This is a genomic window from Meiothermus granaticius NBRC 107808 (genome assembly GCF_003574355.1).
GTDB lineage: Bacteria > Deinococcota > Deinococci > Deinococcales > Thermaceae > Meiothermus > Meiothermus granaticius.
In genome coordinates this window covers 1-54,199 of sequence record NZ_QWLB01000010.1, presented here as the reverse complement: position 1 = coordinate 54,199, position 54,199 = coordinate 1, and the positions used below count along the sequence as shown (strand labels likewise).

Genomic DNA, 54,199 nt, shown 5'->3' with positions numbered 1-54,199 from the left:
CAGGTGCGGCTCCAGCATGAGCTCGAGCGCCTGCATAAAAACCTCGGGGGGTTCCGCAAGCTGAAGCGCTTGCCCGACGCCATTTTTGTGATAGACCCGACCAAAGAGGCCATTGCCGTAAAGGAAGCCCGCAAGCTGGGTATTCCGGTGGTGGCCCTGGCCGATACCGACAGCGACCCCGACTTGGTGGACTACATCGTGCCGGGCAATGATGACGCCATCCGTTCGATTCAGCTCATCGTCAGCCGGATGACCGACCTGATTGTGGAGAGCCGCGGTGGGGGCCGGGTCACCAGCCCCGCCCCCGAAGAGGATGGACAGGACGTGGTGGCAGAGGCTTAAGCCACTTGGTTTCAGATAAGGACGCAGCATGACCCAACTCGAGCAGATCAAAAAACTACGTGAGCAGACCGGCGCTGGAATGAGCGATGTCAAAAAAGCCCTCGAGGATGGGGGCTGGGACATGGAAAAAGCCACTACCCTGCTGCGTGAGCGGGGGGCCTTGAAAGCCGCCAAGAAGTCCGACCGCGAAGCCCGTGAGGGCATCATTGGCAGCTACATCCACCACAACGGGCGGGTGGGGGTGATCCTCGAGCTCAACTCCGAGACCGATTTTGTAGCCCGCAACGAGGAATTTCAGCGCTTGGCCAAGGATCTGGCCATGCACATTGCCATGGCTGCCCCGCGCTACGTGAGCGTGGAGGAGGTCCCCAGCGAGGACCTCGAGAAGGAGCGAAAGATCTACATACAGCAGCTCCTCAATGAGGGCAAGCCGCAACAGATTGCTGAAAAGGCAGCGGAGGGCCGTCTCAAGAAGTTCTACGAGGAGACCGTACTCCTGGAGCAGCCCTTCGTTAAGGACGACAAGGTCAAGGTGGGAGACCTGATCAAGGCCGCGGTGGCCAAGATCGGGGAGAACATTCAGGTTCGACGCTTCGCCCGATTTGAGGTTGGAGCCTAAGTATGTCAAGCACCGGGGGCTGAAGGCCAAAAGCTTTCAGCCTTCTTTTTGCCTTCCCTCAGCATGGAGCCTATGAAATACCACCGCGTTCTCCTCAAGCTCTCCGGCGAGTTCATGTCCGGCAACGGTTTCGGTATTCAGCCCGAGGCGACCAAGGCGCTGGCCCAAGAGATCAAGAAAGCCCACGACCTGGGGGTGCAGATTGCCATTGTGGTGGGTGGGGGTAACTTTTGGCGCGGGGCCAAGCAGGGGGTGGGGATGGACCGGGCCAGCGCTGACTACATCGGGATGCTTGGGACCATCATGAACGCCCTGGCCTTGCAGGATGCTTTGGAGTTTGTGGGGGTGCCCACTCGAGTCCAGACCGCCCTGACCATCCAGCAGGTGGCAGAGCCCTATATTCGCCGCCGAGCCCTGCGGCACCTCGAGAAAGGGCGCATCGTGATCTTCGGTGGTGGCACTGGCAACCCCTATGTCACCACCGACTCGGGTGCGGCCCTGCGGGCGCTGGAGATCAATGCCGAGGTGGCCCTATATGCCAAGAACAAGGTGGATGGAGTCTATGAGGCCGACCCGCTCAAGAACCCCACGGCCAAGAAGTACGATGTCCTCAGCTACATGGAGGTGCTCAACCTGGGCCTGGAGGTGATGGACAAGACCGCCATCAGCTTGTGTATGGATAATGCCATGCCCATCGTGGTTTTCGATATGTTCTCCGATGGAGCACTGGAGCGCATTATTCGGGGAGAGCACGTGGGTACGCTGATCCATGTCTAAATATTGAGTAAAGTACCGCCTAAACGGGCGGTAGCTTAGCCCTAATCTGGAGGTAAACCATGCTCAAAGACCTCTACAGTGAAGCCCGCAGCCACATGCAAAAAGCCCTGGATGCCCTCGAGCACCACCTCAGTACCCTGCGCACCGGCCGGGCCAACCCCGCCATCCTCAACAACATCCGTGTGGAGTACTACGGCACGCCCACACCCTTGAACCAAGTGGGTACGGTGAGTTCTCCGGACGCCCGCACGCTGGTGGTACAGTCCTGGGATGCCAGCGCCCTCAAGGATATCGAGAAGGCCATTCGAGACTCCGACTTAGGCCTCAACCCCACCAATAAAGGCGATGCCCTCTATATCAGCATCCCCCCCCTTACCGAGGAGCGCCGTAAAGAGCTAGTAAAAACCGTTCGGCACTACGCAGAAGAGGCCAAGATTGCCGTGCGCAACGCTCGGCGGGAAGCCTTAGACCAGGCCAAGAAGCTGGAGAAGGACAAGGCGGTTTCCGAGGACGATCTCAAGAAAGCGGAAACCGAGATCCAGAAGATCACCGATGAGTTTATTCATAAGATTGATGGGGCCCTGGGTAAGAAAGAGGGGGAAATTCTGGGGGGATAATTGGGGAGTGGGCCGACCCCGGCCCCCTCAGCTCTGCCCAACAAAATGCCTAGGCAAACTGCGGTAGTCTGTTAGCGATGGCTCGGCCGCAAGTTAAACCCGATGCTTCGCTGCCGACTCGAGTGCTCTCGAGCGTGGTGGCAGGCCTGACCCTGATCGGGGTGGTGTTTGAGGGCCGGGTGCTGTTTTTTCTGGCCCTGATTGCCATCTTGGTGATTGGTTCGCTCGAGCTGCGGGCCATGCTGCGCAACCGGGGAATCGAGCTCAATATGGGCTTTCTGTGGGTGGGTGGGGTGGTGATGCTCCTATTCTCCCTCCCCCAACTCCACGACATCTACCCCGGGGTTCCTTGGCGCGAGATCGCCCTGGGCTTGGTGTTGATCGGGGCCTTTAGCCACGAGCTGATTGCCGGGGCCAATATCCCCCGCTTTGCCTATAGCCTAATGGTGTTTTTGTACCTGCCCTGGACGCTGGGGTTTTTTCTGCTCCTGCGCCATCAGCCCAACGGCGATATCGGGCTGTGGGTGTTGGCCTTGCCGCTCCTGTGCAGCTTTGCGAACGATGTGGGGGCGTATTTCATCGGGCGCTTCTTTGGGCGGCACAAGCTGGCCCCGAACATCAGCCCAGGCAAAACCGTAGAGGGCTCGATCGGTGGGATTGCGGTGAGTTTTCTGGTGTTGTGGGGGTATACCCACATCATGGCGAACGCCTATCCGAGCTCCCCCTTCGCCCTATTGGATCCGCTTTACCTGAGCATCATCAACCTGCTGCTCTCGTTCGCGGCCCAACTGGGAGACCTCACCGAGAGCATGCTCAAGCGGTATTGCGGGGTCAAGGACTCCGGCTCGCTGCTCCCCGGCCATGGGGGGCTTTTAGACCGACTGGACTCGCACCTCTTCACGGTGCCGCTGACCTACTATCTGCTCTCGCTGTTTCTACAGTAGAGCGCGACAGGCCTTAGCGAACCCGGTAGCCGATCCCCTCGAGCACCCGCCGGGCGGCTTCTTGTTCCTCCCGTGAGGCAAACCCCATGCGGATCGCCCCGCCCTCATCGCGAATGGCCAGCACCTCGAAGTTTTTGATGTTGATCCCAGCGCTTCCCAGCGCAGTGGAGACGATCGAGATTTGCCCAGGCTTGTCGGGGACCTGCACCACCAGCTCGTTCATGACCGGCAGCAGGCTGCGCTTGACGATGGGCAGCGCGTCACGGGTACGCTTGGCCTCTTCAGCCGTGGCGAGCAGGGTCTCGGGGGCCTCGAGCTGATCCTCTAGCTCGAGCAGGATGGCCCGCAGGTCTTCGATGGCCCCGCGCAATGCGGCGCGGTTGGCCACCACCATGTCCCGGCTCATCCGAGGGGACCCTGAGGCCACCCGGGTAAGGTCACGGAAGCCTCCCGCGGCCAGATACATCAGGAGATCGCGGTGCTCGTCCTGAGCCACCAGTCGATTCAGCCCGATGGCCAACAAGTAGGGCAGGTGGGAGATGCGGGCCACCAACCGGTCATGCAGCTCGGGGGCGACCTCTAAGGGGTAGGCCCCCAGGTCACCAACCAGCTTGCGCAGTTTGGCCAGAGACTCCGGAACCGTCTGAGGACCGGGAGTGAGCACCCACACTGCGTTTTCCAGCAGACCGGCATGGGCGGCCTCAACCCCAGCCTTTTCGCTTCCGGCCATGGGGTGCCCACCCACAAAATTGGGCAGAACCCCGCTCAAAGCCTGCACCACCGGGGCCTTCACACTGCCCACATCGGTCCAGAGCGAGTCCGGGTGGGCGTAGGGGGCCAGACGCTGCCCTTCAACGACCAAAACCCCCACGGGCGCGGCCAATATCCCCAGATCCAGCTCACCGATCCATCCGCCGGGGGCGGTGTGCACCCGGTCCACCACCTGCAGGGCCAGGGCATCCTCGAGGGCCTGGGGGTTGGGGTCGTAGGCGTGGATTTCCTCGGCCAGAAACCGTTCCCGCAGCCCCAGGGCCACACTTCCACCCAGCAGTCCAATGCCGAATATCCCGACCTTGCCAAAAACCGGAGCCATCATACCCAACCCCAACGATACCCTCTCCCTAGCCTCGAGCAAGACCCCCGGATCTGTCCAGGATAGATCCGGGGTCTGGAGGAAAGACCGGGTCAGGCCACTTCCATGGGCCGGGTTAGCCGCCTGCCCAAAGCCGGCAGAAGGGCCTTGATCCGCTCCATCAGGGCGGCAAACTCGGCTTCGTGAAGCTGCTGGGCTGCGTCGGAGAGGGCTTTCTCGGGCTCGGGATGGGTCTCTACGATGATGCCATCGGCCCCGGCTGCGAGTCCGGCCAGCGCCAGCGCACTGACCCAGTCGCGCTTGCCTGCGGGGTGCGAGGGGTCAATCCAGACCGGCAGATGCGTCCAGGACTTGAGCACTGGCACTGCGGCCACATCCAGGGTGAAGCGGGTAGCCCGCTCGAAGGTGCGAATGCCGCGCTCGACCAGGATCACCCGCATGTTCCCCTGAGCCAGCACATACTCGGCGCTCATCAAGAATTCCTCTAGGGTCATGCTCATCCCGCGCTTGAGCATCACCGCGGCCTTTTGCTGCTGGCCTACTTCTTGAAGCAGGGCGAAGTTCTGTGCGTTTCGGGCTCCGATCTGCAACACATCGGCATACGAGGCCACCCGCTCGACCTGCTCGGGGCTCATCACCTCGGTAACCACCGGCAGCTCGGTCTGGGCTCGAGCCTCGGCCAGGATGCGCAGCCCTTCCTCGCCCATGCCCTGGTAGGAATAGGGGCTGGTACGGGGTTTAAAGGCTCCACCGCGCAGCATCTGGGCACCGTAGCGCTTAACGTAGCGGGCTGCGCTGAGGGTTTGTTCGCGGCTTTCCACCCCACAGGGCCCAGCAGCCACCATCACCTCGCCGCCGCCGGTTGCGCCGCTGTTCCAGGTCAGCACGGTGGGTTTGGGGGAGACCTCGAGGCTGGCCAGCTTGTAGGGTTTGCTGATGGGAATGACATCGGCCACCTCGGGAAGGGCCCGGAAATGCTCGAGCAGCTCAGGGGTAGGGCCTTTGCCGATGGCCCCGATGAGGGTGGTGTTTTCCCCCTCGGAGACATGCGGGCGATATCCCACCCGCTGTATCTCGGCCACCACCGTCTCGATCTCTTTTGGGCCTGCGCCGTGCTTGAGGATGATCAACATACGCTTCTCCTTTGAACCCGCAAAAAACCTCCGGGGTGTTTCCCCGGAGGTTTCGGTGCGAGCCTATGCGACTATGCCGACCTCACGGGGATGGGCCGATAAAAATACCCAAAAAACAACCCCGCCGCGCCGGAAGGCTCGAGCGGCTGGCTGGTTTCCCCGTAACGCTGCATATGCCCAGGAGTCTACGGGGGGATGGAGGGTTTGTCAACGGGCCTACTGCGGCAGGAGGCCGAGGAGTTCCCTGGCATGCTTCAAAGCTGCCTCGGAGTAGCTGCCCGAGAGCATTCGGGCCAGCTCCCGTACCCGCTCATCGTGATGCACCGGTTGAATATGGACCTGGCTGCCCTCCTTGACCACCCGGTAGTGGGTTTGGGCGCGGGCGGCGATCTGGGGCAGATGGGTTACCACCAATACCTGGCGATGCTCGGCCAGCCGCGCCAGCCGCTCCGCTACCGCCCAGGCAGCCTCGCCGCCGATACCGGCGTCCACCTCGTCGAAGACTACGGTCTCGGCCTCGCTGCCGGTGAGCAGGGCCAAAGCCAGCATCACCCGGGACAACTCCCCCCCGGAAGCAGCCTTCTCGAGGGGGGCCTCGGGGATGCCGGGGTTGGCCGAGAACAGCAACTGTACCTCCTCCAAGCCCTCTGGGCCGGGTTCGGGCAACCCGTTCAGCCCCACCGAGAACCGCGCCGAGGGCATCCCCAGGCCTTGGATCTCGCGGTTGGCCTGCTCTGAGAGGAGGGCCGCCGCCCGCTGGCGGGCGGCGGAGAGGGCCTGGCCGCTCTCCAAGAGGTGCTTCCAGGCGGCCTCGCGCTCGGAGCCGAGTTCTGCCAAGCGGTTCTCGGCCCCCTCTAGCTCGTGCAGCTCGGCTCGAGCATTCTCGGCAAACTCCAACACCGCCGGGATTCCCTGACCATATTTGCGCTCGAGCCGTTCGATTAGGGCCAGCCGAGCCTCCAGCTCCTCGAGGCGTCCGGGGTCGGCCTCGAGGCTTTCCAGGTAGTCCTCAAGCTCCCTTGCCACCGCCTTGAGGGCGTCAAGCGCAACCTCGAGGTCACGGCTCAGGCTCTCGAGCTGGGGGTCGTAGCGCCCTCCCGCCTTGAGTTCGCGCTGGGCCATGCCGACCGCTCCCAGCCCATCGGCATCGCCCAGCAGCGCAGCGGCGGCGGCAGAGGCCCGCTCGCGCAGGGTCTCGAGGTGGCGCAACCGCTCCGCCTCGGCTTCGAGCTGCTCCCGTTCACCAACGACCAGTCTGGCCCCCTCAATTTCGCCCAGCTGAAAGCGCAGCACATCCAGCTTGCGCTCACGCTCGCGTGCGGCGGCCTCGAGGCGCTCGATTTCACGCCACAGGTCTTGATGACGGGCATAAGCGGCGCGATACTCTGCCAGCAAGTGGGGCTCCAAGAGCGAATCTAGCAAAGCCCGCTGGGCCCTGCGGCTGGAAAGGCTGAGTGCGGCATGCTGGGCGTGGATGGCCAGGTGCTTACCGGCTTCTTCGGTCAGCTCCTTCAGGCTCACCACCTCCCCCTCGATGCGCGGGGTGCTGCGCCCGCCGGAAACCCGCCGTGACAGGCTACGTCCATCAAAGAATGCCGTCACCAACAGGGTATCGGCCCCAGCCCGAACCATTCCCTCGGGCTTTTCACCCAGCAGCAGGGAGAGCGCATCTACCAGCAGGCTCTTACCGGCCCCGGTTTCCCCGGTCAGCACCGTAAGGCCGGGGCCCAGTTCCAGCACCCCCTGCTCCAAGACGGCCAAGTTGTACACCTCGAGCCGTTCCAGCATACCCCCAGTTTACGCTGAGAGCGTAAAGCTTCACAATGCGCCCGCGGATGGCTTGCGCGTTGCCCACCCTACGGGGCGGGGGTTATGCTGGGGCCCATGCCTTTACACGTTCGTGGTAACCCCGGCGATGTCGCGCCCTTCGTGTTGCTTCCGGGGGACCCCAACCGGGCCGACTGGATCGCGCAGAACTTTCTCGAGAACGTCCGAACCTACACCACCTACCGGGCCTTGTATGGCTACACCGGCACCTACAAGGGCCTTCCGGTCTCGGTTCAGGCCACCGGCATGGGGTGTCCCTCCACCGCCATCGTGGTGGAGGAGCTGATCTCCCTGGGGGCTCAGACCCTGATTCGGGTGGGGACCTGTGGTGTGTTCAGCGATGTCCTGAAGGCCCCTGAACTGGTGATCGTGCAGGGCTCGGTCGCCAACGATGGCACGACCCGCCAATACCTGGGCGGCCTGCCCTACACCGCAATCCCCGACTGGGATACCCTCGAGGCCCTGGTACACTCCGCTCGAGCCGAGGGGTTTCCCCACCAGGTGGGCCTCAACGTTACCGAGGATGCCTTCTATGCGCCGCAGGCCAACCAAGCCACCCGCTACGCAGCGTTTGGGGCCCTTTCGGTAGAGATGGAATCGAGCGCCCTGTTCCTCATCGCCAGAATGCGCGGGGTGCGTTCGGGGACCGTGCTGGCAGTGGTTAACAAGGTGGGAGACAGCGAGTTCGTGGCCCCTGAGCTCATTCAAACTGGGGTGGAGCGGATGACCCGCACGGCGCTCGAGGCCTTTGTGCGCCTTGCCGCCAAGACCGGCGAGACCCGCTCGCCAGACCGGTAGATCGCGGTAAGCTGTAGCCATGACTGATACCGCTGGGTTTGAATTTCTAGACTATGCCGTTGAGGACGCAATGGCGGTGGTGACCATTCGCCGTCCTCAGGCCCTCAATGCCCTCAACCAAGACCTGCTGATGGAGCTGGCCACGGTGGCCGACGTCATCACCCAAGACCCCGAGGTGCGGGTGGCCATCTTCACCGGGGAGGGCCGGGCCTTTGTGGCCGGGGCTGATATCGCCCAGATCGCCGAGGTGCAGGATGTGTTCGCAGCTCGAGAGTTTTCGTTGTTGGGGCAGTCGGTGCTGGGGGAGATCGCAGCCCTTCCGGTTCCAACCATTGCCGCCATCAACGGCTTTGCCCTAGGCGGGGGGCTCGAGCTGGCCCTGGCTTGTGATTTGCGCGTGGCCAGCAAGACCGCCAAGCTGGGGTTGCCGGAGGTGGGGCTGGGAATTATCCCCGGCTACGGCGGTACCCAGCGGCTGCCGCGCCTGATCGGCCGGGGCCGGGCTTTGGACCTCATCTTTACCGGACGTCATGTGCCCGCTGAGGAAGCTCTGAGCCTGGGATTGCTGAACCGCGTGGGGGAGGACGCCCTCGAGACGGCCAAAGAACTGGCTCGAGTGATCCTCAAAAATGGTCCGGTGGCCCTGGCCTTGGCCAAAGAGTCGGTGGGTCGTGGAGAGGACCTGGATCTGCAGGAGGCCTTGGAGGTTGAAGCCGACCTCTTTGGCCTGGCCTGCGCCACCCAAGACATGCGCGAGGGGACCCAGGCGTTTTTGGCCAAGCGCAGCCCTCAGTTTCGTGGGGAGTGATCGAGGCGGGCCGATGTCGCATGCATCACTCCTGCATAGCGGATAAAGCGCTACCTTAGGGGTATGTCTGACAGTGGTTCCATCTTGAATGAGCGCACCGTCCAGGTTGGCAGCCCCAAAGCCAAGCTGTACATTGAAGCAGATCTTTCCATTCGGGAGGGGTTGAGCCGCTTTCCCAAGGCCTTGATGGCTTATGAACTGCTCTCGGGCGACAGCGAGGCCCGGGGGCATTGGAATATGGCCAACTACATCACCGTGCGTAAGCTGGGCTATAACGACCACGGGCGGGTTCATGCCCTGATCACCGGTGCAGCCAGCATTGCCATCCTGGGGCTTTTGGTGGAGCATGGGGTCAAGCCGGATGTGATGGAAAGTGGGGTAGGAGACTTGGAGGACACCTATCTCACGGTGCTTCTCTCCACCATGCTCCACGACATCGGCAACCAGGTGCACCGCATGGGGCATGAAGCCTTTAGTGTGATGTTGGCGATTCCCGTGCTGGATCGGGTGCTTTCCAAGGTGTATCAGGATCCAGAGAAGTGTACCGAGCTGCGGGCCTTCATGCTGCACAGCATCACCACCCACGACCTCTCCCCTGAGCCCCTGACCATCGAGGCTGGGGTTACAGCGGTGGCCGATGGGACCGATATCGCCAAGGGGCGTGGGCGCAAAGCGTTTGCCCTGGGGTCGGTAGACATCCACTCGATCAGCGCCTTGGCGGTGGATGAGGTGCAGATTTTGCGAGGGGACAAGGTTCCCGTGGAAATTCGGGTCAAGATGAACAACTCTGCAGGGATTTTCCAGGTAGAGGAGACCTTGACCAAGAAGGTGCTCAATAGCCCTATCCGCGATTATGTGACGGTCATTGCCACCACCGACGAGACCGGCGAGAACGATCAGCGCATCATTCGCCGGGTGCGGCTGCACGAGAGTGAACCCCGGTTCGTGCTGGACTAAGGGCCAGCCCCACAGAGAATTCTTCCCCTCGAGCGGCCTGCGTTGGGCTTCTGCTATGCTAGGCCCCGGTTATGGCCCTACCTCACCTCCCCCACCATCAAGGCTGGATTGAAGTTGTGGTTGGCCCGATGTTCTCGGGCAAGTCTGAGGAACTGATTCGCCGGGTTAAGCGCGCCCTCATCGCCCGTCAGCGGGCCCTGGTGTTTAAGCCTCGCCTAGACGATCGCTATCATGCTACGGATGTGGTGAGCCACGACGGCAAGCGAGCCGAGGCCATTCCCGTGCGGGATTCCGCCGAGCTGCGCAACCATCTGGGGATGAGCGATGGCTTACCCGATGTGGTGGCGGTGGATGAAGCCCAGTTTTTTGATGAGGGCTTGGTGCCTTTGGTGCTCGAGCTGGCCGACAAAGGTGTCCGGGTGATCTGCGCTGGGCTGGATATGGATTTTCGCGGCGAGCCTTTTGGCCTCATGCCCGAGCTGCTCAGCCGGGCGGAGTACGTGGAAAAGCTCTATGCGGTCTGCCCGGTGTGCGGTGCGCCGGCCACCCGCACCCAGCGCTTTGTGGGTGGGCGGCCCGCACGCCGAGATGACCCGGTCATTCTGGTCGGGGCCAGCGAAGCCTATGAGCCGCGCTGCCGCAAATGCCACACGGTGCTGGGCCAGGAGGTGCAGGCCATTTTGTGAGCGGCGCGGGCCGCACCCTCACCGTAAGGCCCCAGACGGAGGCCTCACCAGCAGGTCATTGCTCCTGGGGCTGGGCCTTTTGGATCACCACCTCGAGCACCCCGTTTTTCAATGAGGCCTGGGCGCTGCCGGGTACAATGTCCTCCGGTAGGGCGATGGTGCGGTGAAACGACCCCGAGGGGCGCTCATGCTGGGTGTACTGGCCTTCCAGGGCGTAGCGCACCCCGGCCAGCGTGACCGTACTGCCCTGTTCCTGTAGCTCTAGATCCTCGTTTTTGACCCCAGGGATATCCACTACGATGCGATACTGTTGGCCCTCATCCAGAACATCGAGAGCCGGTACCCACTGGCCGAAAACCTCTCCTGAAGCGAAACGCCGGGTTAGCTCGTCGAGCTGCTGGCGAATGGCCTGCAGGCGTTCAAAGGTATCGAGACGCTCGATTGCCATTGCTCAAGATTAGCATGAGGGAAATGCCGATTGCCAAAGGGCTGATTCCGGTGCTGGCTGGGCCGACCGGTTCAGGGAAGAGCGACCTGGCCCTGCGTTTGGCTGGACACGGGGGCCTGGAGATCGTCTCCGCCGACGCCAGCATGGTGTATCGCGGGTTGGATATCGGCACCGCTAAGCCGAGCTTGGAGGAACGCCGCCGGGTGCCGCATCACCTGGTGGACGTGCTCGAGCCCAGCCAACCCTTCTCGGTATCTGAGTACCGGCTCCAGGCCGAGGCCGCGCTGGAGGCGGTACTGGCTAGGGGCCGGCTGCCGCTCCTGGTGGGGGGGACCGGATACTATATCCGGGCCCTTTCGGAGGGGATTTTTGAGCTGCCCCCGCCGGATCCCCAGCTTCAGGATGCGCTGTGGAAGCGGCTGCACAGCGAGGGGATATGGCCCCTGCTCGAGGAGCTCCGGGCTCGTAGCCCGGAGGATGCCCTGAGGGTGGGGCAGAACCCCCGCCGAATCGTGCGGGCGGTGGAAATCCTGCGCCGTACCGGTCGGCCTCCGGCCCAACTGCCGCGGCTCGAGCCAAGGTTCGCCTATGCCAAGCTCATCCTCTGGCCCCAGTGGGGCTGGCTCGAGGCTCGCCTGCGGGCTCGGGTGGAGCAGATGTTTGCGCAGGGCTTGCTCGAGGAGGTGCGGGGCCTGATCCAGCGCTACCCCCAGATGCCCACGGCCCTACAGGGGATTGGCTACAAGGAGGTGGCGGGATACCTCAGGGGTCAGTACTCGCTCGAGCAGGCCCAGGCCGAGGTGTTAGAGGCTACCCGGGCATATGCCAAGCGCCAATACACCTGGTTTCGCAAGGAACCGGGGGACGTGACCTATCTGCCCAGGGGAGGGGAATGGGCTTGGGATGGCCTACGGACGTGGTTGGCCCGGTCTTTCCCCTGTTATCATTGAGCCCGTATGTGGGCCCACCAGATCGCCGATGCGGTTAAAAGCGGCAAAATCTCTGCCAAAGAGGTTCTTCAGGAGTATTTGGAGCGTATCCAGCGGCTCGAGCCCAGGGTGCATGCCTTTCTTCGCCTGAACCCTAGGGCCCAGGCTGAGGCCGAAGCTGTGGAGAAGCGGCTCGAGGCGGGAGAGGCCCTGCCCCTGGCGGGGGTTCCGGTCGCGGTCAAAGATAACCTCTGCACCCGGGGGCTAGAGACCACCTGTGCCTCGAGAATCTTGGAGGGCTTTGTCCCCCCCTATGATGCCACCGTGATCACCCGGCTGCGCCAGGCGGGAGCGGTGGTGCTGGGCAAGACCAACCTCGACGAATTCGCCATGGGTTCTTCCACCGAATACTCGGCTTTTGGCCCTACCCGGAACCCCTGGGATTTGGAGCGGGTCCCAGGGGGGACTTCCGGCGGCTCGGCGGCGGCGGTGGCCGCGAACTTGGCCCCCCTGGCCTTGGGTACCGATACCGGTGGGAGTGTGCGCCAACCCGCCGCGTTATGTGGGGTCTACGGCTTCAAGCCCACCTATGGGCGTATCTCCCGCTATGGGGTGGTGGCCCACGCCAGCAGCCTAGATCAGGTCGGGACAATGGCCCGGAGCCTCGAGGATCTGGCCCTGCTCACCGACGCCATCAGCGGCCCTGATGCGCTGGACGCAACCAGCCTACCGCTGGAGCCTCAGTTTCAAAGGGCCTTGACGGAGCCGGCTGAACTCACCGTGGGGATCGTGCGGGAGGCCTTCGCCTCGGGGAACAGCGAGGGGGTGAGCGCAGCCTGCGAAAATTTCCGTCAGGTGCTTCAAAGGTGCGGGGTGCGCTTCGTCGAGGTCAGCGTTCCCAGCCTGCGCTATGCCCTGGCCACGTATTACCTGGTAGACACCTCGGAGATCAGCTCTAATCTGGCCCGCTATGACGGCACGCTCTACGGCCTGCGGATCGCCGGCGCAGATGTCACCGAGACCATGATGCGCAGCCGCGAGGCCGGCTTGGGCCCTGAGGTCAAACGGCGCATCTTGATGGGCACGTTTGCCCTTTCCTCGGGCTACTACGAGGCCTACTACGGCAAGGCCCTGCGGGCCCGGGCCAAGCTCAGGGCCGATTTCGATGCGGCCTTTGCTCGAGCCGATGTGCTGCTCACCCCCACCAGCCCCACCCCCGCCTTCCGGCTAGGTGAGAAGCTCTCCGATCCCCTCTCGATGTACCTGGCAGATATTGATACGGTAGCGGTTAATTTGGCCGGTTTGCCGGCGCTCTCGATCCCCTCCGGGTTTGAAGAGGGCCTCCCGGTAGGGGTCCAACTCATGGCCAGGCCGGTTCAAGACGAGAGGCTCTTCACCCTGGCCAAAGCCTTCGAAGATGCCACAGAACAGGCTTTTCTGCAGGTGGCTCCGCTGAGCTAAAGACCCGAGCTACGACCCTATTCCCGTACCCCCGCCAGGGATGGCCTTCGATACGTTAAGGCGTTACCCCTTCTAAACTCTGTCATAACACTGTGAGCTGAGGTATACTCGCACGAGACCCGATTAATGCGATCTGCTTACTGGAGAACGGGTTCTCTTGCTAGAAATTCCGGTGTATTCCCCAGCGCTCTGAGGTTCTAAATGTGCATATGACCATCGCCACGCACCCCCGATCCGGCCTGAGCCCTACCCACTACCGCCTCTCGACCCGTCTGGTGCGGCATCTGCGCAGCGCCGGGATTCCGCTGGAAGCCCGCGCTCTGGCTGAAAGCGTTCTGGCCAGCCGGCAGGTTCCGGGAGGGGCTTGGGTGGAGGAGCTGCTCGAGCCGCTTTTGGATGGGCGCTTTGAGCGGGTGGGGGGGGAGCTGGGCTTATGGGAGTGGCGGTATCCCTTCCCGGCTTCCGGGGAGGCCATTGTGGTTTTGGACGTGGAGACCACCGGGCTTTCAACCGCCGATCACGAGATCATTGAACTGGCCTTTATTCGCCTCGAGGCGGGGGGGCAACAGGTGTTCCAGCGAATGGTTAACCCTGGGGCCAGCATTCCGCCCTTCATCCGCCGCCTTACGGGGATCTGCGATGCCGATGTGCGCCAAGCCCCAGACATCTATACGGTTTTGCAGGAGGCCTGGCCCTTGCTGGAAGGCGCAACCCTGATCATTCAAAATGCCGCTTTCGACCTCGGCTTTCTCAAGCCCCGGCTGTTGCGGCTGGGCCATCGCCTGGACAACCCGGTAGTCGACACCCTACACTGGGCCAGAAAGGCCCTGCCAGGGCTGCCCAAGCGGGGTTTGGATGCTTTGGCCTGGGCCTTTGACCTCCCTGCTCAGGGGCGCCACCGGGCCTTGGCGGATGTCGAGACCACGCTGGCGGTGGCCTCTGAGATGTACTACATGCTCACCGCCGGACGTCCGGTTCCGGTAACGCAAGCCGCTTTCTTGTCCAATGTGTAAAGGTGCCAGAACCCTATGAGTGGACGCTATGTCTTGACCAGCAACTGCCTCACCACGGGAACCATGAACCTGACCCTGACCCTGCGCAACTACCTTCAGGGACGAGATCATGTGATCTTTCGCGATGAAGATGGGGACACCTATGCCGCCGAGGTCAACTGGGGGAGGGGCCGCATCGAGGGGCTGGGAGCCTACTACGACAAGCGACGCCTGAGCGCCAACGAGACCCTCCTGCTGCACTTTGAAGGGGAGGAGATCGGCCTCGAGGCCCTGACCCCGGCGGCCAAACCGGCCAAGCCGCGCCGCGCGCCTGCGCCTCCGCCCGAGCCCGCTCCGGAGCCAGCAGAGGGGAGCCGGGCGGAGAAGCCGGAAAAACGGGTCAAGGTCACCCCCTACCCGCGCGAGGTGTTGTTTCCGCAAGTACCGGTCAGCGCGGAGGCCCCGGCGTTTAGCGCCGATCTCGAGGCCCTGGGGTTGGTGCGGGAGTCCGGGGGGCCGCCCTGGACCTTCCGTGCGGTGCTGGGAAGGCGCACCTTCAGCCTGGCCCTGGTGCGCTTTGGCGAGATGGAAGCCCGCGAGCTGTTGGCGCTGCGCCAGTCCGGGCGGGTGCATTATGCGGCGATTGTGGCTGGAGAGTCCAGCCGGGCCGAGGCCCTAAGCGAGGTCGGCTCGGTACGGCCCTCGGGGTTGGGGCAGGGGGGGCTGGCCTATGTCTCCCCCGAAGCCCTGAGCCGTCTGGTCAAGCTGCGTTCGGTGTTCCCGTTGGGGGCCCTCGATCTGGAGAAACGCCTGCGGGAGGGGCGCCTAGACCTCGAGTCCATCGCGAGCCTCGAGGCCGAAATTTCCGGGGTGCTGGCTGAGCGGGGGGTTTTTTCTGCGGGGCTGGCCTTGCTGGCGGAGCTGCCTCCCCAGCAGATTTTCCTGCTGGCCGACCTGATGCCTACGGCTCGGGAGCTGGGCCTCGAGCCGGATCAGCTCCAGGGGGTGCTGGAGACCCTCTCAACCCCGCCCTTTCTGCTGCTCAAACGCCTCTCGCCCGGAGAGTTCCTCATGCGCCAGTCGGTGAATCAGGCCCTCGAGGAGTGGACTGAGTACGCGGCGGTCATGGAGCGAAGGCTCGAGGCGATGCGGCTATAGGGCCTTACCGGGTCTTAACCCTGCGCTGGCGATTCACCGAGAGCACCCGATCAAAGCTGGCCCGGGCCCGGGCCTTCATCTCGTCTACAGCCTTCCAGTTGGGCTGTCGCTGCGAGAGCACCGCCGAGGCCAGGAGGTCTGCGTCACCGGGCATGTCTACATACGGGGCCCCGGCATCGCGGCAGAAGCCCGCCACCTTGGGGTCGTAGGCAATCCCCACAAAGGGGGTGCCGGCGGCGGCAGCCAGGATGGCCCCATGCAAGCGAATCGAGACCACGTACCCAGCCTGGGCCAGCAGGTAGCTGACCCGGCGGGGGTCCCAGGCCAGCTCACGGGTGAAGGAGGAGAAGCGCTCGAGGGCCGGCTCGTCGTGGCCGGGTTGCAGGGCCAGCACCACCACCTCAAACCCCTCTACCCGCAGCCGATCCCCGAGCTTGTGCAGGTTGGTGTTGGCGGCCTCGAGCCCAGCCCGTGGCACCAGCACCACCATGTTGGGCTCGCGCTCTACCGGGGGAGGGGTGAGCAGCAGGGCCGGATCGGCCCCATACTGCACATTCAAACCCAGTTGCCGCCCATACTCCAGGGAGGCTTCATCGCGGAAGAAGCACTCCACCCCACGCAGCGAGCGCTTGACCTGGTGCTCCCCCCGAGCGGAGAGCGGCCCCAGCGACTGGTTGAACACATATACCGGCTTGCCGCGTCGGCGGGCCAGGCCAATCAGGCCCAGGTAGTACATCAGGCTCATCCTCGAGGTTTTGTCTTGCAGGAGCCCACCGCCGCCAGAGAGGAAAAGGTCGATCTGGCCTAACCCCTTCCAGACCTCGAGCGGATGGCTGCGCCGCACCGCCTGGATTGCGTAGCGCTTGGCGGTGACGGCAGGGTTGGCGGAAAACGCCAGGACTTGGTGCCCCCGGGAGTGCACTTCCTGGACGATGGCCTCGAGGATGGCTTCGTCGCCCGCGTTTTGGAACCCGTAGTACCCGCTTACTCCAACCACCATCGCCGCACCCTCCGCACGATTGCCAGGCCGATAAATCCCACGATAAGCCCGATCACGATTCCGTTCAACACTCTAAAGAAGGAGATCGTGAGGGGGGTGTGGTAGTGCGAGAAGGTGTTAAGGATGGAGGCAATGCCTACCGAGACCAGCAGCAGCAGGCTGTTGCGGATCCAGGTGGGCCAGGGCAGCAGCAGCGCGATTGGGGCCAGGGCATGCGCAAAGATTTCCTTGAAGCGCGGGCGCACCATGATGTCCTGGAGAAAAGCCCGTAGCTGTAGCTCCCAGCTCGGTACAATGCTGCCCGCCGCGTCGTTGCCCCGGCGCAATAGGGCCAGGGCGACCAGGGCTAGCCCAAAGATGGCCAGGGCGACCTCGCCCAGCCGCAGGGGGTGGGCGTAGAGGGTGTTTAGGGCTCCCTTGAAGTCGCGGGGCAAAAAGGACAGGGCGACCAGCAAGGGGGGCACAATCAGGGTTAGGGAGACGCCTTTGAACGGCTGGAGCCCCAGCACGCTTTGAGGGGTACTGCCCAGAGCGGCCAGGAAGATCACCCCGGCAAAGGCATAGAGCACCGCCGCCAGCCACAGCCCCATTCCTGGTACCGGCGTAACCGCAGCCGGTTGGAGCGGCGCCGACCGTCCCCCGGCGATCCCGAGCACGGCAGGGGCCAGAAGCCGGGGGCGCTCGAGGAACCCCAGCACCGGGAAGACCATGGCCGCCAACAACGGCCCGCTTTCTGAGCGAGCGTAACCCAGAGCAAACAGCGTGAGCAGGATGGCCACAGGAATGCCAAACGGCGCCGGAAGCCCCAGAGCCAGCAGCACCACCCCAGCCGCAATTCCAATCCAGGCCACATAGCGCAGGGGCGAGGGATGGAAGTTGCGCGGCATCGGGGTGCCGATGGGGATATGCGAGCGGCCCAGGTCGTTGGTGAGCAGGCTTAAGAACTCCCGGGTGTCTTGGGCCGTGCGGAAGGGGCGCAGGTAGAGGATTTGATGCCCGCGCTCCCTCGCGGCCAGCACGAACTTATCCGTGACCTCGGGCGGGGTAAGCTTATCCTGCCAGTCGGCTTTGATGCTGAACAACCGCAGTACCGGTAGGTATTTCGAGATGAGGTCAAAACCGCGCTGGTTGGTGGACTCAATCATGGCCACGGGTTTGCCCTCCAGGCGGGTTGCGACCTTCTCAATGGTCTCGGGGTCGGGGAAGCCCAGCACCTCGGTGCCGCCAAAGATCACCACATCGGTCTCGGGGGGAACCAGGGGGGCTTCGAACCTGCGGTTGGGGGAGTTGAGGGGCCGGGCGGCCAGATAGAAGCCCTGGGCTTTGAGCTGTCGGAAGAGGTCGGGGTCAAACCCAGCGGGGAAGCCCCCCACATCTAAAGGAGCCCCCAGCCAGCTTTGCGTGCCGATGGTGATGCGCTCGGTGGGCACGTCCCACTCCGCCGCAAGCTGGTCCAAAAGAGCGGTGGGGCCGGTCAGGTAGTACCAGCCGGGCTTGACCGGGGCCACAGGGTAGATCAGCTTGAGGTTGGCAGCGGATTGGTAAATGACGCGGCCTTTGTCGACCAGCCCCCGTACTGAGCGCTCGTAAAGCGCCACCCCGCCCACCCCCTGAGCTTTGTACTCCTGCAGGAGGGCCTCGAGGCTCTTGCCCTCGGTCCGGGCCTCATCTGAGACGGCCTCACCGTCCATCATCAAGACCACCGGGCCGGGCCGCTCAGCCTTCATCCGGGGCAGCAGGGCGGGAATACAGACCAGCGCCGCCAGGAGCACCGCAATCCGCAGCAGGTTGAGGTTCATGCTTTTCTCCCCTCCATCAGCAGGGCGGTGACTCGGGCGGTCAGCATGGCCAGGGCCTGCTCGTTGCGCCCACCGTGAGGGATGATCACATCGGCGTAGCGTTTGGAGGGCTCCACAAAGGAGAGGTGCATCGGTCGCACCTGCTCGAGGTATTGTCGCACCACGCTATCCACACTGCGTCCGCGTTCCGCCAGGTCGCGCTGTAGGCGGCGGATGAAGCGCACGTCGGGGTCGGCATCCACAAAGACCTTGAGGTTCATGGCCTCCCGCACCCGGGCATCCACCAGCACCATAATTCCCTCCAATACCACCACCGGGGCCGGTTTGACCAAGGTGGTCTGGGCCAGACGGGTGTACTCCTTGAAGGAGTACTGTGGCATCTGTACCCTCTGCCAGGAGAGCAGGCGGCGGATGTCTTCCAGGTAGAGCTCGAGGTCGAAGACCTCTGGGTGATCGTAGTTGAGCTTGCGACGCTCCTCGAGCGGCAGGTGGGTGTTGGCTTTGTAGTAGTTGTCCATCGGCAACAGGGCCACGTGCGCGCTCCCCACAGCCTCCACCACCGCCTCGGTGACGGTGGTTTTACCGCTGCCTGTGCCTCCGGCGATTCCGATTACGAAGGGCTGACTCACATCCCCAATCATAGCCGGAAGCCCAGGGGGCGTGAACGGGCCTTTAGACCTCCGGTGTGGCCGAGGTTCTCTGCCCCACGAAGCCCCAGCTCGTCACCGCCGGATAAGAGCCCAGCACTTTGACGAAGGAAGCCCGGCGCAGCAGCACCAGCAAGGCCTGTGAGGGCCCCGCGTCCTCGGCATGGCCCTCGAAGTCGGCGTAGAAAATAGGGGAGAAGGGCCGGTCGGGGTCGCGGCGCGGGCGGGACTCGAGCTTGGTCAGGTTGATGCCCTGGTCGGCAAAGGCCTGTAAGGCCGCCAGCAGCTCGCCGGGGCGGTGGCGGGTGGTAAACACCACCGAGGTTTTGTATGGCCCCTCGCGGCGGGGCAGGTCCTCGCGCGAGAGCACGAAGAAGCGGGTGTAGTTGCCGCTGAAATCCTGAATACCCTCAGCCAGGATTTGCAGACCGTAACGCTCGGCAGCCCGGCGGCTGGCGATGGCGGCCAGGCCTGGGCGGGGATGCTCGGCCAGTTCTCGAGCGGCCCCCGCCGTGTCATAGACCGGCTCAGCCTCGAGCTTGTAACGGGCGATGAAGCCATCGCACTGGGCCAAACCCTGCGGGTGGCTGATGACCCGCTTGAGGTCCTCCATCCGGGTGCCGGGTGGGGCCAGCAAGCAGTGCTCTACCTTGAGCACGATCTCACCGACCACATGCAGATCGGTCTCGAGAAGCAGGTCGTAGGTTTGGTTGATGATCCCGGCGGTGGTGTTTTCCACCGGGACCACCCCGAACTCGAACTCACCGTTGCTGACCGCGGAAAACACCTGATGAAAGGTGGGTAGCCCAATGGCTGTGGATCCAGGGAAGGTTTTGAGCGAGGCCTCTTCGCTATAGGCGCCTTCGGTCCCTTGAAACGCAATGCGGCTCACGGGGACAGTATAAATGTTTAAAGAACCCCCTCTGGCCTGCGCCCAGTGGTGAACGCCGGGTGCTTGGCCTCATAATGGTGAACCGTGTTGCGCCTCCAAACCGTGCTTGAGCCCGCTCAGTGGAATCAAATGGTCGCATCTTTGCCCATCACCAGCGCCCTGCAGTCGTGGGGTTGGGGGGAGGTCAAGCGGCTTTCGGGTTGGGAACCTGAGCGGATAGCGCTCTATGAGGGGGAAACCCTGGTGGCTGCGGCCCAGCTTTTTCGCCGCCGCTTGGCGGGGCCGGTCTCGATGCTCTATGCCAGCCGGGGCCCGGCCCTGCGCGACCTGAGCGAGCTGCCCCAGGTGGCGGAGGCTTTGAGGGCCCAGGCCAGTGGGGCGGTATACCTGAAGCTCGAGCCTGAATGGGGGCAGAGCGCCGAGGCTTTGGCCCCCGAGTTTCCTGGTCTGGCCTTGGCTGAAACCATCCAGCCTGAGTACACCATTTGGTTGGACCTGAGCCTGGGCCAAGGGGGCTTGCTCGACCAGATGGACAACATGCACAAGCGCAACACCAAGCTGGCCGAGAAGCGGGTGGTCACGACCATTGAGGGCGAGGAGGCCTTTGAGGAGTTCTGGGAGCTGTTCGAGGCCACCAATCGGCGGGCCAAGCTGCTCCAGCACTCGAAAACCTACTATCAGACGGTGCTGCGGGCGATGAATCAGCCCGAAGGCCGGGCCTTCATCTCGATCGCCCGGCTCGAGGGCCAACCCTTAGCCGCGGGGCTTTTCGTGGCCTTTGCCGGCAAGGTGGACTATCTCTATGGGGGGAGCAGCCGGGAGCACTCCAATGCCAAAGCCCCCAACGGAATGCATTGGGGGGCCATTCGTTGGGGCCTAGAAAATGGCTACCGCATCTACGACCTTTGGGGTGTGCCGCGCCGCAGCGAGGGTAGCCATGCGGCGGGGATTGACCGCTTCAAGGAGGGGTTTGGGGGGCAGCGGGTGCGCTTCCCAGCCTATGACTATGCGCTTTCCCCGCTGTACGGGGTGCTCACCAAAGCCCTGCGCTTGCGCAAGAGCTGGATGAACTACCGAACCCGGGGGACCACCCGGGATGTGCTGTCCTGAGCTCCGGATGGGCCTGGCGCGGGGGGCTGCTTTTGGATTATGGCCGCGTTAGCCCAGGGTAAAATGCACCGCTCGAGCAGCCTCCAGGATGTACCCTGAGCGCTGGAGAGGGCTTTCCTAGAGGGGTTCTTTGGGGACTGCCCCTCGCTTCACCCTTCTAAGCGCCCCAAACCCTAGGCTTCTACCGTGGTTCGCACCGCCCTCATCGCCCTTGCCGTCATCGTAGCCCTCTCGGTGTTCTTGGTCACCCGCCCGGTCCCCCCTCCACCAACCCCACCCCAGGGGGTGCGGCTCGAGAATGTTCATCTCACCCTTTACCCCGAACAAGACCCCAAAGCCCGCTGGGAGTTTTCGGCGGCGGAGGTGGAGCAGGACCCTGGTACGCGGGAGGCCAGGGTCAGCGGGCTGCAAACTGGCCAGCGCTATGTGGAGAACACCCTCGAGCTGCGCCTCTTTGCCCCGGTGGTGACCATTGACCGCCAGGACAACCTGCGCCTGCCCTATGCCAAGGTGGAGATCCTCAAGGGGTGCTATAGCGTTCAGCTAGGGGCCGCGGGCCAGTCCCCAGTGACCATTGACCAGCGCCAGGGGTTTAAAGCCCCCTCGGTGCTCATCACCTCGCCCACCATCCAGGTGGATGGGGTGAATTTCACCAGCGACTTCGGGATTCAAAACCCCAGCTGGAATGTGCGCAAGGAGACCTTTATCACCGGTGGGGAGCCTCAGCCCTGCACCATCCAAGGAGGAAGCCAATGAAGCGTGTCGCTCTGCTTGTGTTTTGTGCGGTGGCTCTGGCCGCAAGCACCAAAGAACGCGTGATCACCATTGAAAGCCCCGATGCCTCGGCGCGGCGTACCGGGGACCTGACCAACGGCCCTTGGGTTTACGAGGCCACCAAGGTGGGTTCGTTGGTGGGCAAGGTCAAGGACCTACAGATTGTCGCCCTCAAGGCCACCCTGAGCGCACCGCCAGGCAAGAGCATGCAGGCCGCTGAGGGGGCTCGAGTGGCCACCTTTGAAAACAGCGTCACCGTCAAGCGCGATCGGATGACCGCCACCGGCCCTAAACTGGTCTACTCTGAAGCCACAGGGAAAGGGGTGCTGGAAGGGGGGGCCAAGATGCACCAAGACCCCAAAGACTCCAAAAGCGACCCTGTGGACGTGGTGGCTCCCCGCATGACCTTTGAGGTGGACACCAACATCTCTACCAGCGAGGGGGGGGTTAGCCTTAAGAATGGGCGCCAGGAGGGGAGATCCCAAACCGTGTACTACGAGGAGGACCGGGGGCTGGCCATCTTCACCGACGAGAACCAGGTGGTATTGACCCGCAAGCGCGATAACGGGGATCTGATCATTCAGGGCAAGGAAATTCGCAGCCTGACCGAGGCCAAGCGCCTGATCGCTACCGGTGGTGTGACCCTGATCGACGGGGACATCACCACCACGGGGGCCAGCCTTTACTATGACGACAACACCGGCGAGGCCATCATCCTGGGGGACCGGGCTAAGGGCCTCCCGGCCAAGAGCGTGAACAAAAAGGATGGCGCCACCCTCAGCAGCGGCACGCTCAAGCAGAATGTCAACAACAAGCGGGTGCAGCTATACAACCAGCCGTTTAAGTTGCCTGAGGCGGATTTCAAAAAGGCTGGGAGCTGAACAGGGTCCAGAAATGCAGCAGCAGAAAGCCGGGGGGGAGAAGCGGGGGGCCAGGGCTTGGCTCTTTCCGGCCCGTGCTCTGGCCTTGGGCTCGCTGCTGTTGATGTGGGTATGGGCCCAGCAGGCCGGCCCACCCCCAGACCAGGGCCAGGACACCCTTGACCCCTTTGCTCCCACAGCCACCCTCGAGCGCAAAGGTAAGACCATCACCGCCATCAAGACCAGCCCGGACGACCAGGGCGTGAGCCAGATCGAGGAGCGCGATCTGATCGTGGGCAAGCTAGAGCAGCTCGATCCTTTGATGGTTGGGGGGAAGGCTGTCCGCATGAACGACACCACCCAGATGGCCAAGGGGCTCAAGGTAGGAGAGGGGGTCACGGTGGAGTATGTCAAGGACGAGGACCACCCCGACCAAACCCCCTTGGCCCGGCGGGTGTATGCCGGGGAGCGCAAAGGGGCGGTGCTCCAGCGCTTCGTGTTCTATGACCCGGCTCCCTTCCGGGTCAATGTGCGCTTCGGTAAGGATGCCCAGGCATTCGGAGCCCTGGCCCTGGTGGAGAAGATCAAGGACGGGGGCGAGACCGTGCAGCTCGATGGGGGTTCGGCCAGCTATAACGAAGCCGAGGACCGCCTCGAGATCCAGCCCAAGGCCGCCCCCAAGGCGGTAGAGGTGCGCCAGGGCAAGAGCACCGTTTATGGCAGCCGTCTCGAGTACGACAATGACACCGGTGAGGCCAGTATCCTCGGCCCCAACGAGATTTCCCGCAGCGGAGACAAACCCCTCAAGGGCCAGTCGCAGCGGATGGTGTACAACGTGGACGACGAGACCCTGAGGATGTTTGGTGAGATCAAGCTCGAGCAAAACGGGCGCACCACCCTGGCCAGCTCGGCCTTGGTGCGGGAAAAAGACGGGGTGGCCTACCTCTTTGGCAGCGACAAAGACCCGGTGGTCAGCACCGACAAAAACGGTACGGCCAAGGGACGCCGCATTCGCTACAACCTCGACACGGGGGATGTGGTGGTGGAGCAGCCTGCCGGTAGTGAGTTCAACGATCAATAGGAAGCCCCTCACCCATCTGGTTGGGCCGGGGTGTTAGACTCGGCCTTCGAATGGATGACCTGCTCTCCTCGCTCAACCCGGCCCAACAAGAAGCCGTCCAACACTACGAAGGCCCGGCGCTGGTGGTGGCGGGCGCAGGTTCAGGTAAAACCCGCACGGTGGTGCACCGCATCGCCTATTTGTTGCGCGAGCGGCGGGTGTACCCTGGGGAAGTTTTAGCCGTGACCTTCACCAACAAGGCCGCAGGGGAGATGAAGGAGCGGCTGGCCAGGATGGTGGGGGGCTCGGCCAGCGACCTATGGGTTTCTACCTTTCACTCGGCGGCGCTGCGCATTTTGCGGGTGTACGGCGAGTACGTGGGGCTCAAATCGGGATTTGTGGTGTATGACGACGACGACCAGACCACCCTGCTCAAGGAAATCCTGAAGGAGCTAGGCCTCGAGGCCAAGCCCGGTCCATTTCGGGCCATGCTCGACCGGATCAAAAACCAGGGGAGGGGGCTCTCCGAGTTTCTGCGCGAAGCCCCGGAGTTTATCGGGGGGGTGCCCAAGGAGCTTGCGGGGGAGGTCTACCGCAAATACCAGGCCGGGATGCGGGCCCAGGGTGCGGTGGATTTCAACGACCTGCTGCTCTTGAGCATTCAGCTGTTCGAGGAGCAGCCCGGTGTCCTGGCCAAAATTCGCCAGCGGGCCCGCTTCATTCACGTGGATGAGTACCAGGACACCAACCCGGTGCAGTATAGGCTGACCCGGCTTCTAGCTGGTTTGGCTGAGGGGGGAACGGGGCCCAACCTGATGGTGGTGGGCGACCCCGATCAGAGCATCTATGGTTTTCGCAACGCCGATATCCACAACATTCTGGATTTCACCAAGGACTACCCTGGGGCCAAAGTGTTTCGGCTCGAGGAAAACTACCGTTCGACCGAGTCCATCCTCCAGGTGGCCAATGCGGTCATCGAGAAGAACGCCCTGCGCCTGGAAAAAACCCTGCGCTCGGTGAAGGCCGGGGGTGAGCCGGTGCGGCTTTACCGCGCCCCCAACGCCCGGGAGGAGGCTGCCTTTGTGGCCCGGGAGATCGTCAAGCTGGGGCAGTATGGCCAGATCGCGGTGCTCTACCGCACCAATGCCCAGTCCCGCTTGCTGGAGGAGCACCTACGGCGGGGTGGGGTTCCGGTGCGGCTGGTGGGGGCGGTGGGGTTTTTCGAGCGGCGGGAGGTCAAAGACCTGCTGGCTTATGGGCGGGTGGCGGTCAACCCGCTGGATGGCATTAACCTGCGCCGTATCCTCAACACCCCGGCTCGAGGCATTGGGGCCAGCACGGTGGGCAAGCTGGTCGAGCAAGCCCAGCGCACGGGGCAGAGCCTGTTCGAGGTGCTGCGTCAGGCCGAGGGGCTGCTCTCGAGGCCTCAGCCGGTACAGGCTTTTGTGGAGCTTCTCGAGGAGCTGCTCGAGGCCGCTTTTGAGACCGGGCCGGCGGAGTTTTTTGAGCGGGTGCTGGATGCTACCGGTTTCCGTGAGGCCTTGAAGCAGGAAACCGATGGGGAAGAACGCTTGCAGAACATCGAGGAGTTGCTGCGGGCTGCGCGTGACTGGGAGGAGGAGGAAGGCGGTTCGCTCTCGGACTTCCTAGACTCGGTGGCCCTTACCGCTAAGGCCGAGGAGCCCCAGAAGGGCGAGGCCCCACCCGAGGCCTCGGTCACCCTGATGACCCTGCACAACGCCAAAGGCCTCGAGTTTCCCACGGTGTTCCTGGTCGGGCTGGAGGAGAACCTGCTGCCCCACCGCAACAGCCTGAGTCGCCTCGAGGATTTGGAGGAGGAACGCCGCCTGTTCTATGTAGGGATCACCCGGGCCCAGGAGAAGCTCTACCTCTCCTATGCCGAGGAGCGCGAGACCTACGGCAAGCGCGAATACAGCCGTCCCAGCCGCTTTTTGGAGGAAGTGCCGCCGGAACTGCTCAAGGAGATAGGAGCCTTTGGAGACACTGCGGTTCCGGTAATGGCCTATACTCGCCCTGAGCCCAAGCCCAAGCCCTCACTCGGCGAGTTTAGGGGGGGGGAGCGGGTGCGGCATCCCCGCTTTGGGCAGGGCACCGTGGTCGCGGCTCTCGGGGGGGAGGTTACGGTGATGTTCCCTGGGCTGGGCCTCAAAAAACTGGCCCTCAAGTTTGCTGGGCTCGAGAAGATAGACTGACGCGGGGGGCTCGAGCGGGAAGGCTAGGGTTTTGGGGTGGGCAGCCGCAGCCCCAGCCACCGGCTGCTGAGCCTGAGGGCAATGGTCGTGGTGGCCCCCAATAGGAGGGCCAACGCCGCGAGGGAGGGGAAGAACTTGTAGATGATAAACACCACCAGGGCCCCTGCCGAAGCGGCCGAGGCGTAGAGATCGCGGTTACGGTAAAACACCCCCGGTACCTCCCCGGCCAAAACGTCGCGCAGTATGCCTCCCCCTACTCCCGAGACCGTCCCGGCAAAAATGCACCCCCAGAATCCCAAACCAAAGGTCAGGCCGCGCTCCGCCCCCAGGGCTGCGAAGAGCCCCAACCCCACCGTATCGAGGTAGTAGATCGGGCGATCTAAACGGGAAACCCGACCATAAAAGCGCCATACCAAAAGCGAGATCAGCAGCACCGCCCAGATGACCGATTCGTTGCGAAACACTTGAGGGGGCAGGGAGCCCACCAAGAGGTCGCGGATCGAGCCCCCTCCCACCGCGGTGACCCCAGCCAGCACAAAGATCCCCACCAGATCAAAGCGCTTCTGCACCGCCAGCAGCGCCCCTGAGGTGGCGAAGGTCAGAGTGGCCAACCACCCCAGGAGCTCGAGGAACTGAGGGTAATTCATACCAGCATTATTGCGGCTTCTGCGGAGGCCAGGCTTTTAGCTTTCCAGCTCCTCCAGGCGCACCACCCGCCCTTCTTTGCGGGCCCGCTCCGCGGCAAACACCATGAGGTGACCTTCCAAAGACTCCCGGGCTCCGGAGAGGATCCCGCTGGGATCCCCGGTGGCCACAGAGGCAATAAAGCGCTCCATCAGGGCGAAATCCCCCCCGCCGTGCCCCGAGAGGATCGAGCCATCGGTGGCGGCTTGGCTGTCGTGGCTGAGGGTGGTCTCGGTAAGGAAGTCGTAGACTCGAATCTGCCGCCCATCCCCATACAGCTCCCCTCGAGTGCCGAAGATCCGGGTCTCGCGCGGGCGCATCTGGGTAAAGGCGGTCATGGTGAAGCTGGCCGTCTGCCCCTTGGCAAACTCCATATTGACCACCTGATGATCCACCACATCGTTGTCGCAGGCGTAGACGCAGCGCCCATACGGGCCTTCCCGCAGAGCTTGAGCAACGGACTCCGGGGTGGGCTCAGGGGTCAGGACATTGAGGGGCCACCCCGTGAAGCCGCTGGCCAGATGGCGCCCGTAGATGCGTTTGGCGGAGTAGGGACAGGTGGGCTCTATCGAGCAGTCCAGGCAGCGTTCGGCAGCACCTTCGGGCTTTTCCTCAGCGCGAAAGTGTTTGAGTGAGCCAAAGGAGGAAATCCGGGTGCAGCTTTGCCCCAGGAGGTAGCGCAGCCAGTCCAGGTCGTGGCAGGACTTTTGCAGCAGCATCGAGGAGGATTGGTCCTCGCGCCGCCAGTTGCCGCGCACGAAGGAGTGGGCCTGGTGCCAGTAGCCTACGGGTTCCAGGTGCTCCACGCTCACGATCTCTCCGATGGCCCCTGAGTCCAGCACCCGCTTGAGCAGTTGGGTGTAGGGGGTGTAGCGCATCACGTGACAGACCGCAAAGAGATTGCCGTGGGTCTCTACCGCCCGGACGATGCGCAGGCTGCCTTCAAGGTCGGGGGCCATGGGCTTTTCCAGCAGGATCGCGTAGCCTTGGGGGGCCAGGGCCTCCACCGGTTCGACGTGCTGGGCGTCTTGGGTAGCGATCACCACCGCGTCGGCCAGGCGTCCCCTCGAGGCCACCTCGCGCCAATCGCTGAACACGTTCTCCGGGGGGAGGCCGTAGGTTTGGGCCATCTGCTCACGCTGAAAGGCCCGGGGCTCCGCCACCCCTACCACCCGCATTCGCTCGGGGTACTGCTGGGCGAACTGGGCATAGATCTGCCCCCGGCTTCCCGCTCCGATAATCAAAACGCTGACGGGTTTATTCATGCATAAGCCCCCAAAAACCCTGCCTCCGCCGCCCACATCTCCTCGAACAGGGCATCAATTTCCGCAGGGGAGCAGACCGCGGCGGTCAGCGGGTCCAGCATTAGGGCATATTTGGCGGCCTGGCGGTTTTTGCCCAGGATGGCCTGCACCATTAGGGCATGCACCGCCATGTGGGCGCGGTTGTGGGCGGCGAGGTGCTCGGGCAGGGGGCCGAAGTGGGTGGGCTGGAGGCCCTTGCGGTCTACCAGGCAAGGCACCTCCACACAACCCGGGCCGAGGTTGTCAATCAGGCCGTGGTTGAAGACGTTGCCGTAAATCACCTTGGCTTGGTTAAGCATCTTTGCTTCTACGATGTCGGCGGCGTACTCGGGGCTGCGCTCGAGCGGAATTTCTTCCCTGCCGTTCAGCATGGCCCGAATGTATTCATCCGACTCCTTGCGCCACTGGGGCCAGTGGTTGGCGTAGAACCCGCTTTCGCCCAAGTACCCCGCGCGGGTGTAGCGAGTGATCAGGTCGGGGCGTTTGCGGAAGTAGGGGCTGTACTCGGAGAAATGACCGCTGGACTCGGTGGGGTATGCCCTGAAGTGCTTGACCCACTCAAAGCGGATGGGGTCGCGCTCGTAGAGGGCGGGGTCTTGGATGCGCTCCAGCAGGATGGGGTACTGGTCTACCCCGCCAACCTCGAGGCGGGTGAACCAGGCGTTGTGGTTGATCCCGGCACAGCGCCAGTCGAGCTGCTCGTAGGGCACCTGGAGGTACTCTGCCAGTTGCTGCGAGCTGCCCTGCACGCTGTGGCACAGCCCCACCACCTGTAGCCGGGTGGCCTCGAGGCCCACCAGGGTGAGGATGCTCATGGGGTTGGTGTAGTTCATCACCACCGCGTGGGGGCAAAGCCGTTCTATGTCGCGCAAAATCTCGAGCCAGGCCGCCCCGGTGCGCAGGGCCTTGAAAATGCCGCCCGGCCCGATGGTATCGCCAATGCACTGATCCACGCCGTATTTGAGCGGAATCTCGTAGTCGTAGCGGACGTTCTCGAGCCCCCCTACCTCGATGGTGTTGATGACAAAATCGCTTCCCGCCAGCACTTCCTTCCGTTCGGTGGAGGCCTGCACCTCCCAGTCGCGCCCTTTGAGCTGTATCACCCGCTCGGTGATCCGGCGGGCCAGCTCCAGCCGTTCAGGGTCGAGGTCCACCAAGGCGAATCGGCCTGTGGGCAGCCCCTCGATGCTCAGGATGTCGGTCACGATCTGGCGGGCAAACACCGCGCTGCCTGCGCCAATCAAGGTAATTTTGGGGCGAGCGGTCACGTTTCCTCCCCAGCTCAGGACAAGGTCACCACTTTGCTCAAGTGGCGGGGGGCGGTGGAGTCTAAGCCCTTGGCCTGGGCGATGCGTTCGCCTAGGAGCTGGAGCACTGGCAGCAGCAGCAATCCCCGCAGGGCTGGGTTGGGTTCATCCAGCTCCAGGCTCACCTGGCCGGGTCCCCCCAGGCCCAACACCGTAGCCCCTTTGGCCTCCAGCTCTCGAGCCAAGGCGGTCTCTTCCGGCAGCCCGGCGGGGTGGTAGAGCAGGGTGGCCAGAACCCCTTTTTCGACCATCGAGATGGGGCCGTGGCGGTACTCCATAGGATGGTAGGCCTGCACCAGGCTCAGGCTCATCTCCTGGGCCTTGAGGGCTGCTTCATTGGCGATCCCATACAGCTCAGCGGCCCCGAGATACACCAAATGCCCTTGGTTAAGGGGCAGGGTGCTCAGTTTGGGGGCGCTGGCCTCCAGCAAGTGCTGGGCGCGCTCCGCAAAGCCTGGGGGCACGGCCAAACCGGCTAACCGGAGCCCGGCCCACAGCATCAGGCTGGCTGAAGCGGTCATTACGATACCCTCCAGCGGATGGGTCTCGAGCTCGAGGATATGGTCGGAAACCGCGGCCAAGCTGCTCCCTTTAGCGCAGGTGATTCCGATCACGCGATGCCCTGCGGCCCGGCTGTTGCGGGCTGCGGCCACGGTTTCGGTGGTCTCGCCGCTGCGCGAGAGGGCCAACACCTGTATCGGGCCCTGGGTGGCTTGGTAGGCCGTGGGGTGGAGAAGCCACTCTCCACCCGGCACCGCTATGGCGGATTTGCCCAGCCGATTAAGGGTGGCGGCCAGGGTTTGGGCCAGATAATAGGAGGTTCCACAGCCCACCACCGCGATGGGCTGGGCCGGGTTGAGGCGAACGGTCTCCAGGCCCTGGATGGGTTGTTGCCAGTAGGTGAACTGCTCAAAGATTCCACGTTCGGTATCGTTCATTGGCCCTTGTCCTCAATCCTGTAGTTCTTGTTTTAGACGGGCGATCCACCCAGGATCTACCGGCCAACCGGCTTTGCGGGCGGCATAGAGCAACGCCCCTCCGATGGGAGGCAGTGCCGGGGGAGCCCAGGTGCCCAGCGGCTGCAAGGCCTCACCCACCCAGGCTTTGATCAAGGCGCTGTTGAAAACGCTGCCGGCATAGCTGAAGTGGTGAGCCGCGGGGTCGCCCAGTTGCCGGAAGGCCGCCTGGGCCAGCAGAACCAGCTCGTCCGCGGCCAGCTTGAGCAGGGCTCGAGCGGTGGGGTTGCCTTGTCCAGCCAGGCGGTCTACGCTCTGGGCGAGCCGCGCAATTCCCGAACGGGGGTGCTCGAGGCGGTAAAACCACTCCAGCAGACCCTCGCCGTCTCGCGCCCCGATGGCCTCGAGCATCCCGCTCGCAAACCCGGGATCCTCCAAACGTCCATCCAGGGCCTTGCTGAGGGAGCCCAGGGCGCGTTGGCCAATCCAGTAGGCGCTTCCCTCGTCTCCGAAGCCATCGCCCCAGCCCCCCACCCGGAGCTGGCGGTGGGCCGAGGCCGCCCAGGCCATGGAACCTGTGCCGGAGAGTATCAGAACCCCGGCTTGGCCTGGGTGGGCCCCCACGAACGCCACTTCTACATCGTTGAGCACCGCAAAAGCCGTTTGGGTTAGCGCTGTGCCCACCGTCTCCACTTGTTCTGCGCTGACTCGAGGCACCTCGCCATACCCCGGCAGGCCCAGGGCTGCGTAGGCGATCTCTGACCCTGAGCAGGGGAGCTGTTGCAGCAGCCCGGTTAGGTGCTGCTTCCAGGACGCATTGTCAAAGGGATTAACCCCCTCAGCCCGGAATGGCCCCTGTACCTGACCTTCCGGACTGGCGAGGGCCATCAGGGTTTTACTGCCGCCGCCGTCTACCCCCAGCACCCAGTTCATGCCGCACCCCCAGCCGCGCCTGCACCGGTGGGAAGGGGGGTATTGGCTCCCCGCTCCTCCCCGGTGAGGGCAGGAATGGATGTCCAGAATAGCGATATAGCCTTGACCATGGTGTGGCGGCGCGGGGCTCGAGGCCAGCCTTCAATACTTGAGCTCCTTGGATTCCTTGAGCAGGGCCCCCATGTCGGTGTTGGCTTTGTCAATGGCTTTATCCAGCGGGAGATTCCCTGTCCAGGCCAGGTTCAAGTCGGCGTTGAGGGCGTTCAACACCTCGGGCAGGTTGGAGACCGTGCGCAGGTTGCTGAAGCGAATCTCCGAGGTTTTGAGCTGCTGGAAGATCACCTCCCCGTTGCGCCCCTTGAGGGCGTTCAGGAACAGCTTTTCGTAAGGGTCAGGCTGGGTGGGGAGCAGGCCGTTCTCGGCCAGGATCTTCCCGGCCTGGGGACTGGTGGTGATCCAGCGGGCGAAGGTGAGGGCCGCAGACTTCTGCTTGGAGGCCTTGGGGATGACCAGGGCATGGGCGCTGTAGAGCGGTCTGGGGGGTTCCCCGGCCTTGAGCGTGGGGAAGGGAGCAAAGGCCCAGTCCAGCCCAGGGGTCTCAGCCCAGACCCCGGTCATCCAGGTGCCTTCGACATAGATCCCCAACTGCCCGGCCTGGAAGAGCTGGTAGGCGGCTTGAGGGGTATCGTTGGCGGTGGGGGAGACCTTGTACTTGTAGATCAGGTCGTAGAGGCGCTGGGCGGTTTGGCGGAAGGTGGCCTCGAGGTTCGGGGTGTAGCCGTTGGCGGTTTTCTGGATGATGCCCTTGCCGCCAAAGGTGTAGTAGAAGCTCATGCCGTACTCGAGGTCAGGCTGCAGGTCCGAGCCGTTGATGCCCCAGTAGCGCTTTCCTCCCTTGCTGAAGGTGAGCTTTTGGGCTGCGCTGAGCATCTGGTCCCAGGTCCAGCCGGTGGTGGGGATGGGCACCCCCCGCTCTTTGAACAGAGCCCGATTGATGAAAACACAGACCGCCTGTGGCCCCAGGGGCAGGCCGTAGGTCTGGCTGCCATCTCCGATCAGGTAGGGGGCCAGGGACTGGGCCGGATACTTGGCCTTCTCTGCCGCGTCGAGGGGGATGGGTTCCAAGGCCCCTTGCGAGGCGTAGAAGGGGAAGTTGTCCAGATCCATCCACATCACATCGAAGGTTACCCCGCCCGCTACCATGGCCGAGGCCTTCTGCCAGTAGGTGTCCCAGGGCACCAGGTTGTACTTGACCTTGATCCCTGGATTGGCCGCTTCGAACGCGGCGATCAGCTTACGGTCGGCTTTCTCCCGGGTGGCATCCCAGGTGGCATAGGTGAGGGTGGTCTGGGCGGCGGCCAGACCCAGGGTGGCGGCGAGCAGCAATGTGACCAGTTTTTTCATCAAACTCCTCCTGGATGTGTAGGCATGAGCATGGATACCTTGGGGCCGAGGGGGCTCGAGGTGGGGGGTGGGCCTCGCTCGCAGCGAAGGGGATCCGCCGGCATGCTTCACCCTTTCATCCCGCTCGAGAGCGCGGCGTCGGTGAGGTAGCGCTGGACGAACAGATAGGCCACGATGGTGGGCAGCACGGCCAGGGCGGAACCGGCCATCAGCACCGGAACGTTGATGGCGAAGTGGTTTTGCAGGGCCAGAAGCCCCACCGGCAATACCATCTTCTCCGGAGAGTTAAGCACGATGCTGGGCCAAACAAACGAGGACCAGTTGCCCAAAAAGCTCAGCATCCACACCGCGGCCACCGCCCCGCTCGAGAGCGGCAGGGCGATGTAGCGCAGGGCCGTGCCCCAGCTACCCCCATCCATCAGCACGCTCTCCTCGAGCGAGCGGGGCAGGCTGCGAAAGAACTGGTACAGCATGAAGACCGCATAACCGCTGGTCAGGCTGGGAACGATCAGTGCAGCAAAGCTATCCACCCAGCCGAACCACCGAACCAGCAAGAAGGTGGGGATTAGCGTGATCTGCCAGGGGACCACCATCGAGAGCAGGTGGCTGTTGAACCACAGGCTTTTGCCCGGGAAGCGCAGGCGGGCAAAGGCATAGGCCGCCGGGGCTCCCAGCAGAATGTTGAATGAGGCGATCACTGCCGAGGTCCAGAGGGAATTCCAAAACATCTGGCCAAAGGGGATCAGCTCGAACAGCTTTTTGAAATTGCCCGCGATCCATACCTTAGGCAACAGGGTGGGAGGCCAGGCATAGGCATCGTCCGGTGTTTTGAAGGCGGTGAAGACCATCCACAGGAAGGGCAGCACGATCAAGAGCCCGCCCAAACCGAGCACCGCGACGAGTACCCCCTGGATTGGCGAAAGACGCCTATTCATAGTGCACCCACCGTCGTTGTAGCCGCCACTGCGCCACCAACAACACGATCAAGCCCAGGGCCAGCAGCCAGGAGAGCGCGGTGGCATACCCCATGCGGAAGTAGCTGAACGCCGATTTGTAGATGTAGAAAGCGATGGTGGTGCTGCTGTCACCGGGGCCCCCTTTGGTCATGAACAGGATGGCTTCGAAGACCTGCAGGCTCCCGATCAGCGAGAGCACCAACACCAAAAAGAGGGTCGGGCTGATCTGCGGCAGGGTGATGAAGCGAAACAACTGGGACGGGCGTGCGCCATCGAGCTGGGCCGCCTCATACAGCTCCTTGGGTACGTTGGCCAGAGCGGCCAGGAACAGGATGATGGAGGAGCCGGCCCCCTGCCAGACCGTAAAAAAAGCAACGGCGGGGATCACCGTGCTGGGTTGGTTGAGCCAGTTGACCCCGGTGGCCCCGAAGAGGGCTTGCCAGAGCAGGGCGGTGGCCACCCCTACCGTGACCATGGGCAGGTAGTAGAGGGTGCGAAAGAAACCCCGTACCGCAGGGGAGCTGACATTGTGGATCAGGCTGGCGATGGCCAGCGAGACCAACAGCCCCAGCGGAACCGCGAACGCCGAAAAGATCAGGGTTTGTAGAAGGTAGCGCAGGGCTTTGGGGTCGTTGGTTAGGGCCTTTTGGTAGTTGGCCAGGCCCACCCACTCGGGCCTCGAGAGCCCCCCCCAGTCGGTGAAGGAAACCCCCAGCGAACCCAGGATGGGCAGGAGGGCAAAGACCAACACCACCAAGGTGCTGGGGGCGACTAGCAGCAGGCCCCACAGGGCCTCCTCGCGGCGCAGGCTGGTGCTTGGGCGAGCGGGGCGGGTTAGGGATGGGGATTGGTGGGTCATCATCGGCTTCCTGGCGCAGGGCTGACTTCGTTGAGGCTGATGGTGGTCACGTAGGGCACGAACCCATACCGCCGCGCTCTCGAGTAGGCCCGCTGGATCAGCGCGGTCTGGGTGGGCAGGGCGTAATCCAGCGCCAGCACCTTGAGCCCGCGCTTTAGATAGGGGAAGAGGGGGCGGGGGTCGCCCTCGTGGGCCTGGTAGGTTCCGTCGTTGAAGTTGTAGAGGGTGCTGAAATCCTCGAACATCACCGCATCCAGAAAGGGAGCGGTCTGGGGCAGCACGGCAAACCCCCGGTTCTGCACCAGTATCGCTTTGGGGAAGCTCTGGCGCAGGGCCCGGATCAGCTGGACCATGCCGGGCTTGGTTTTGGGGAAGAGGTCTACGGTATCCACCGTGTCCAAGAACAGCCCGTCGAAGCCGATCTCGAGGATGTCCTTGGCCCGCTGCAGCACGGCCTCGCGCCAACCGGCCTGGTTGGCGTCCATGTACTTGCTGCCCCAGTTGGGGTTGGTGCCCAGCACCCAGGCTTTGGGCAGCCCAACCATGTAGCCTTCGGCTTCCCCTACGCTCAGATAGGCCACCACCCGGGTGCCCTGGGCCTGAAGCTTGCGGAGCTGAGGGTAGCTCAGGGTGTTGGGTTGCACGATGGCCAGATCGAACTGGCTGAGCTGCTTGGCGAAGGCCTGGTTGGTGCCGTAGTAGACCACAAACGACCGAATGGTGGCCAGGCGGCTGGGCTGGGACTGGGCCAGGCTGACCGGCAAGAGCCAGGCCATCACCAGCCAAAGGGGGATGAGGCGCAATCTCATCCCACCCTCCCCCGCTCGAGCCGAATTCCCCAGCGCTGCAAGCGCTCCTCCCAGGCTACCTCGAGCCCCCCGTCGCTGATCACCTGGGTCAGGGCCTGTAGGCCAGACACCCGAAAGGGGCCGGTTTTGCCGAACTTGCTGCTGTCGGCCAGCAGAATTCGCTCGTTGGCCCGGCTCAGCATTTTCTTGTTGATCGCAGCCTCTGCTGCATCCAAGGTCCGCATCTCCCCTTCCGGACTGACCGCGGTGGCCCCAAGGAAGAGCTGGTCGCAAAAAAACTCCTCCAGCAGCAGCTCTGCGTAGGGGCCTACGCTGGAGAGGTTGTCCTCGCGCAGCAGCCCTCCCACAAAGATCACCCGTATCCCCCGCACCCCGGTGAGCTCCTGGGCCAGGGCCAGTCCATTGGTGATGACCGTAAGGGGCAGGGGTTCTAAGCGAATGGCCCGGGCCAGCTGCAACACCGTGGTGCCGGCATCCATCAACACGGTGCTCTCCGGGCGCAGCAGGCGATAGGCCGCGGCGGCAATGGCCCGTTTCTGCTCGAGCTGCCGGTGCTCCCGCAGGCTGAAGGCCACCTCGAGCCCGCTGGCCTCGGCCAGGCGGGCTCCCCCATGGGTGCGCTCGATGATCCCGGCTTCCTCGAGCTTGGCCAGGTCCCGCCGCACCGTAGCCGGCGAGGAGCCGGTGAGGCGGGCGAGTTCCTCGACGCTCGAGGCCCCCTGGGTATAGAGGAATTGTTGAATCTGTTTGAGGCGGATCTCCATAGGGCCTCCGGCGGCTGGGTACGGGTGATATTCAGATTTATACAAATCTAACCGCTATTTCAATCAAAGTCAATCATAAAAATGATGAGTTGTGATCAAATACCCCCAGACCGCCAGGGTTTCCCCGGAGGGCCCGCTTATCAATCAGCTCACAGGGGTACAAACTCGAAGATCACCAACTCCGCGTCGCACCGGTAGCGCAGGGGGGCGGATGAGACGCCCAGACCCCTCGAGACAAAAGCCGGGACCGGATCCTCCACAAACCCTTGGGCAAACTTTTGGCCGTACTGGGAGGAAGTGAAAACCGGGCCATAGCCGCCCAGCACGATCTGTCCGCCGTGGGTATGACCGCAGAGCGTAAAACTGGGGCGCTGGGCCGCTTGGGCCACCTGGTAGAGGTAATCGGGGTTGTGGGCCAGCAGCAAGCGGGCCGATTGGGGGGGGGCGCCTCGGAAGGCCGCTACCACATCGGGCTCTCCATGCCAGAGGTCGTCCACGCCTGCCAAAAACAAATCCTCCCGCAGGCTTACCCCACGGTTGCGCAAGACCTCGACCCCAACCTCCTGCAACCGGGCGGCCAGCGCTTCGGGGGGATACATGGGAACTTTTTGGGGAGGGTCGAAGGCACTCAAGAACGTGCGCGGGGGGGGAACGCCTTCAACCCGCTCTTTGATCCGGTAGCCATTAAACCGGTAGTCGTGATTGCCCCATACGGCCCAGACCCCCAGCGGGGCGAGGAGCTGGCCGAGGACAGGAAGAGCGGGAAGAACCTGGTGGGGTCTCGAGGAGTCGGTAAGGTCCCCAGTAATCACCACAAGCTCCGGGGCTTCGGCGTTGGTGGCCCGAATCCAGGCCTCCAACGAGCCCTTTTGTATCCAGAATCCCAGGTGTAGATCGGAAAGCTGGGCTACCCGCAGCGGACGGGTCAACCCTTGTAAGGGCCGTTGATAGCGGCTAATCCCAAAGCGATAGGCGGCAAGCATCGCCCCATGCTACCGTTCTTTGGCTCCTATCGGGCCAAGGGCTGCAAATCCAGCACGACGACCTCCGCGGGGGCGTTGAGGCGTAAAGGCACAGCGGTCATGCCCAGGCCCTTGGAGACGAACCCCAGCACCGGGGGTAGGGTGGGGCTCTGACCCGGTGGATACCAGCCGCCCAGGTAGGTAGCCCCATACCATGAAGGGGTCCAGGGCGCGCCATAGTGCGGCAAGAACACCTGACCGCCGTGGGTGTGCCCACAGATGCCCAGATCCACCGGACGGCGAAAGAAGAAGTCAAGGTAATCGGGGTTATGCGCCAGCATCACACAAGCCGGGCCCGGTTTGTAGTTGCCCAACGCGGCAAACACGTCGGCGTGACCGTCCCAGAAGTCATCCACCCCGCCCAGGTAGAAGTCTGGGCGCAGGAGCTGCCCCTGATTGTTGAGGATCCGAATCCCCACCTCAGGCAGCCGTTCCTGCAGGTAGCGTTTAGCGCTGGGGGCCCAGTTGTCGTGGTTTCCCCAGATGCTGTACACCCCCAGGGGGGCCTGGAGCCGCCCCAGCTCTGCGATCAGCAAATCCAGGTCGGGGGTCAGAGGGTTGTTCGCAGAAGCCCGCCAGCGAATTCTCGAGCCCGCATCAACCAGGTCGCCGGTGATCACGATCACATCGGGGGCTTGTTGCAGCGCTGCATCCACCCACCGGGCCACCGAGGTCGCGTGAATGAAGGGGCCATAGTGTAGATCGGAGAGCTGCACCATTCGCAGGGGCCGCTCGAGCCCTGACAATGGGCGTTGTTGCCGGTTGATCCGAAAGGGGTAGCTTTGGGCCACCACTGCTCCTGCTCCCCCCACGAGCCCCAATCCGGCAACTCCAGCCAAAGCAAGGAAACGGCGGCGGGTGAGCATCTCTAACCCAATCTAGCAACAGATCTGCTTCCCGTTGGTTTACCGGGTTTCAAAGCGGCGGCTGAGGGTGCTCGGGTGGGTTACGCATCGCCCATCCGCCGATAGCCCCAGAGCAAGGCCAGTACCGTGGGAATCAGGGTTGCAGCCAGCAGGGCCAGCATCCACAAGCCCCCCTCGGCCCCGGAAAAGTAGGCGGTTTCGCCCCGGGTGAGCATTAGGTAAACCGGCCGGGCCGCCAGCAGCACCAGCCCCGCGCTGTGCAGCAGGCTCAAGCCCATGTACAAGAACCCCCCCATGCCGATGGGAACCTCGGCGGGATTGGGCGCATCGAATTTGGGATATGCCGCCCCTAACCCAACCCCCAACCCCGCAGCGGCCAGGGCCGAAGCGACCCCCAGCAGCAGGGAGAGGGTCGTCAGGTTGGCGTCCAGGCCCAGCACCCTGGGTGAAAAATACCCCAGCAGTAGCCCGAGTGGGAGCAGAAAGAACAGGGCCAAGGCGAAGCGGCTCAAGAGCACCACGGCTTTGGAGACGGGCCCGGTCTGGAGCATCCAGAATCCCTGGCCTTCGAGGCTATACAGCGGGTAGGCCAGCCGCACCCCGACCCCTGAGATCACAAAGCCTTGAAAGGCTAGGTGCAAAAACCCCGCCACCACCTTGAACCGGGTCTCCTGCATGGGCAGGTACTGTAGGCTGGTGGTGTAGAGCAAGACCAAGACCCCTACCAGCACAAGCTGTGCGGCCTGATTGGCATCGCGGAAGAACAGCCGTAGATCCCTCACCCACAGGGCCCAGACCAGGCCCCAAGCGGATACGCGGTCCAGCAGGCCAGGCGGCAAGAGGCCGCGCTCACGCACCGTTCCCTCGAGGGTGCGCACCCAGCCTTGTTGGTAGGCGTTTCCAGCCGCTAGCCCTGCCATCAGCAGGAGCCCGACCGATGCCCCCAGCAATATCCAGAACTGGGGCACGACCTCCCCAGCAATCAGGCCATTCAACCCAGCCTGAGCCAACCCTGAGGGCAGAAATGGGGCCGAAGGGTCGCGGAAACTCTGCAGGAAGCGCTCGAGCTGCTCAGGGTTAGCAAAGTTGGTCTGTAGCAATACCTCAGGGCGCAGAGCCCGCAGCAACAGGATGAGCCCACCCCCGAGCACCGCGCCGACCGCTGCGGCCCACTCCCGGGCCCGTCCGGCAGGAGCGTACCGCACCAGCGGCAGGGCCAGCCCCACCCCCAGGGCTACCGGGAAGGCGAACAACGCCAGCGCGATCACGGTAGCTCCGGGATAGAAAATGAGGCTGGCGCTGTGGTGGGCGCCGTAGGCGTACAAGACCGGTAAGGTCAGCAGCGTAGGGAGCAGGGCGGTGGTCACAAACACCTCTCCGACCTTGAACAAGAACACCCGGCTTGCTGGCTGGGGCAGCGCCAGGTGCAGGGGCAGATCCTCTGAGGTGTAGAGCACCGCCACTGCGTTGGGCAAGGCCGAAAGCACCACCGAGGAGGAGAGCACCAGGAGCAGGCTGCCTAAGGTGCGCTCAGCCACCACCCGGCCCGCCAGGGGAAACTGGTTTAGGAAATCTAGGAACCAGCTGGTCCCGGCCCAGGCCAGATACACCAGCCCAGCCCCCAGCAGCGCTCCGACCATCACCGCTCCGGGGGCGTGCCGCAAGCCATTGAGCCAGAGGTGGGCACGAAGGGCGAGCATCTCCAGTTGAGTTTAGAGCAGCCTCTCGATGGGGTCGGTGCGTTTAAGCTTCAATCCGGGCCCAAGGTGCATAGGGGCCAACTTCCGGCTCCTGACCGGCTGCGATAAGCTATGGCCGTGATTCGCTACCTGCAAGGGCCGGTGCTGCGCAAGACCGAGACCAGCGTAGTTGTGCGGGTCAACGGGCTAGGCCTCGAGGTAACCTGCCCCACCTCCACCCTCTCTGCGCTGCCCAGCCAGGGGGAGGTGACCCTACACACCCACCTGATCGTGCGCGAGGACGAGCTCTCCCTCTACGGCTTCGCCGATGAGCCAAGCCTCGAGCTGTTCGAGGTCTTGCTGGGGGTTTCGGGGGTGGGCCCCAAGGTAGCCCTCAGCTTGCTCTCCTCGCAGCCCCCCGGACTTCTGGCTCGAGCCCTCACAGAGGGCGACCTGCGCCTGCTCACCTCGGCTCCTGGGGTGGGCAAAAAGCTGGCCGAACGCATCGCGCTGGAGCTGCGGGGCCGGGTTCCGGCTCATCTGATGGACCAGGGCGGGGCCTTGGTTCACAGCGCTGCAACCGAGGAGGCCGAGCTGGCCCTGATCACCTTGGGTTTTCGGGAGGGTCCGGTGCGCAGCGTGGTGGCCGAAGTGGCCCGCAAGCACCCAGAAGCGGGCACCCAAGAGCTGATCAAGCTGGCGCTCAAGGCGTTGCGCTAAGACCTCGAGCGGCTGAGGTGGTGCTGCAACATTCTGAGTTGAAAATAAAGGAAGCAGCCCACACAGATGCGCGTAGTGAGGCTGAGGAGGGCCAGCAGGGCCACCGTGATCGCCAGCACCCAACCCACCGGGTTGGCGCCCCACAGGAAGGCCAGGGCGGCCAGACCCAAAAAGGCACTTCCGACGCTGCGGGCAAAGCGATGGGGCCTAGGGTCTTCGTCGACCCTATGCTGGGGGATCCGCCCGAGCCGCTTAAGCCCCACCAGAGCATCAAAGCCCAGGTGCTGGGAAAACATCAGCACGAACAGCACCCCAATTATCCAGGGCTGTGCAGTGAGCAGGGCCAGCCCGGTCAGGGCCAGCAACACCACTTGATTGAAGCGAAGCTGATAGATATCGGTTCCTGACATAGACTTCCTCGCTGGCTACGCCTCCGGCCTGAGGGGAGACCTACCATCTCAGGTGCTGCACAGCATAATGCAGATTACAAAATATGTAAACTATTGTCCCTTCTCTGAGACCGGAGGGAGATACCGAGCCCTCAGCCGGCGATCACTCCCGGGGCATGAGCAGCTCGCTGGGCGGGAGGAGATGCTCGAGACAGGAGGAGTAGTCAATTCCCTGCCGGAAGTCATCGGCTAAATCGGCCACGGTGACCTGACTGAGGGCCTCCAGGACCGCATCTCGTACCCGGATCCAGACCCGGTTTCGGGCACAGCAACGGTTTTCTTCCGGGCAGCTCTTGGGCCAATTGAGGCTCACGCAGGAGAGGGGAGCGATGGGGCCATCTACGGCGCGAAGCACGTCCCGCAAGGTGATTTCTTGGGGTGGTTTGGGCAGGCTGTACCCACCCCCGACCCCTTTCTTCGACTGGACCAGCCCGTGGTTGGCGAGCGCGGCCAGGATGCGCACGAGGTAGGTTCGGCGCACCCCTATGGCCGCACTCAAATCCTCGCTTCCGATGTAGATTCCTTCGGCTTGAGTTCCTAAGTAACCCAGGGCTTTCAATGCGTAGATATCTGTGTTGGATAGACGCATGGCCTTACCTTTCGCGGTTTTCTAAGATCATAGCCTCGAGGCCAGCCCAGTAAAAGGGAACCCCCGGCTTTGCCGCACCGATGGATCTGGGTCAACCTTAGTAAGCCCCCTCCTAACCGCTGGGCCTGAGCCGCTGGGTATAGTTGCGCAAAGGAGGGGAGCATGGAAGAGCGCAACGTGGGTAACTCGGGGCTGCGGGTTTCGCGGGTGGGGTTGGGCTGCAACAACTTTGGTGGGCGGATCGGAGTGGCTGCTTCCAAGGCGGTGATCCGCAAAGCCCTGGATCTGGGGATTACCCTGTTTGACACCGCCGATGTGTATGGCAACCGGGGCGGATCAGAGACCATCTTGGGAACCTATTTGGGGAGTGAGCGGGAAAGGGTGGTGATCGCCAGCAAATTCGCCATGCCGATGGATGATGCCGGGAAGCTGCGGGGGGCCTCGAGGGGCTACATCCTCAAGGCAATTCAGGCCAGCTTGAAGCGGCTCAAGACCGATTACCTCGACCTCTACCAGCTGCACACCGCCGATCCCCACACCCCCATTGAGGAGACCCTGCGTACCCTCAACGATCTGATTCGCCAAGGCATGGTGCGCTACATCGGCTGCTCGAACCTGCCGGCTTGGCAGGTAGTGGAAGCCCAGTGGACGGCGAAGAGCCTGGGCCTCGAGGGCTTTATCAGCATTCAGGACGAGTATAGCCTTTTGGTGCGCGGTCTCGAGCAGGAACTGCTGCCCGCAGCCCGAAGGTATGGGTTGGGGCTCCTGCCCTATTTCCCGCTGGCCAATGGGCTGCTCACCGGTAAATACCGTAGGGGAGAAGCCCTGCCTGAAGGGGCCCGACTGACGACCAATCCGGCCCGGGCCGAAGCGGTGATGACCGAGGCTAACTGGCAGAAGGTTGAGCGCTTGGAGGCCTTTGCCAAGGCCCGGGGGCATACCCTGCTCGAGCTGGCCTTTAGCTGGCTGGCCACCAACCCGGTGGTCTCGAGCGTGATTGCCGGGGCAACCAAGCCCGAGCAGGTGGAACAAAACGCGAATGCCGCAGGCTGGGTGCTCACCCCGGAAGAACGGATGGAGGTTGATCAGATCACCGCTGCGGCATAGGCCCCTGGGCCTGGCCCAGAGGCCTTTAGCTTTGACCGGGCTGGGTGTTCTCCGCCAAACCCAGGCCCACCATCGCCCGGCACTGCACGTGATCAGGGGCCAGCCCTTCGGAAGTTTTGAAGGTGAGGCCGATGCGATCGGCAGGGAGACCGGTCAGGAGGGCAAGGTGGGCCTGGACCTGGGCCCTGAAGGGCCCCAGCTTAGGGGTATCCAGGGTGATCACCGCAGAGACCTGGCGGAGCCGATGGTTGTGTTTTCGAACCCGTTCCAGCGTGGCCTCGAGGATCACCCGGCTGCTCAGCCCTTTCCAGGCGGGATCGGTATCGGGAAATAGGGTGCCGATATCGCCCAGGGCCAAAGCGGACAACAGCGCATCGGAGAGGGCATGTAGAAGAACATCTCCATCGGAGTGTGCGATGGCTCCACGGGGGCTCTCGATTTGTACCCCGCCCAGCCATAGTTCTCGTCCTTCGGCCAGGCGATGGGCGTCCTCGCCGTACCCAATGCGGGTAAGCGGGGTCAGTGACAGCGGGGGCTTTTCCACGGCCTATAGCCTACCGCGCCCCTTGACGCTCGAGCCTCGAGCCCCGACACTTTCCTCATGGCGATCTACATGGTTTACGACGATGCCCTGGCCCTAATGCGGCGCTTTACCCCCTCGGAGAGCCTGCAGCGACACATGTTGGCGGTGGAGACGGCCATGCGGGCCTATGCCCGCAAATTCGGTGAGGACGAGGAGAAATGGGCTGTGGTTGGGGTTTTGCATGACTACGACTACGAACAAGCCCCCCAGACCCACCCCGAGCGAGGGGTGCAGATGCTGCGCGAGATGGGCTATCCCGAGGACGTTTTGGCCGCCATCCTGGGTCACACCGATAAGCCTGAGTATCCCCGCGAGACCCAAATGGCCAAAACGCTGTTTGCGGTGGATGAGCTGGTGGGGCTCATCACCGCTGCGGTGTACGTGCGTCCGGATAAGAGCATCGCTAGCCTCGAGCTTTCCAGCCTCAAGAAGAAATTCAAGGATAAGGCCTTTGCCGCCCGGGTGGATCGAGAGGGAATCCTGCGCGGGGCGGAAGAGCTCGGGGTGAGCCTGGAAGATCACATGGCCTTCGTGCTGGAGGCCATGAAGGCGGATGCCCAGCGCTTGGGTTTGGATGGGCAGGGGACGGCCCAGCCCTAGCGCTTTGCCGGACGAATCAGCAGCAGGGCCACCGTGATCAGCACAAAAGCGATCAGGGCTTGCAGGGGGATGGGGAACTGCGGGATGTACTCGCTGCTACAGGAGATGGGGCCGCTACAGGCCGAGGAGAGGATTCCGGCTTGCTCGAGCAGGTGCTTGATGCTGTACCCGGCCCCGATGATCGAGAGCGGCAGGGCATACCACCGGGCGGCGTAATCGCTGCGCCACAGGGCAATCCCTAAAATAATGGCGTTGGGATACATGAAGATGCGCTGATACCAACACATCTCGCAGGGGATAAAGTGGCGAACTTGCGAGTAGTACAAGCTACCCAGGGTGGCCACAACCGCCACAAGCCAGGCAAAAGCCAACAACAGGGCGTTGCGATCCAGGGGAGCAGGGTTGGCTTTGGTGGGCTGCATCCAGCTTAATCTACCCCATTTCAGGAGAGGTGCCCTAGGCCATTCGCCTCGAGCAGCTCCTTCACCCCCACCTTGGTGCCCCGCTTCACCGACTCCTCCGCAGCCACCCCCACCACCACACTCCAGAAGCCCTCTTCGGCGGTGGCAGCGGTGCTGGGCTGGCCGTCCATGGCTTGGGTCCAGCGCAGGTGCTCGTAGTAGGTGGCCCCGCTGTGGCCGGTTTCCTCGATAACCGCGGGGTAGCTGGGGGTTAGGGTGCGGGAGGTACGGTCGGGGAGGGCAATCACCTCGAGGTAGTTCTCCCACTTGGAGTAGGCCTGGCCGTTCACGCCCTCGCTGGCCTTAAGGCGGCCCTCGTCGCCGCAGATGACCAGTTCTTCGTAAACCATGGGGGCGAACATGCACAGGTTGAAGTTGGCCCGCACCCCGTTTTGGTACTCCACAATCACAAAGGCATTGTCCAGGATGTCGGACCGCTCGCCGCCGTACTCGAAGTCCTTGAAGTTGACCGCCTGGCTGCCCGAGGCGTACACGCTCACCGGGCGCGACCCGGCAAACAGGTTGAACAGGTCGAAGTAGTGGCAGCACTTCTCCACCAGGGTGCCGCCCGAGTATTTGGAGAACTTGTTCCACTGCCCCACCTTGTCCAGGAAGGGCTCGCGGTGCTCGAGGATGGTCAGGGTCTTGACCTCGCCCAGGCTGCGCCGCACCTTGGCCTCGTGGATGGCCTCCACGTAGATGGGCTTGTAACGATACTGAAGGCCGATCTGTAGCACCTTGGGGTAGGCCCTAGCCATCTGCCAGATTTCATAGGCATCCGGCAGGTTGGTGGCCATGGGCTTTTCCAGCAGGATGTGCTTGCCGGACTGCACGGCCACTTTTAGCACCTCGAGGTGGGTGTGGTTGGGGGTGCAGATGATCAGCCCATCCACCGCCGGGTCGTTGCAGGCGGCCTCGAGGCTCTCGTACACCACCAGCGGTTCCGTGGAGAACCGGGCTTTGGCCCGCTTGGCCCCCTCCACGCTGCTGGGGTTGGGGTCATAAACCCCGTGAATGGTGTTGCGGCCCTCGAGCAGGGTCACGGTGATGTGTTCTTGCCCGTTGACCCCGGTTCCGATCACGTTGAAGCGGTATTTGAGGGGGCCGGGATCCATCAGGAAGCGGTCGGCCTGGGGCACATAAGCGAACTTTGGCACCAGGGCGTGGAGCCGGTTGGCGAACTCCTTACCTTTTTTCACAGATTAGATTATAAATCTAAAACTTCCCTTTGCTACCCCCAACCCGAGGCCAAAGGCCACTTAAGATCAGGACAGGAGGAAATTGGAACGGGCAGTGGGCTCTTGAGCGTCGGGCAGGCCATAGGCCGCGCCTTCTTGTTGGAGATGGGCCAACACCCGGGGTTCATCCAACCACACCTCGCGCCCCGCGCGGCGGATTAATCCGGCTTCCTCGAGCTCCATCAGGCTAACGTTGATGGTCTCCCGCCGCACCCCGAGGATCAGGGCAAGGTCATACTGGGTGAAGGGCATGCGCAAAAAGATTCCTGAAGCCGAGGGCTTGCCTTCTTCGCGGGCATAGAGGTAGAGCATCCGAACCAGGCGGGTGGGTACCTTGGTGGATTGATGCAGCAGGCGGAGGTTGTTCTCGGTCTCAATCTGGTCTACCAACAGCCCCAGGATGCTTTGGGTGAGCTCGAGATCTTCGGCCACCATCTGCTGCACCCGCTCAAAGGACCACATGCGCACCTGAGCCGGGGTAATCGCCACCACTTCGGGGGCGAGGACGGGGGTGGGAGAGAGGTTCTCGAGGCCAAAGAAAGACCCTTGCTGACGGGTCGAGAGGAGCTGTTCATCGCCCAGCTCGGTGAAGCGCACCAGCTTAAGCCAACCGCGCTCGACATACCCGAGGCACGGCTCGCCCATGATGCTCACCACCTCACCGATCCCAACGGTGTGGCTGTGACCTTCTGCGCATAAGCGCTCGCGCAGCTTGGGGGACACCGACTGAAGCAGCCATTCGTAGGCGTTGAGCCGGGCTTGGGGTGGAATGGAGGAAAGCGTGGGGTAGGGCTCAAAGCTTCTCATTACGGCCTAGGCTATGGGTGTGCTCTGACCGGAGACTGAACCATAGCTGAGGCGTGGCTGATTAAGCCTGGACTCAGAAGAAATACAGCCAGATAGGCTAGGCTGCTGCTGGATAGAGGAGGGAATATGGCCACACCACCCCATAGCTTTCGAAGCGTAGACGACTCCGCCTTTACCTTTGAGAACCCCCAGGAGGACATCCGGGACTTCGTGGTGCGCGACAGCTCCGGAGCGAAGATCGGTAGGGTAGACCAACTGCTGGTAGACACCGATGCCCATAAAGTGCGCTTTCTCCAGGTGGGGCACGGTGGATTTTTGGGGATTGGGCGCGAGCATAGCCTGATCCCGGTGGAGGCCATCGAAGGCGTGGACTACGAGCATCGCGAGGTGCACATCAACCAGACCCAGGAACAGGTTGGCGGCAGCCCACCCTACCAGCCCGATATGGTAGAGAAGGGCGAGGATTACTTCAGCACGGTTTACGAGTACTACGGCTTTCCGGGTCCTTGGAGTACAGGTTATGTGTACCCGGAATACACCACGCGCCGCAGTGGGGCCAAGGTGGATCCGGAGTACGACCAGAGCCGGGGGGACTGATGCCTACCCCAGCGGGTCAAGCCCGGACTCGAGGGCCTCGAGCTCGGAGAGGGTATTGAGGTTGGCCAAGAGGTGTTCCCCAAACCGCGGCGTGAGTTCTGCTACGGGCAGTCGTACGCTGGGAAGGGTCTCGAGCAGGTCCTGTATCTTTAGATGAGCGCCTTGTAACCTCTCCAGCACGAGGGGCTCGAGGCTCTTATGGTATAGGGCCCCTAGGGGCTCAGGACCTGCCTTTGACTCAGCCATCACCACCAGGCACCCCGGTTGAATGTGTTCCCGCAGGTATCGCCAGTACGCCCTGCTCAGAAAAGGCTGATCACAGGCCGCTACAGCCACCCATGGATGGCGGGCCTGGGCCAAAGCGGTATGGAGCCCGCTCATGGTCCCACCGCCGGGCCAGAGGTCGGGGTACACCAGAGCGTCAATCGGGTAAGGGCGATTGGCCACCACGAAGCGCTCTGAGGCTTCGGCCAAGCCCTCGAGCACCCAGGCCAACAAGGGCTTACCCCGATAGGGATATAGCGCCTTGTCCTGCCCGAAGCGCCGCGACTGCCCGCCGGCCAACACCGCACCGCTGAACTCCACGTACTGCAGTCTAAGGGGTAGGGCATGCTAAAATCATCGCTGGGGTTGATCCACGCCCGGGCGCTCGTAGCTCAGTTTGGATAGAGCGAAGGTTTCCTAAACCTTAGGTCGCAGGTTCGAGTCCTGCCGGGCGCACCAGTCCCAAACATATTTGCTCATCGGGATGATTTTCGGCGGGTCCCCTTAGCCAAAGCCTCGGCTTCTTGGTCGGTAAAGGAGTCAAGGAGCTTTGCAACCCATGCTTTCATGGCAGGGTCTTTGAATTTGTACTCCTTCAGTACCCTGCTGCGAGGGTATGGGAGGGCAGTTTTGCTTTTGAGTGAAGCCTTGATCGCCATAAATCCAGCAAAGCACGTTAGTATACCTTTGCCGGATATGGCCAAGATCTTTGTGCCTCGAGGAGCCCTATGACCCAAGAGAAACTCTCCCAAGTGCAACGGTTCTTGCAAGAGCGGGGGATAGACGGCTGGCTGGTCTACGACTTTCGGGGCACCAACCCCTTTGTCTCCCGCATCCTCGACCATGGGGAGGGCCTATTGACGCGGCGCTGGTTTATCTGGATCCCTGCGAAGGGGGAGCTCCAGGTGCTGGTGCATGACATCGAGTTTGGTAGCTTTCCCAAGAGGGGCTATGCGGTGGCCAAATACAACAGCCGCGAGAGCCTGGTCACCTCGCTGCGAACCCTGCTGGGGGGGGCTAAAACCATTGCGATGGAGTACTCTCCGCAAAATAACATTCCCTACGTATCCAAGGTGGATGGGGGAACCCTGGAGATGGTGCGTTCTTTGGGGGTGGAGGTGGTGAGTTCAGGGGATGTGTTGCAGTTGCTCTTAACCTGGACTCCCGAGCAACTGGCCCAGCATCGGCGGGCCGCTCAGGCCCTAACCGCAACCAAGGATGCAGCCCTGGACTACATTCGTGAGCATGTGGCCCGCCAAAAGCCGCTCACCGAGTATCAGTTGCAGCAGTACATGAGCCAGTTTATTGAGGCGCAGGGCCTGGACCCTGACCACCCGCCCATCGTAGGGTTCGGGCCGGGTGCGGGAGACCCCCACTACGCTCCCTCGGCCACCCGCTCCAAGACCCTCGAGCCCGGTGACGCCATCCTGATGGACCTGTGGTGCAAGGTGCCGGGGGATCACCCTTTTGCCGACATCACCTGGATGGCTTTTTATGGATCCCCCGGAGAGGCGTTTCTGCGGGCATATCACGCGGTGATTGCGGCGCGGGATGCTGGGATGGCCTTGCTGAGGGACCGATACCCCCAGCGGCCGGTGCGGGGGTATGAGGTGGATCAGGCGGTGCGCCAGGTGCTCATCGACGCGGGCTTCGAGGCCCATCTCAAGCACCGCACCGGGCATAGCCTGGGCATCCAGGCCATCCACGGGGAGGCCGCCCACTTCGATGCCTTCGAGACCTGGGATGAGCGCTTGGTACTGCCGGGGCTGGGCTTCACCATCGAACCGGGGGTGTACTTTCCCCAGTTCGGGGTGAGGAGCGAGATCAACGTGTACACCCACCCCAAGGAAGTCGAGATCACCACCGCCATTCAGCGCCAACTGGAGGTGATTGAATAGCGCCCTAAGAGCAGGGTTCAAGGGGCGGGTTGTTTCTACAAGAGCGGGGGCTTTAGACTCAGGCCTGTGGAGGGGACCCTTTTCCGTGGGCGCCGCGAGCGCAGGTTGGGTGAGAACGTTGCGGTGCGGCTCGAGGGCCTGACCAAGCGCTTTGGTGAGGCCACCGCCGTGGCTGGGGTAAGCCTGGAGATCCGCGACGGCGAGTTCTTCAGCCTCTTGGGGCCTTCGGGGTGTGGCAAGACCACCCTGCTGCGCATGATTGCGGGTTTTGAGGAACCCGACTCTGGACGCATTTTGATTGGGGGGAAGGATATGGTGGGGGTTCCTCCCTACCGCCGTCCGGTCAACACGGTGTTTCAAAACTATGCCCTGTTCCCGCATATGACCGTGGCCGGCAACATTGCCTTTGGGCTGCGGATGAAGCGGATGCCGAAACCGGAGATCGAACAGCGGATTGCCTGGGCGCTCGAGCTCATCAACCTGCCGGGATATGAAAACCGACGCACCGACCAGCTCTCGGGGGGGCAGCGGCAGCGGGTGGCCCTGGCCCGGGCCCTGGTCAATGAACCCGAGGTGTTGTTGCTGGACGAGCCCCTCTCGGCCCTCGACCTCAAGCTGCGCCAGGAGCTGCGGGTGGAGCTGATGAACCTGCAGGAACGCTTGGGGATCACCTTTATCTTTGTCACTCATGATCAGGAAGAGGCCCTGGTGATGTCCGATCGCATCGCGGTGATGAATCGGGGCCAGGTCGAGCAAATCGGGGCCACGGAGGAGGTGTATGAGTGGCCTCGAACCCCCTTTGTAGCCCGCTTTATTGGGGATTCCAACCTGATCCCCGCTACCGCCACCGAGCCCCGCCGGGTTCACACCTCGTTGGGAGAGTTTGTGCTGGACGAAGAAGACGCCCTGACGCTGGGCCAGAAGGTACTGCTTTCGATCCGACCGGAGAAAATTCGGCTGTTCCGTGACCGCCCCAACCTACCCAACGCCTTCCGGGCTAAAGTGGACGACATCATCTACACCGGCTCGGAAAACCAGTACCGCTTGCTGGCGGGCGATACCTGTTTGATGTGCGATACCCTCAACCAGGATATTCAAGAACCTGGACATGAGGAGTTCGCGTACGACGAGGAGGTTTGGGTGGTTTTGCCTCCAGAGAAGCTGGTAGTGATCGAGAATTCGGAGGCCAAGAATGCGTGAATCCAGGGGCGGTTCGGAGCGGCTGCGGCTGGCCTGGATCACCGTAGGACCGGGGGCCTTCTGGCTGCTGCTGTTCGTGTTGATCCCAACCCTACTGATGTTTGTGGCTTCGCTGCTCAGCCGGGGAGATTTCGGCACGCTCTCGCTCCCTTTAGGGCTGCGGAATTACCTTCGCTTTTTCTCCGATCCGGTGTACCTGGAGATCATTGGCCTGAGCGTGTGGATTGGGTTTTGGAGCACCCTGTTGACCATTGTGTTGGGCTACCCTTTGGCCTTTTATATCGCCGGGAGCAAGCGCAAGCAGGTTCTGCTCCTGATGGTGATCATCCCCTTTTTCACCAATTTTCTGATCCGTGTGTACGCTTGGATCGTGATCCTGCAAAAGGAGGGGCTGGTTAACGCCTTCATTACCGCGTTTGGTCTACCCCCAGCGGATCTGTTCCCGTCTACGTTTGCGGTGTACCTGGCCAGCGTATATACCTATCTGCCCTTCTTTGTGCTGCCGCTGTACGCGGCGGTAGAGCGGATTGACTGGAGCCTGCTCGAGGCCGCCTATGACCTGGGGGCCCCTCCGGTACGGGCTTTTTGGGAGGCCATCTTCCCGCAGACGGTGCCGGGGCTCTTCGCCGGTTTTCTGCTCACCTTTATCCCGGCGGTGGGCACCTTTGTGATCTCGGATCTGTTGGGTGGGGGCAAGGTCGTCCTGATCGGCAACCTCATCCAACAGCAGTTCACCAGCGCCCAGAACTGGGCATTTGGCAGCGCGGTCAGCATGATCTTGATGGCCCTGGTGCTCTTGGGTTTGTGGCTGTATGCCCGCACCCAAGGCGAGAGGGGCATGGACCAACTGGTCTGAGCCGGGGGGAAACCGCAACAGCACCCCATCCTATGCCTACCTCGAGCGGATTATGAAGCGCCTTCTCTCGGTATATGCCTGGCTGGTCTTTGCCTTTTTGTACCTGCCGATCGTGGTGATCGTGGCCCTTTCCTTCAACAAGAGCCGCTACGGGGTCAGCTGGACCGGCTTCACCCTCGAGTGGTATTCCCGCCTCTTTGCCAACGAGCGGGTGCTGGAGTATCTGGGGAATACCCTGGTGGTCGCCACGGTCTCCACCACCGTGTCCACCATCATTGGAACCCTTTTGGCGGTGGGATTGGTCCGGTATCGCTTCCGTTTGCAGAACGGACTGCGCTACTTGCTCTACACCACGGTGGTGGTTCCCGATATCGTGATGGGGATCTCGCTCCTGCTGCTCTTTGCCGAGGTGCGCAGCCTTATCGGTTGGCCCCGGCTCTCGCTGCTCACCATCATTCTGGGGCATATCAGCTTCCAGATTGCCTATGTCACCCTGGTGGTGCGGGCCCGATTAATGCTGTTAGACCCCGCTCTGGAGGAAGCCGCCCTGGATTTGGGAGCCAATAACTGGCGTACCTTTCGGGAGGTGACCCTCCCCCTGATTTCCCCTGGGGTGGTTTCTGGGGCCCTGCTGGCCTTTAGCCTCTCGCTCGACGATTTTGTGGTGACCTTTTTTACCTCAGGCTCAGGTTCTACCACCCTGCCCCTGTATATCTACTCCGCGGTTAAGCTGGGGGTAAGCCCGGAGATTCATGCCCTCTCCACCTTGATGGTGGGGGCTACGATCCTGGTCTTGGTTTTAGGGGTGTTGTTTTGGCGAAACCGCGGCTGAAGGGCTGCCCTGCTAAAAAGAACCCCTCGAGCGCCGCTCGAGGGAGATTGTGGTGGGCAGGGACGGATTCGAACCATCGTACCCCGAAGGGAACAGATTTACAGTCTGTCGCCTTTAACCACTCGGCCACCTGCCCACGGGTGTAAAGCCTTGGAGCCGCCCATCGGAATTGAACCGACAACCTTCCGATTACAAGTCGGGTGCTCTACCAGTTGAGCTAGGGCGGCAGTTGGTGCGCTCTGCTCGCTTTGGATCGGCAGAACCCCTTAGCGGCCGGACCGCGGGGGTTGAACCCCAGTCCGGGGTGTCAGCCTACATCACCAAGCCCGGGGATGTCAAGCCAATAATGCCCTTGGAAGCGCATAAATGCTCGGTCTGGTACAGTTGGGATATGCGAGTTACCCCCTACGGCGCTGCGCAAACGGTCACCGGAAGCTGCCACCTCCTCGAGGAGGGCGAGTACAAGCTGTTGCTGGACTGCGGGGCCTATCAGGGTGCGGAGGATGATCGAAATGCCGAGCCCTTCGGTTTTGAGCCGGGGGCAATAGACGCGGTGGTGATCTCTCACGCCCATAACGACCACATCGGGCGGCTGCCGCTTTTGCTGCGACGGGGCTACCGGGGGCGGGTGTATCTGAGCGAGCCCACCGCCAAGTTCTTACCGGTGATTTTGGAAGATTCCCTTCGGCTGATGCGGGAAGAGCTCGAGCGCCTAGAGCGCAAGGGCAAGCCAACCCCACCGGTGTTGTGGGACGAGCAGGACCTGAGCGAGCTGTACCGCCGTCTCGAGCCGGTACCGCTCTACCAAGATCTGGCTTTTGGGCCGCTCACGGTGCGCTTGCGGGGGGCTGGACATCTGCCCGGCAGCGCCTTCATTGATGTGCGGGCTCAGGGCAAGCATTTTATTTTCTCCGGCGACCTGGGGCATCGCCGCAAGGAGGTGCTGCCCGACCCCGACTACCCTACCGCGGCCGACCTGGTTTTGTGCGAGGGGACCTATGGGGACCGTCCCCACCGACCTTTTGCGGACACCATTCGCGAGTTCAGCGAGATCCTGAACACCCATCTGGGCCAAGGCGGAAAGGTGTTCATCCCCAGCTTTGCCCTCGAGCGCACCCAGGAAGTCCTGTTTTACCTGCGCGAACTGGAAAGCCAAAAGGCCATTCCCAGCGTGCCCGTTTATGTGGACTCCCCCATGGCGGAGCAGATTTCCGAGATCTACCCCGGCGTAAAAAGCTACTTCAGCACTGAGGTCCAGGCGCTTTTTAATCAGGGCCTCGACCCCTTCAGGCCGGGCCAGTACTCCCACACCCGCAGCGTGGAGGACTCCAAGGCCCTCAACCGGCTAAATGGGCCGCTTATTATCATTGCGGGAAGTGGAATGCTCAGCGGGGGGCGCATCCTGCATCACCTGGCCCTTGGACTTCCTGGGGCCCAGAATGCCGTGGTCATTACCGGATACCAGCCGAGAGGCGGGCTGGGGCAGCTTTTGATCGAAGGGGCGGAGAGCCTGAGAATCTTTGGGGAAACCGTGCCGGTGCGGGCCAAGACCTATACCCTGGGGGGTTTCTCAGGACATGCCGGGCAGGACGAGCTGCTGGATTGGCTGGGAGGGGAGCGGCGAATCGCCCTGGTTCATGGCGAGCCGGACAAGCTGCAAATCCTGCAGCAGGAGCTCTCTAAGCGGGGTCAGACGGCCTGGCTGGCCGAGTGGGGGAAAGCCATCGAAGTGTAGGTCTGCCCCTCCGAAAGGAGCAGGGATCAAGGCCGGGCTTGGGCGGGCCGGGCCCTTGAAGCCTCCAGCTCCTGGGGTTGGGCCTGAGCCAATAGCTCGGGAACGCTGACGAAACGGTATCCTTGCTGCTGCAAGCCTTCCAGAATTACCGGTAGGGCCTCCAGGGTACGCCGGCGATCCCCACCTCCGTCGTGCATGAGCACGATGGTCCCCGGCCGGGCTCCCCTCAGCACATTGTCGGCGAAGGCTGTCCAGGGGGCTTTGGGGTCGGTGTCTGCGCTGCTAACCGACCACATCACCACGGTATAGCCCTTGGAGAGAGCGTATTTGGCCAGCCCGTTTTTGAGATTGCCCCCAGGGGGGCGGAACAGGCGGGTGGAGGTCTCGGTGTCTCGAGCGATAAGGGCCGCGGTGGAGTCAATCTCTTTGGCCGCAGCCTGCGGGGTCACCTTGTGGTACTGGTGACTCCAGGTGTGGTCTCCGACCGCATGTCCGGCTTCCACCACCTTTCGGGCAATCTGGGGGTAGCGCTCGAGGTTCTTCCCGACCCAGAAGAAGGTGGCCCGGGCCTGATAGCGCTTCAAAATGTCCAGGACCGCTTCGGTGGTGACGGGCCAGGGGCCGTCATCAAAGGTCAAGGCGATCAGCTTTTCCCCTGCGGGAAGGCGCACCTGTCGCACCACGGTTCCGGCAAAAGCCGAGAGGTTGGGCGGGGGAGCGGGGGTGGTTTTGGGCGGTACCGGGCGGCTCGAGGGCTTCTGTGAGGGGATGGGGGA

The 54,199-nt window shown here is 62.9% G+C and carries 56 protein-coding genes and 3 tRNA genes (1 of these 59 cut by a window edge); 28 read left to right on the top strand and 31 right to left on the bottom strand.

What is annotated here, in order from left to right:
• The 5 genes from rpsB to Mgrana_RS05165 all read left to right on the top strand — a co-directional run.
• Positions 1 to 342: the end of a 30S ribosomal protein S2 gene (rpsB, locus tag Mgrana_RS05185; RefSeq protein WP_119356540.1), read on the top strand. It extends 402 nt beyond the left edge of the window; the window shows 342 of its 744 coding nt (coding positions 403-744); the start codon falls outside the window, past its left edge; it ends in the stop codon at positions 340 to 342.
• A 28-nt stretch (positions 343 to 370) separates the two neighbouring features.
• Positions 371 to 961: a translation elongation factor Ts gene (gene tsf, locus Mgrana_RS05180; protein WP_119356539.1), complete on the top strand. Its 591-nt coding sequence runs from the start codon at positions 371 to 373 to the stop codon at positions 959 to 961.
• Positions 962 to 1,033: 72 nt separating this feature from the next.
• Positions 1,034 to 1,738: a UMP kinase gene (gene pyrH / locus Mgrana_RS05175; RefSeq protein ID WP_119356538.1), complete on the top strand. Its 705-nt coding sequence runs from the start codon at positions 1,034 to 1,036 to the stop codon at positions 1,736 to 1,738.
• A gap of 59 nt (positions 1,739 to 1,797) precedes the next feature.
• Entirely contained in the window at positions 1,798 to 2,355 is a 558-nt protein-coding gene (gene frr, locus Mgrana_RS05170; RefSeq protein WP_119356537.1) for a ribosome recycling factor, read from the top strand.
• A 77-nt stretch (positions 2,356 to 2,432) separates the two neighbouring features.
• A complete protein-coding gene (locus Mgrana_RS05165) occupies positions 2,433 to 3,299 on the top strand; it encodes a phosphatidate cytidylyltransferase (protein WP_119356536.1) in 867 nt (288 codons plus the stop codon).
• Positions 3,300 to 3,312: 13 nt separating this feature from the next.
• Here Mgrana_RS05165 and Mgrana_RS05160 read toward each other — a convergent pair whose 3' ends face one another.
• The 3 genes from Mgrana_RS05160 to Mgrana_RS05150 all read right to left on the bottom strand — a co-directional run bounded on the left by Mgrana_RS05160 (position 3,313) and on the right by Mgrana_RS05150 (position 7,313).
• Positions 3,313 to 4,392 (bottom strand): prephenate dehydrogenase/arogenate dehydrogenase family protein, encoded by a 1,080-nt coding sequence (locus tag Mgrana_RS05160; protein ID WP_119356565.1) that lies wholly within the window; start codon positions 4,390 to 4,392, stop codon positions 3,313 to 3,315.
• Positions 4,393 to 4,484: 92 nt separating this feature from the next.
• On the bottom strand, positions 4,485 to 5,525 hold the full coding sequence (aroF, locus tag Mgrana_RS05155; protein WP_119356535.1) for a 3-deoxy-7-phosphoheptulonate synthase: 1,041 nt from the start codon (positions 5,523 to 5,525) through the stop codon (positions 4,485 to 4,487).
• A gap of 216 nt (positions 5,526 to 5,741) precedes the next feature.
• Positions 5,742 to 7,313, bottom strand: coding sequence for a DNA repair protein RecN (locus Mgrana_RS05150; RefSeq protein ID WP_119356534.1), 1,572 nt, complete (start codon positions 7,311 to 7,313; stop codon positions 5,742 to 5,744).
• A 96-nt stretch (positions 7,314 to 7,409) separates the two neighbouring features.
• On the opposite strand from Mgrana_RS05150, the gene Mgrana_RS05145 reads away from it, so the two are divergent.
• The 4 genes from Mgrana_RS05145 (at position 7,410) to Mgrana_RS05130 (ending at position 10,601) form a co-directional block, all read left to right on the top strand.
• Positions 7,410 to 8,150, top strand: a complete 741-nt coding sequence (locus Mgrana_RS05145; protein WP_119356564.1) for a phosphorylase family protein — start codon at positions 7,410 to 7,412, stop codon at positions 8,148 to 8,150.
• A 19-nt stretch (positions 8,151 to 8,169) separates the two neighbouring features.
• Positions 8,170 to 8,958: an enoyl-CoA hydratase/isomerase family protein gene (locus tag Mgrana_RS05140; RefSeq protein ID WP_119356533.1), complete on the top strand. Its 789-nt coding sequence runs from the start codon at positions 8,170 to 8,172 to the stop codon at positions 8,956 to 8,958.
• Positions 8,959 to 9,021: 63 nt separating this feature from the next.
• The gene (locus Mgrana_RS05135; protein WP_119356532.1) at positions 9,022 to 9,915 is read left to right on the top strand and encodes a phosphohydrolase; all 894 of its coding nucleotides are present in this window, start codon (positions 9,022 to 9,024) and stop codon (positions 9,913 to 9,915) included.
• Positions 9,916 to 9,986: 71 nt separating this feature from the next.
• Positions 9,987 to 10,601 (top strand): thymidine kinase, encoded by a 615-nt coding sequence (locus tag Mgrana_RS05130; RefSeq protein ID WP_119356531.1) that lies wholly within the window; start codon positions 9,987 to 9,989, stop codon positions 10,599 to 10,601.
• 55 nt (positions 10,602 to 10,656) lie between these two features.
• Here Mgrana_RS05130 and Mgrana_RS05125 read toward each other — a convergent pair whose 3' ends face one another.
• Positions 10,657 to 11,049 (bottom strand): Hsp20/alpha crystallin family protein, encoded by a 393-nt coding sequence (locus Mgrana_RS05125; protein WP_119356530.1) that lies wholly within the window; start codon positions 11,047 to 11,049, stop codon positions 10,657 to 10,659.
• Between the two features lie 23 nt (positions 11,050 to 11,072).
• Here Mgrana_RS05125 and miaA point away from each other — a divergent pair, with 23 nt between their 5' ends.
• The 4 genes from miaA (at position 11,073) to Mgrana_RS05105 (ending at position 15,589) form a co-directional block, all read left to right on the top strand.
• Positions 11,073 to 11,999: a tRNA (adenosine(37)-N6)-dimethylallyltransferase MiaA gene (gene miaA / locus Mgrana_RS05120; RefSeq protein WP_119356529.1), complete on the top strand. Its 927-nt coding sequence runs from the start codon at positions 11,073 to 11,075 to the stop codon at positions 11,997 to 11,999.
• Positions 12,000 to 12,005: 6 nt separating this feature from the next.
• Positions 12,006 to 13,439: an Asp-tRNA(Asn)/Glu-tRNA(Gln) amidotransferase subunit GatA gene (gene gatA / locus Mgrana_RS05115; protein ID WP_119356528.1), complete on the top strand. Its 1,434-nt coding sequence runs from the start codon at positions 12,006 to 12,008 to the stop codon at positions 13,437 to 13,439.
• A 209-nt stretch (positions 13,440 to 13,648) separates the two neighbouring features.
• Positions 13,649 to 14,452, top strand: coding sequence for a 3'-5' exonuclease (locus tag Mgrana_RS05110; protein WP_119356527.1), 804 nt, complete (start codon positions 13,649 to 13,651; stop codon positions 14,450 to 14,452).
• A gap of 15 nt (positions 14,453 to 14,467) precedes the next feature.
• The gene (locus Mgrana_RS05105; RefSeq protein ID WP_119356526.1) at positions 14,468 to 15,589 is read left to right on the top strand and encodes a hypothetical protein; all 1,122 of its coding nucleotides are present in this window, start codon (positions 14,468 to 14,470) and stop codon (positions 15,587 to 15,589) included.
• Positions 15,590 to 15,593: 4 nt separating this feature from the next.
• Here the strand turns inward: Mgrana_RS05105 and csaB are convergent, their stop codons facing one another.
• Genes csaB through pheA form a run of 4 tightly spaced genes read right to left on the bottom strand, consistent with a single transcriptional unit; the run spans position 15,594 to position 19,927 of the window.
• Positions 15,594 to 16,589 carry a polysaccharide pyruvyl transferase CsaB gene (csaB, locus tag Mgrana_RS05100; RefSeq protein ID WP_119356525.1) on the bottom strand — a complete coding sequence of 332 codons (996 nt, stop codon included), beginning with the start codon at positions 16,587 to 16,589 and terminating at the stop codon, positions 15,594 to 15,596.
• A complete protein-coding gene (locus Mgrana_RS05095; RefSeq protein WP_119356524.1) occupies positions 16,574 to 18,388 on the bottom strand; it encodes a DUF5693 family protein in 1,815 nt (604 codons plus the stop codon). Before Mgrana_RS05095 ends, csaB begins: the two co-directional genes overlap by 16 nt.
• A complete protein-coding gene (gene udk / locus Mgrana_RS05090; protein ID WP_119356523.1) occupies positions 18,385 to 19,029 on the bottom strand; it encodes a uridine kinase in 645 nt (214 codons plus the stop codon). The genes Mgrana_RS05095 and udk overlap by 4 nt, the downstream gene beginning before the upstream one ends.
• A gap of 31 nt (positions 19,030 to 19,060) precedes the next feature.
• On the bottom strand, positions 19,061 to 19,927 hold the full coding sequence (gene pheA / locus Mgrana_RS05085; protein ID WP_119356522.1) for a prephenate dehydratase: 867 nt from the start codon (positions 19,925 to 19,927) through the stop codon (positions 19,061 to 19,063).
• Between the two features lie 84 nt (positions 19,928 to 20,011).
• Here pheA and Mgrana_RS05080 point away from each other — a divergent pair, with 84 nt between their 5' ends.
• The 5 genes from Mgrana_RS05080 to Mgrana_RS05060 all read left to right on the top strand — a co-directional run bounded on the left by Mgrana_RS05080 (position 20,012) and on the right by Mgrana_RS05060 (position 25,944).
• Positions 20,012 to 21,037 carry a lipid II:glycine glycyltransferase FemX gene (locus Mgrana_RS05080; RefSeq protein ID WP_371862064.1) on the top strand — a complete coding sequence of 342 codons (1,026 nt, stop codon included), beginning with the start codon at positions 20,012 to 20,014 and terminating at the stop codon, positions 21,035 to 21,037.
• Between the two features lie 186 nt (positions 21,038 to 21,223).
• Positions 21,224 to 21,793: a hypothetical protein gene (locus tag Mgrana_RS05075; RefSeq protein ID WP_119356520.1), complete on the top strand. Its 570-nt coding sequence runs from the start codon at positions 21,224 to 21,226 to the stop codon at positions 21,791 to 21,793.
• Positions 21,790 to 22,692 carry an OstA family protein gene (locus Mgrana_RS05070; protein WP_119356519.1) on the top strand — a complete coding sequence of 301 codons (903 nt, stop codon included), beginning with the start codon at positions 21,790 to 21,792 and terminating at the stop codon, positions 22,690 to 22,692. The genes Mgrana_RS05075 and Mgrana_RS05070 overlap by 4 nt, the downstream gene beginning before the upstream one ends.
• A 13-nt stretch (positions 22,693 to 22,705) precedes the next feature.
• Positions 22,706 to 23,752 (top strand): hypothetical protein, encoded by a 1,047-nt coding sequence (locus Mgrana_RS05065; protein WP_119356518.1) that lies wholly within the window; start codon positions 22,706 to 22,708, stop codon positions 23,750 to 23,752.
• A gap of 50 nt (positions 23,753 to 23,802) precedes the next feature.
• Complete coding sequence (locus Mgrana_RS05060) at positions 23,803 to 25,944, top strand: ATP-dependent helicase (RefSeq protein ID WP_119356517.1); 2,142 nt, start codon at positions 23,803 to 23,805, stop codon at positions 25,942 to 25,944.
• Between the two features lie 23 nt (positions 25,945 to 25,967).
• Here Mgrana_RS05060 and Mgrana_RS05055 read toward each other — a convergent pair whose 3' ends face one another.
• The 13 genes from Mgrana_RS05055 to Mgrana_RS04995 all read right to left on the bottom strand — a co-directional run bounded on the left by Mgrana_RS05055 (position 25,968) and on the right by Mgrana_RS04995 (position 39,508).
• Entirely contained in the window at positions 25,968 to 26,591 is a 624-nt protein-coding gene (locus tag Mgrana_RS05055; protein WP_119356516.1) for a trimeric intracellular cation channel family protein, read from the bottom strand.
• 36 nt (positions 26,592 to 26,627) lie between these two features.
• The gene (locus tag Mgrana_RS05050; RefSeq protein ID WP_119356515.1) at positions 26,628 to 27,893 is read right to left on the bottom strand and encodes a Gfo/Idh/MocA family protein; all 1,266 of its coding nucleotides are present in this window, start codon (positions 27,891 to 27,893) and stop codon (positions 26,628 to 26,630) included.
• Positions 27,890 to 29,200: an alpha-galactosidase gene (gene melA, locus Mgrana_RS05045; protein ID WP_119356514.1), complete on the bottom strand. Its 1,311-nt coding sequence runs from the start codon at positions 29,198 to 29,200 to the stop codon at positions 27,890 to 27,892. The genes Mgrana_RS05050 and melA overlap by 4 nt, the downstream gene beginning before the upstream one ends.
• Positions 29,201 to 29,214: 14 nt before the next feature.
• Entirely contained in the window at positions 29,215 to 30,177 is a 963-nt protein-coding gene (locus Mgrana_RS05040) for an SIS domain-containing protein (protein ID WP_119356513.1), read from the bottom strand.
• Between the two features lie 12 nt (positions 30,178 to 30,189).
• A complete protein-coding gene (locus Mgrana_RS05035) occupies positions 30,190 to 31,128 on the bottom strand; it encodes an N-acetylglucosamine kinase (RefSeq protein ID WP_119356512.1) in 939 nt (312 codons plus the stop codon).
• A 141-nt stretch (positions 31,129 to 31,269) separates the two neighbouring features.
• Positions 31,270 to 32,532, bottom strand: a complete 1,263-nt coding sequence (locus Mgrana_RS05030) for an ABC transporter substrate-binding protein (protein ID WP_119356511.1) — start codon at positions 32,530 to 32,532, stop codon at positions 31,270 to 31,272.
• Positions 32,533 to 32,639: 107 nt separating this feature from the next.
• Complete coding sequence (locus Mgrana_RS05025; protein WP_119356510.1) at positions 32,640 to 33,467, bottom strand: carbohydrate ABC transporter permease; 828 nt, start codon at positions 33,465 to 33,467, stop codon at positions 32,640 to 32,642.
• On the bottom strand, positions 33,460 to 34,347 hold the full coding sequence (locus Mgrana_RS05020; RefSeq protein WP_170146403.1) for a carbohydrate ABC transporter permease: 888 nt from the start codon (positions 34,345 to 34,347) through the stop codon (positions 33,460 to 33,462). The genes Mgrana_RS05025 and Mgrana_RS05020 overlap by 8 nt, the downstream gene beginning before the upstream one ends.
• The gene (locus Mgrana_RS05015) at positions 34,347 to 35,156 is read right to left on the bottom strand and encodes a glycoside hydrolase family 191 protein (protein ID WP_119356508.1); all 810 of its coding nucleotides are present in this window, start codon (positions 35,154 to 35,156) and stop codon (positions 34,347 to 34,349) included. The genes Mgrana_RS05020 and Mgrana_RS05015 overlap by 1 nt, the downstream gene beginning before the upstream one ends.
• The gene (locus tag Mgrana_RS05010) at positions 35,153 to 35,920 is read right to left on the bottom strand and encodes a DeoR/GlpR family DNA-binding transcription regulator (RefSeq protein WP_119356507.1); all 768 of its coding nucleotides are present in this window, start codon (positions 35,918 to 35,920) and stop codon (positions 35,153 to 35,155) included. The genes Mgrana_RS05015 and Mgrana_RS05010 overlap by 4 nt, the downstream gene beginning before the upstream one ends.
• Before the next feature lie 149 nt (positions 35,921 to 36,069).
• The gene (locus tag Mgrana_RS05005; RefSeq protein ID WP_119356506.1) at positions 36,070 to 36,903 is read right to left on the bottom strand and encodes a metallophosphoesterase; all 834 of its coding nucleotides are present in this window, start codon (positions 36,901 to 36,903) and stop codon (positions 36,070 to 36,072) included.
• A gap of 26 nt (positions 36,904 to 36,929) precedes the next feature.
• Entirely contained in the window at positions 36,930 to 37,808 is an 879-nt protein-coding gene (locus Mgrana_RS05000; RefSeq protein ID WP_119356505.1) for a metallophosphoesterase, read from the bottom strand.
• A gap of 80 nt (positions 37,809 to 37,888) precedes the next feature.
• On the bottom strand, positions 37,889 to 39,508 hold the full coding sequence (locus Mgrana_RS04995; RefSeq protein WP_119356504.1) for a putative ABC transporter permease subunit: 1,620 nt from the start codon (positions 39,506 to 39,508) through the stop codon (positions 37,889 to 37,891).
• A gap of 117 nt (positions 39,509 to 39,625) precedes the next feature.
• On the opposite strand from Mgrana_RS04995, the gene ruvA reads away from it, so the two are divergent.
• On the top strand, positions 39,626 to 40,207 hold the full coding sequence (ruvA, locus tag Mgrana_RS04990) for a Holliday junction branch migration protein RuvA (RefSeq protein ID WP_119356563.1): 582 nt from the start codon (positions 39,626 to 39,628) through the stop codon (positions 40,205 to 40,207).
• Here the strand turns inward: ruvA and Mgrana_RS04985 are convergent.
• Positions 40,204 to 40,617: a DUF4395 domain-containing protein gene (locus Mgrana_RS04985; protein ID WP_119356503.1), complete on the bottom strand. Its 414-nt coding sequence runs from the start codon at positions 40,615 to 40,617 to the stop codon at positions 40,204 to 40,206. The two genes, ruvA and Mgrana_RS04985, sit on opposite strands and share 4 nt — an antisense overlap.
• Positions 40,618 to 40,759: 142 nt before the next feature.
• The gene (locus tag Mgrana_RS04980; protein ID WP_119356502.1) at positions 40,760 to 41,245 is read right to left on the bottom strand and encodes an RrF2 family transcriptional regulator; all 486 of its coding nucleotides are present in this window, start codon (positions 41,243 to 41,245) and stop codon (positions 40,760 to 40,762) included.
• A gap of 162 nt (positions 41,246 to 41,407) precedes the next feature.
• On the opposite strand from Mgrana_RS04980, the gene Mgrana_RS04975 reads away from it, so the two are divergent.
• On the top strand, positions 41,408 to 42,352 hold the full coding sequence (locus Mgrana_RS04975) for an aldo/keto reductase (RefSeq protein ID WP_119356501.1): 945 nt from the start codon (positions 41,408 to 41,410) through the stop codon (positions 42,350 to 42,352).
• A 25-nt stretch (positions 42,353 to 42,377) separates the two neighbouring features.
• Here the strand turns inward: Mgrana_RS04975 and ispF are convergent, their stop codons facing one another.
• A complete protein-coding gene (ispF, locus tag Mgrana_RS04970) occupies positions 42,378 to 42,896 on the bottom strand; it encodes a 2-C-methyl-D-erythritol 2,4-cyclodiphosphate synthase (RefSeq protein WP_240631258.1) in 519 nt (172 codons plus the stop codon).
• 57 nt (positions 42,897 to 42,953) lie between these two features.
• Here ispF and Mgrana_RS04965 point away from each other — a divergent pair, with 57 nt between their 5' ends.
• Complete coding sequence (locus tag Mgrana_RS04965) at positions 42,954 to 43,535, top strand: HD domain-containing protein (RefSeq protein ID WP_119356500.1); 582 nt, start codon at positions 42,954 to 42,956, stop codon at positions 43,533 to 43,535.
• On the opposite strand, the gene Mgrana_RS04960 is transcribed toward Mgrana_RS04965, so the two are convergent.
• From Mgrana_RS04960 to Mgrana_RS04950, 3 genes are all read right to left on the bottom strand, one after another.
• Positions 43,532 to 43,957: a disulfide bond formation protein B gene (locus tag Mgrana_RS04960; RefSeq protein WP_119356499.1), complete on the bottom strand. Its 426-nt coding sequence runs from the start codon at positions 43,955 to 43,957 to the stop codon at positions 43,532 to 43,534. The two genes, Mgrana_RS04965 and Mgrana_RS04960, sit on opposite strands and share 4 nt — an antisense overlap.
• Positions 43,958 to 43,977: 20 nt before the next feature.
• A complete protein-coding gene (locus Mgrana_RS04955) occupies positions 43,978 to 45,195 on the bottom strand; it encodes a Gfo/Idh/MocA family protein (protein ID WP_119356498.1) in 1,218 nt (405 codons plus the stop codon).
• A 66-nt stretch (positions 45,196 to 45,261) separates the two neighbouring features.
• The gene (locus tag Mgrana_RS04950) at positions 45,262 to 46,041 is read right to left on the bottom strand and encodes a Crp/Fnr family transcriptional regulator (RefSeq protein WP_119356497.1); all 780 of its coding nucleotides are present in this window, start codon (positions 46,039 to 46,041) and stop codon (positions 45,262 to 45,264) included.
• Between the two features lie 126 nt (positions 46,042 to 46,167).
• Here Mgrana_RS04950 and Mgrana_RS04945 point away from each other — a divergent pair, with 126 nt between their 5' ends.
• Complete coding sequence (locus tag Mgrana_RS04945; RefSeq protein WP_119356496.1) at positions 46,168 to 46,638, top strand: PRC-barrel domain-containing protein; 471 nt, start codon at positions 46,168 to 46,170, stop codon at positions 46,636 to 46,638.
• Positions 46,639 to 46,641: 3 nt separating this feature from the next.
• Here Mgrana_RS04945 and mobA read toward each other — a convergent pair whose 3' ends face one another.
• On the bottom strand, positions 46,642 to 47,223 hold the full coding sequence (mobA, locus tag Mgrana_RS04940) for a molybdenum cofactor guanylyltransferase (protein WP_119356495.1): 582 nt from the start codon (positions 47,221 to 47,223) through the stop codon (positions 46,642 to 46,644).
• A gap of 60 nt (positions 47,224 to 47,283) precedes the next feature.
• Here mobA and Mgrana_RS04935 point away from each other — a divergent pair.
• From Mgrana_RS04935 to Mgrana_RS04910, 5 genes are all read left to right on the top strand, one after another.
• Positions 47,284 to 47,361, top strand: a tRNA-Arg gene (locus Mgrana_RS04935).
• A 269-nt stretch (positions 47,362 to 47,630) separates the two neighbouring features.
• Positions 47,631 to 48,800 (top strand): M24 family metallopeptidase, encoded by a 1,170-nt coding sequence (locus Mgrana_RS04925; protein WP_119356493.1) that lies wholly within the window; start codon positions 47,631 to 47,633, stop codon positions 48,798 to 48,800.
• 66 nt (positions 48,801 to 48,866) lie between these two features.
• Complete coding sequence (locus tag Mgrana_RS04920) at positions 48,867 to 50,000, top strand: ABC transporter ATP-binding protein (protein ID WP_119356492.1); 1,134 nt, start codon at positions 48,867 to 48,869, stop codon at positions 49,998 to 50,000.
• Positions 49,993 to 50,856 carry an ABC transporter permease gene (locus Mgrana_RS04915; protein WP_119356491.1) on the top strand — a complete coding sequence of 288 codons (864 nt, stop codon included), beginning with the start codon at positions 49,993 to 49,995 and terminating at the stop codon, positions 50,854 to 50,856. Before Mgrana_RS04920 ends, Mgrana_RS04915 begins: the two co-directional genes overlap by 8 nt.
• A gap of 52 nt (positions 50,857 to 50,908) precedes the next feature.
• Positions 50,909 to 51,688, top strand: a complete 780-nt coding sequence (locus Mgrana_RS04910; protein WP_119356490.1) for an ABC transporter permease — start codon at positions 50,909 to 50,911, stop codon at positions 51,686 to 51,688.
• A 50-nt stretch (positions 51,689 to 51,738) separates the two neighbouring features.
• Here the strand turns inward: Mgrana_RS04910 and Mgrana_RS04905 are convergent.
• Together Mgrana_RS04905 and Mgrana_RS04900 are read right to left on the bottom strand one after the other, a co-directional pair.
• Positions 51,739 to 51,824 (bottom strand) — tRNA-Tyr (locus Mgrana_RS04905).
• Positions 51,825 to 51,839: 15 nt separating this feature from the next.
• Positions 51,840 to 51,915: transfer RNA gene (locus Mgrana_RS04900), tRNA-Thr, on the bottom strand.
• Positions 51,916 to 52,079: 164 nt separating this feature from the next.
• Between Mgrana_RS04900 and Mgrana_RS04895 the strand changes: the two genes are divergently transcribed.
• Positions 52,080 to 53,423, top strand: coding sequence for an MBL fold metallo-hydrolase (locus Mgrana_RS04895; protein ID WP_170146402.1), 1,344 nt, complete (start codon positions 52,080 to 52,082; stop codon positions 53,421 to 53,423).
• Between the two features lie 26 nt (positions 53,424 to 53,449).
• Here Mgrana_RS04895 and Mgrana_RS04890 read toward each other — a convergent pair.
• Positions 53,450 to 54,199, bottom strand: a 750-nt coding sequence (locus Mgrana_RS04890; protein WP_147371286.1) for a polysaccharide deacetylase family protein, incomplete at its 5' end; no start/stop codon positions are given.

What these genes read in the sequence shown, in the direction of transcription:
- tsf (WP_119356539.1), top strand. Translation starts at nt 371, where the DNA reads ATGACCCAACTCGAGCAGATCAAAAAACTACGTGAGCAGACCGGCGCT.
- pyrH (WP_119356538.1), top strand. Translation starts at nt 1,034, where the DNA reads ATGAAATACCACCGCGTTCTCCTCAAGCTCTCCGGCGAGTTCATGTCC.
- frr (WP_119356537.1), top strand. Translation starts at nt 1,798, where the DNA reads ATGCTCAAAGACCTCTACAGTGAAGCCCGCAGCCACATGCAAAAAGCC.
- Mgrana_RS05165 (WP_119356536.1), top strand. Translation starts at nt 2,433, where the DNA reads ATGGCTCGGCCGCAAGTTAAACCCGATGCTTCGCTGCCGACTCGAGTG.
- Mgrana_RS05160 (WP_119356565.1), bottom strand. Translation starts at nt 4,392, where the DNA reads ATGGCTCCGGTTTTTGGCAAGGTCGGGATATTCGGCATTGGACTGCTG.
- aroF (WP_119356535.1), bottom strand. Translation starts at nt 5,525, where the DNA reads ATGTTGATCATCCTCAAGCACGGCGCAGGCCCAAAAGAGATCGAGACG.
- Mgrana_RS05150 (WP_119356534.1), bottom strand. Translation starts at nt 7,313, where the DNA reads ATGCTGGAACGGCTCGAGGTGTACAACTTGGCCGTCTTGGAGCAGGGG.
- Mgrana_RS05145 (WP_119356564.1), top strand. Translation starts at nt 7,410, where the DNA reads ATGCCTTTACACGTTCGTGGTAACCCCGGCGATGTCGCGCCCTTCGTG.
- Mgrana_RS05140 (WP_119356533.1), top strand. Translation starts at nt 8,170, where the DNA reads ATGACTGATACCGCTGGGTTTGAATTTCTAGACTATGCCGTTGAGGAC.
- Mgrana_RS05135 (WP_119356532.1), top strand. Translation starts at nt 9,022, where the DNA reads ATGTCTGACAGTGGTTCCATCTTGAATGAGCGCACCGTCCAGGTTGGC.
- Mgrana_RS05130 (WP_119356531.1), top strand. Translation starts at nt 9,987, where the DNA reads ATGGCCCTACCTCACCTCCCCCACCATCAAGGCTGGATTGAAGTTGTG.
- Mgrana_RS05125 (WP_119356530.1), bottom strand. Translation starts at nt 11,049, where the DNA reads ATGGCAATCGAGCGTCTCGATACCTTTGAACGCCTGCAGGCCATTCGC.
- miaA (WP_119356529.1), top strand. Translation starts at nt 11,073, where the DNA reads ATGCCGATTGCCAAAGGGCTGATTCCGGTGCTGGCTGGGCCGACCGGT.
- gatA (WP_119356528.1), top strand. Translation starts at nt 12,006, where the DNA reads ATGTGGGCCCACCAGATCGCCGATGCGGTTAAAAGCGGCAAAATCTCT.
- Mgrana_RS05110 (WP_119356527.1), top strand. Translation starts at nt 13,649, where the DNA reads ATGACCATCGCCACGCACCCCCGATCCGGCCTGAGCCCTACCCACTAC.
- Mgrana_RS05105 (WP_119356526.1), top strand. Translation starts at nt 14,468, where the DNA reads ATGAGTGGACGCTATGTCTTGACCAGCAACTGCCTCACCACGGGAACC.
- csaB (WP_119356525.1), bottom strand. Translation starts at nt 16,589, where the DNA reads ATGGTGGTTGGAGTAAGCGGGTACTACGGGTTCCAAAACGCGGGCGAC.
- Mgrana_RS05095 (WP_119356524.1), bottom strand. Translation starts at nt 18,388, where the DNA reads ATGAACCTCAACCTGCTGCGGATTGCGGTGCTCCTGGCGGCGCTGGTC.
- udk (WP_119356523.1), bottom strand. Translation starts at nt 19,029, where the DNA reads ATGATTGGGGATGTGAGTCAGCCCTTCGTAATCGGAATCGCCGGAGGC.
- Mgrana_RS05070 (WP_119356519.1), top strand. Translation starts at nt 21,790, where the DNA reads ATGAAGCGTGTCGCTCTGCTTGTGTTTTGTGCGGTGGCTCTGGCCGCA.
- Mgrana_RS05065 (WP_119356518.1), top strand. Translation starts at nt 22,706, where the DNA reads ATGCAGCAGCAGAAAGCCGGGGGGGAGAAGCGGGGGGCCAGGGCTTGG.
- Mgrana_RS05060 (WP_119356517.1), top strand. Translation starts at nt 23,803, where the DNA reads ATGGATGACCTGCTCTCCTCGCTCAACCCGGCCCAACAAGAAGCCGTC.
- Mgrana_RS05055 (WP_119356516.1), bottom strand. Translation starts at nt 26,591, where the DNA reads ATGAATTACCCTCAGTTCCTCGAGCTCCTGGGGTGGTTGGCCACTCTG.
- Mgrana_RS05050 (WP_119356515.1), bottom strand. Translation starts at nt 27,893, where the DNA reads ATGAATAAACCCGTCAGCGTTTTGATTATCGGAGCGGGAAGCCGGGGG.
- Mgrana_RS05040 (WP_119356513.1), bottom strand. Translation starts at nt 30,177, where the DNA reads ATGAACGATACCGAACGTGGAATCTTTGAGCAGTTCACCTACTGGCAA.
- Mgrana_RS05035 (WP_119356512.1), bottom strand. Translation starts at nt 31,128, where the DNA reads ATGAACTGGGTGCTGGGGGTAGACGGCGGCGGCAGTAAAACCCTGATG.
- Mgrana_RS05030 (WP_119356511.1), bottom strand. Translation starts at nt 32,532, where the DNA reads ATGAAAAAACTGGTCACATTGCTGCTCGCCGCCACCCTGGGTCTGGCC.
- Mgrana_RS05025 (WP_119356510.1), bottom strand. Translation starts at nt 33,467, where the DNA reads ATGAATAGGCGTCTTTCGCCAATCCAGGGGGTACTCGTCGCGGTGCTC.
- Mgrana_RS05020 (WP_170146403.1), bottom strand. Translation starts at nt 34,347, where the DNA reads ATGACCCACCAATCCCCATCCCTAACCCGCCCCGCTCGCCCAAGCACC.
- Mgrana_RS05015 (WP_119356508.1), bottom strand. Translation starts at nt 35,156, where the DNA reads ATGAGATTGCGCCTCATCCCCCTTTGGCTGGTGATGGCCTGGCTCTTG.
- Mgrana_RS05010 (WP_119356507.1), bottom strand. Translation starts at nt 35,920, where the DNA reads ATGGAGATCCGCCTCAAACAGATTCAACAATTCCTCTATACCCAGGGG.
- Mgrana_RS05005 (WP_119356506.1), bottom strand. Translation starts at nt 36,903, where the DNA reads ATGCTTGCCGCCTATCGCTTTGGGATTAGCCGCTATCAACGGCCCTTA.
- Mgrana_RS05000 (WP_119356505.1), bottom strand. Translation starts at nt 37,808, where the DNA reads ATGCTCACCCGCCGCCGTTTCCTTGCTTTGGCTGGAGTTGCCGGATTG.
- Mgrana_RS04995 (WP_119356504.1), bottom strand. Translation starts at nt 39,508, where the DNA reads ATGCTCGCCCTTCGTGCCCACCTCTGGCTCAATGGCTTGCGGCACGCC.
- Mgrana_RS04985 (WP_119356503.1), bottom strand. Translation starts at nt 40,617, where the DNA reads ATGTCAGGAACCGATATCTATCAGCTTCGCTTCAATCAAGTGGTGTTG.
- Mgrana_RS04980 (WP_119356502.1), bottom strand. Translation starts at nt 41,245, where the DNA reads ATGCGTCTATCCAACACAGATATCTACGCATTGAAAGCCCTGGGTTAC.
- Mgrana_RS04975 (WP_119356501.1), top strand. Translation starts at nt 41,408, where the DNA reads ATGGAAGAGCGCAACGTGGGTAACTCGGGGCTGCGGGTTTCGCGGGTG.
- Mgrana_RS04965 (WP_119356500.1), top strand. Translation starts at nt 42,954, where the DNA reads ATGGCGATCTACATGGTTTACGACGATGCCCTGGCCCTAATGCGGCGC.
- Mgrana_RS04960 (WP_119356499.1), bottom strand. Translation starts at nt 43,957, where the DNA reads ATGCAGCCCACCAAAGCCAACCCTGCTCCCCTGGATCGCAACGCCCTG.
- Mgrana_RS04950 (WP_119356497.1), bottom strand. Translation starts at nt 46,041, where the DNA reads ATGAGAAGCTTTGAGCCCTACCCCACGCTTTCCTCCATTCCACCCCAA.
- Mgrana_RS04945 (WP_119356496.1), top strand. Translation starts at nt 46,168, where the DNA reads ATGGCCACACCACCCCATAGCTTTCGAAGCGTAGACGACTCCGCCTTT.
- Mgrana_RS04925 (WP_119356493.1), top strand. Translation starts at nt 47,631, where the DNA reads ATGACCCAAGAGAAACTCTCCCAAGTGCAACGGTTCTTGCAAGAGCGG.
- Mgrana_RS04915 (WP_119356491.1), top strand. Translation starts at nt 49,993, where the DNA reads ATGCGTGAATCCAGGGGCGGTTCGGAGCGGCTGCGGCTGGCCTGGATC.
- Mgrana_RS04910 (WP_119356490.1), top strand. Translation starts at nt 50,909, where the DNA reads ATGAAGCGCCTTCTCTCGGTATATGCCTGGCTGGTCTTTGCCTTTTTG.
- Mgrana_RS04895 (WP_170146402.1), top strand. Translation starts at nt 52,080, where the DNA reads ATGCGAGTTACCCCCTACGGCGCTGCGCAAACGGTCACCGGAAGCTGC.